Source organism: Dysgonomonas sp. ZJ709 (assembly GCF_011039195.1).
In the GTDB taxonomy this organism is placed as follows: domain Bacteria; phylum Bacteroidota; class Bacteroidia; order Bacteroidales; family Dysgonomonadaceae; genus Dysgonomonas.
This window is the reverse complement of record NZ_JAAKEM010000005.1, coordinates 115,344-173,014: the sequence shown is the minus strand read 5'-3', so window position 1 is coordinate 173,014 and position 57,671 is coordinate 115,344. Positions and strand designations below refer to the sequence as shown.

The 57,671-nt window shown below is 36.8% G+C and carries 51 protein-coding genes and 3 tRNA genes (2 of these 54 cut by a window edge); 34 read left to right on the top strand and 20 right to left on the bottom strand.

What is annotated here, in order from left to right; all coding sequences use genetic code 11:
• The 3 genes from G7Y56_RS05990 to G7Y56_RS05980 all read right to left on the bottom strand — a co-directional run.
• Positions 1 to 345, bottom strand: the 5' portion of a protein-coding gene (locus G7Y56_RS05990) for a nuclear transport factor 2 family protein (RefSeq protein ID WP_165041914.1). The gene continues 141 nt to the left of window position 1, outside the view; 345 of the gene's 486 nt are visible here — the first part of the coding sequence; it begins with the start codon at positions 343 to 345; the stop codon falls past the left edge of the window.
• A 10-nt stretch (positions 346 to 355) separates the two neighbouring features.
• A complete protein-coding gene (locus G7Y56_RS05985; RefSeq protein ID WP_255498652.1) occupies positions 356 to 1,123 on the bottom strand; it encodes an SDR family NAD(P)-dependent oxidoreductase in 768 nt (255 codons plus the stop codon).
• 63 nt (positions 1,124 to 1,186) lie between these two features.
• Positions 1,187 to 1,477: a putative quinol monooxygenase gene (locus G7Y56_RS05980; protein WP_165041912.1), complete on the bottom strand. Its 291-nt coding sequence runs from the start codon at positions 1,475 to 1,477 to the stop codon at positions 1,187 to 1,189.
• Positions 1,478 to 1,595: 118 nt separating this feature from the next.
• Here G7Y56_RS05980 and G7Y56_RS05975 point away from each other — a divergent pair, with 118 nt between their 5' ends.
• The 3 genes from G7Y56_RS05975 to G7Y56_RS05965 all read left to right on the top strand — a co-directional run bounded on the left by G7Y56_RS05975 (position 1,596) and on the right by G7Y56_RS05965 (position 5,766).
• Positions 1,596 to 1,901 (top strand): MerR family transcriptional regulator, encoded by a 306-nt coding sequence (locus tag G7Y56_RS05975; RefSeq protein ID WP_165025826.1) that lies wholly within the window; start codon positions 1,596 to 1,598, stop codon positions 1,899 to 1,901.
• 118 nt (positions 1,902 to 2,019) lie between these two features.
• Positions 2,020 to 4,062, top strand: coding sequence for a methionine--tRNA ligase (gene metG / locus G7Y56_RS05970; protein ID WP_165041910.1), 2,043 nt, complete (start codon positions 2,020 to 2,022; stop codon positions 4,060 to 4,062).
• A gap of 165 nt (positions 4,063 to 4,227) precedes the next feature.
• Positions 4,228 to 5,766, top strand: a complete 1,539-nt coding sequence (locus G7Y56_RS05965) for a hypothetical protein (RefSeq protein WP_165041908.1) — start codon at positions 4,228 to 4,230, stop codon at positions 5,764 to 5,766.
• A 54-nt stretch (positions 5,767 to 5,820) separates the two neighbouring features.
• Here G7Y56_RS05965 and G7Y56_RS05960 read toward each other — a convergent pair whose 3' ends face one another.
• The 3 genes from G7Y56_RS05960 to G7Y56_RS05950 all read right to left on the bottom strand — a co-directional run bounded on the left by G7Y56_RS05960 (position 5,821) and on the right by G7Y56_RS05950 (position 8,270).
• Positions 5,821 to 6,657, bottom strand: a complete 837-nt coding sequence (locus tag G7Y56_RS05960) for a LytTR family DNA-binding domain-containing protein (RefSeq protein WP_165041906.1) — start codon at positions 6,655 to 6,657, stop codon at positions 5,821 to 5,823.
• 16 nt (positions 6,658 to 6,673) lie between these two features.
• Positions 6,674 to 7,447 carry a LiaI-LiaF-like domain-containing protein gene (locus tag G7Y56_RS05955; protein ID WP_165041904.1) on the bottom strand — a complete coding sequence of 258 codons (774 nt, stop codon included), beginning with the start codon at positions 7,445 to 7,447 and terminating at the stop codon, positions 6,674 to 6,676.
• 223 nt (positions 7,448 to 7,670) lie between these two features.
• The gene (locus tag G7Y56_RS05950) at positions 7,671 to 8,270 is read right to left on the bottom strand and encodes a nitroreductase family protein (protein WP_165041902.1); all 600 of its coding nucleotides are present in this window, start codon (positions 8,268 to 8,270) and stop codon (positions 7,671 to 7,673) included.
• Positions 8,271 to 8,443: 173 nt separating this feature from the next.
• On the opposite strand from G7Y56_RS05950, the gene G7Y56_RS05945 reads away from it, so the two are divergent.
• The 12 genes from G7Y56_RS05945 (at position 8,444) to G7Y56_RS05890 (ending at position 23,786) form a co-directional block, all read left to right on the top strand.
• Positions 8,444 to 9,103, top strand: coding sequence for an HAD family phosphatase (locus G7Y56_RS05945; RefSeq protein WP_165041900.1), 660 nt, complete (start codon positions 8,444 to 8,446; stop codon positions 9,101 to 9,103).
• Positions 9,104 to 9,133: 30 nt separating this feature from the next.
• The gene (locus G7Y56_RS05940; protein ID WP_165041897.1) at positions 9,134 to 11,728 is read left to right on the top strand and encodes a YfhO family protein; all 2,595 of its coding nucleotides are present in this window, start codon (positions 9,134 to 9,136) and stop codon (positions 11,726 to 11,728) included.
• A complete protein-coding gene (locus G7Y56_RS05935) occupies positions 11,728 to 12,633 on the top strand; it encodes a glycosyltransferase (protein ID WP_165041895.1) in 906 nt (301 codons plus the stop codon). The genes G7Y56_RS05940 and G7Y56_RS05935 overlap by 1 nt, the downstream gene beginning before the upstream one ends.
• A 14-nt stretch (positions 12,634 to 12,647) precedes the next feature.
• Positions 12,648 to 13,223: a hypothetical protein gene (locus tag G7Y56_RS05930; RefSeq protein ID WP_165041893.1), complete on the top strand. Its 576-nt coding sequence runs from the start codon at positions 12,648 to 12,650 to the stop codon at positions 13,221 to 13,223.
• Positions 13,220 to 14,140 carry a tRNA epoxyqueuosine(34) reductase QueG gene (gene queG, locus G7Y56_RS05925; RefSeq protein ID WP_165041891.1) on the top strand — a complete coding sequence of 307 codons (921 nt, stop codon included), beginning with the start codon at positions 13,220 to 13,222 and terminating at the stop codon, positions 14,138 to 14,140. The genes G7Y56_RS05930 and queG overlap by 4 nt, the downstream gene beginning before the upstream one ends.
• A 76-nt stretch (positions 14,141 to 14,216) precedes the next feature.
• A complete protein-coding gene (locus G7Y56_RS05920; RefSeq protein WP_165041889.1) occupies positions 14,217 to 14,693 on the top strand; it encodes a hypothetical protein in 477 nt (158 codons plus the stop codon).
• Positions 14,694 to 14,800: 107 nt separating this feature from the next.
• Positions 14,801 to 14,873: transfer RNA gene (locus G7Y56_RS05915), tRNA-Gly, on the top strand.
• An 8-nt stretch (positions 14,874 to 14,881) separates the two neighbouring features.
• Positions 14,882 to 14,964: transfer RNA gene (locus tag G7Y56_RS05910), tRNA-Leu, on the top strand.
• A gap of 1,620 nt (positions 14,965 to 16,584) precedes the next feature.
• Entirely contained in the window at positions 16,585 to 19,698 is a 3,114-nt protein-coding gene (locus G7Y56_RS05905; protein WP_221412541.1) for a TonB-dependent receptor, read from the top strand.
• Between the two features lie 31 nt (positions 19,699 to 19,729).
• Entirely contained in the window at positions 19,730 to 21,355 is a 1,626-nt protein-coding gene (locus G7Y56_RS05900; RefSeq protein WP_221412540.1) for a RagB/SusD family nutrient uptake outer membrane protein, read from the top strand.
• 50 nt (positions 21,356 to 21,405) lie between these two features.
• The gene (locus G7Y56_RS05895; RefSeq protein ID WP_165041883.1) at positions 21,406 to 22,554 is read left to right on the top strand and encodes a SusE domain-containing protein; all 1,149 of its coding nucleotides are present in this window, start codon (positions 21,406 to 21,408) and stop codon (positions 22,552 to 22,554) included.
• A 77-nt stretch (positions 22,555 to 22,631) separates the two neighbouring features.
• On the top strand, positions 22,632 to 23,786 hold the full coding sequence (locus G7Y56_RS05890; protein ID WP_165041881.1) for a glycoside hydrolase family 76 protein: 1,155 nt from the start codon (positions 22,632 to 22,634) through the stop codon (positions 23,784 to 23,786).
• 208 nt (positions 23,787 to 23,994) lie between these two features.
• Here G7Y56_RS05890 and G7Y56_RS05885 read toward each other — a convergent pair whose 3' ends face one another.
• On the bottom strand, positions 23,995 to 24,525 hold the full coding sequence (locus G7Y56_RS05885; protein WP_165041879.1) for a hypothetical protein: 531 nt from the start codon (positions 24,523 to 24,525) through the stop codon (positions 23,995 to 23,997).
• 44 nt (positions 24,526 to 24,569) lie between these two features.
• Positions 24,570 to 25,295 (bottom strand): monofunctional biosynthetic peptidoglycan transglycosylase, encoded by a 726-nt coding sequence (gene mtgA / locus G7Y56_RS05880; protein WP_165022645.1) that lies wholly within the window; start codon positions 25,293 to 25,295, stop codon positions 24,570 to 24,572.
• Between the two features lie 102 nt (positions 25,296 to 25,397).
• Between mtgA and G7Y56_RS05875 the strand changes: the two genes are divergently transcribed.
• Positions 25,398 to 26,069 carry an ABC transporter ATP-binding protein gene (locus G7Y56_RS05875; RefSeq protein ID WP_165041877.1) on the top strand — a complete coding sequence of 224 codons (672 nt, stop codon included), beginning with the start codon at positions 25,398 to 25,400 and terminating at the stop codon, positions 26,067 to 26,069.
• Positions 26,070 to 27,191 (top strand): DNA-processing protein DprA, encoded by a 1,122-nt coding sequence (gene dprA / locus G7Y56_RS05870; protein ID WP_165041875.1) that lies wholly within the window; start codon positions 26,070 to 26,072, stop codon positions 27,189 to 27,191.
• Between the two features lie 229 nt (positions 27,192 to 27,420).
• Here dprA and G7Y56_RS05865 read toward each other — a convergent pair whose 3' ends face one another.
• From G7Y56_RS05865 to G7Y56_RS05845, 5 genes are all read right to left on the bottom strand, one after another.
• Positions 27,421 to 28,422 (bottom strand): M20/M25/M40 family metallo-hydrolase, encoded by a 1,002-nt coding sequence (locus G7Y56_RS05865; protein ID WP_165041873.1) that lies wholly within the window; start codon positions 28,420 to 28,422, stop codon positions 27,421 to 27,423.
• A gap of 12 nt (positions 28,423 to 28,434) precedes the next feature.
• Positions 28,435 to 28,848 (bottom strand): DUF1634 domain-containing protein, encoded by a 414-nt coding sequence (locus G7Y56_RS05860; protein WP_165041871.1) that lies wholly within the window; start codon positions 28,846 to 28,848, stop codon positions 28,435 to 28,437.
• A gap of 6 nt (positions 28,849 to 28,854) precedes the next feature.
• A complete protein-coding gene (locus G7Y56_RS05855) occupies positions 28,855 to 29,703 on the bottom strand; it encodes a sulfite exporter TauE/SafE family protein (protein ID WP_165041869.1) in 849 nt (282 codons plus the stop codon).
• 139 nt (positions 29,704 to 29,842) lie between these two features.
• Positions 29,843 to 30,985, bottom strand: a complete 1,143-nt coding sequence (locus G7Y56_RS05850; RefSeq protein ID WP_165041867.1) for an aldose epimerase family protein — start codon at positions 30,983 to 30,985, stop codon at positions 29,843 to 29,845.
• Positions 30,986 to 31,005: 20 nt separating this feature from the next.
• A complete protein-coding gene (locus tag G7Y56_RS05845; protein ID WP_370457673.1) occupies positions 31,006 to 31,962 on the bottom strand; it encodes a glycoside hydrolase family 43 protein in 957 nt (318 codons plus the stop codon).
• Between the two features lie 229 nt (positions 31,963 to 32,191).
• Between G7Y56_RS05845 and G7Y56_RS05840 the strand changes: the two genes are divergently transcribed.
• The 7 genes from G7Y56_RS05840 (at position 32,192) to G7Y56_RS05810 (ending at position 36,601) form a co-directional block, all read left to right on the top strand.
• Positions 32,192 to 33,172, top strand: a complete 981-nt coding sequence (locus G7Y56_RS05840; protein WP_165041863.1) for a polyprenyl synthetase family protein — start codon at positions 32,192 to 32,194, stop codon at positions 33,170 to 33,172.
• A gap of 16 nt (positions 33,173 to 33,188) precedes the next feature.
• Positions 33,189 to 33,887 carry a hypothetical protein gene (locus tag G7Y56_RS05835; RefSeq protein ID WP_165041861.1) on the top strand — a complete coding sequence of 233 codons (699 nt, stop codon included), beginning with the start codon at positions 33,189 to 33,191 and terminating at the stop codon, positions 33,885 to 33,887.
• Positions 33,874 to 34,650 carry a TatD family hydrolase gene (locus G7Y56_RS05830; RefSeq protein ID WP_165041859.1) on the top strand — a complete coding sequence of 259 codons (777 nt, stop codon included), beginning with the start codon at positions 33,874 to 33,876 and terminating at the stop codon, positions 34,648 to 34,650. Before G7Y56_RS05835 ends, G7Y56_RS05830 begins: the two co-directional genes overlap by 14 nt.
• A gap of 28 nt (positions 34,651 to 34,678) precedes the next feature.
• Positions 34,679 to 34,765, top strand: a tRNA-Ser gene (locus G7Y56_RS05825).
• 298 nt (positions 34,766 to 35,063) lie between these two features.
• Positions 35,064 to 35,579, top strand: coding sequence for an RNA polymerase sigma factor (locus G7Y56_RS05820; RefSeq protein ID WP_165041857.1), 516 nt, complete (start codon positions 35,064 to 35,066; stop codon positions 35,577 to 35,579).
• A 10-nt stretch (positions 35,580 to 35,589) separates the two neighbouring features.
• Positions 35,590 to 36,177: a hypothetical protein gene (locus G7Y56_RS05815; protein WP_165041855.1), complete on the top strand. Its 588-nt coding sequence runs from the start codon at positions 35,590 to 35,592 to the stop codon at positions 36,175 to 36,177.
• Positions 36,178 to 36,292: 115 nt separating this feature from the next.
• A complete protein-coding gene (locus G7Y56_RS05810) occupies positions 36,293 to 36,601 on the top strand; it encodes a hypothetical protein (protein ID WP_165022615.1) in 309 nt (102 codons plus the stop codon).
• A gap of 516 nt (positions 36,602 to 37,117) precedes the next feature.
• Here G7Y56_RS05810 and G7Y56_RS05805 read toward each other — a convergent pair.
• Positions 37,118 to 37,450, bottom strand: a complete 333-nt coding sequence (locus tag G7Y56_RS05805; RefSeq protein WP_165022609.1) for a hypothetical protein — start codon at positions 37,448 to 37,450, stop codon at positions 37,118 to 37,120.
• A 171-nt stretch (positions 37,451 to 37,621) separates the two neighbouring features.
• Between G7Y56_RS05805 and G7Y56_RS05800 the strand changes: the two genes are divergently transcribed.
• Positions 37,622 to 37,825 carry a hypothetical protein gene (locus G7Y56_RS05800; RefSeq protein ID WP_165022606.1) on the top strand — a complete coding sequence of 68 codons (204 nt, stop codon included), beginning with the start codon at positions 37,622 to 37,624 and terminating at the stop codon, positions 37,823 to 37,825.
• A gap of 37 nt (positions 37,826 to 37,862) precedes the next feature.
• Complete coding sequence (locus G7Y56_RS05795; protein WP_165022603.1) at positions 37,863 to 38,423, top strand: lipocalin family protein; 561 nt, start codon at positions 37,863 to 37,865, stop codon at positions 38,421 to 38,423.
• Positions 38,424 to 38,633: 210 nt separating this feature from the next.
• On the opposite strand, the gene G7Y56_RS05790 is transcribed toward G7Y56_RS05795, so the two are convergent.
• From G7Y56_RS05790 to G7Y56_RS05775, 4 genes are read right to left on the bottom strand one after another with little or no spacing between them, the layout of a single operon-like run.
• A complete protein-coding gene (locus tag G7Y56_RS05790) occupies positions 38,634 to 39,359 on the bottom strand; it encodes a LytTR family DNA-binding domain-containing protein (protein ID WP_165041853.1) in 726 nt (241 codons plus the stop codon).
• A gap of 1 nt (position 39,360) precedes the next feature.
• Positions 39,361 to 40,422, bottom strand: coding sequence for a sensor histidine kinase (locus G7Y56_RS05785; protein ID WP_165041851.1), 1,062 nt, complete (start codon positions 40,420 to 40,422; stop codon positions 39,361 to 39,363).
• Positions 40,423 to 40,432: 10 nt separating this feature from the next.
• A complete protein-coding gene (locus G7Y56_RS05780; protein ID WP_165041849.1) occupies positions 40,433 to 41,506 on the bottom strand; it encodes a sensor histidine kinase in 1,074 nt (357 codons plus the stop codon).
• Between the two features lie 32 nt (positions 41,507 to 41,538).
• A complete protein-coding gene (locus G7Y56_RS05775) occupies positions 41,539 to 43,863 on the bottom strand; it encodes a TonB-dependent receptor (protein ID WP_165041846.1) in 2,325 nt (774 codons plus the stop codon).
• A 359-nt stretch (positions 43,864 to 44,222) separates the two neighbouring features.
• Here G7Y56_RS05775 and G7Y56_RS05770 point away from each other — a divergent pair, with 359 nt between their 5' ends.
• The 8 genes from G7Y56_RS05770 (at position 44,223) to G7Y56_RS05735 (ending at position 55,191) form a co-directional block, all read left to right on the top strand.
• Positions 44,223 to 45,074 carry an endonuclease/exonuclease/phosphatase family protein gene (locus G7Y56_RS05770; RefSeq protein ID WP_165041844.1) on the top strand — a complete coding sequence of 284 codons (852 nt, stop codon included), beginning with the start codon at positions 44,223 to 44,225 and terminating at the stop codon, positions 45,072 to 45,074.
• Positions 45,075 to 45,091: 17 nt separating this feature from the next.
• A complete protein-coding gene (locus G7Y56_RS05765; protein WP_165041842.1) occupies positions 45,092 to 47,041 on the top strand; it encodes an alkaline phosphatase in 1,950 nt (649 codons plus the stop codon).
• Between the two features lie 7 nt (positions 47,042 to 47,048).
• Positions 47,049 to 48,500 carry a PA14 domain-containing protein gene (locus G7Y56_RS05760; protein WP_165041840.1) on the top strand — a complete coding sequence of 484 codons (1,452 nt, stop codon included), beginning with the start codon at positions 47,049 to 47,051 and terminating at the stop codon, positions 48,498 to 48,500.
• A gap of 26 nt (positions 48,501 to 48,526) precedes the next feature.
• Positions 48,527 to 50,143, top strand: a complete 1,617-nt coding sequence (locus G7Y56_RS05755) for a trehalase family glycosidase (RefSeq protein WP_165041838.1) — start codon at positions 48,527 to 48,529, stop codon at positions 50,141 to 50,143.
• Between the two features lie 883 nt (positions 50,144 to 51,026).
• Positions 51,027 to 51,230 carry a hypothetical protein gene (locus tag G7Y56_RS05750; protein WP_165041836.1) on the top strand — a complete coding sequence of 68 codons (204 nt, stop codon included), beginning with the start codon at positions 51,027 to 51,029 and terminating at the stop codon, positions 51,228 to 51,230.
• Positions 51,231 to 51,288: 58 nt separating this feature from the next.
• Positions 51,289 to 52,980, top strand: coding sequence for a tetratricopeptide repeat protein (locus tag G7Y56_RS05745; RefSeq protein ID WP_165041834.1), 1,692 nt, complete (start codon positions 51,289 to 51,291; stop codon positions 52,978 to 52,980).
• A 258-nt stretch (positions 52,981 to 53,238) separates the two neighbouring features.
• Positions 53,239 to 53,439 (top strand): hypothetical protein, encoded by a 201-nt coding sequence (locus G7Y56_RS05740; RefSeq protein ID WP_165041832.1) that lies wholly within the window; start codon positions 53,239 to 53,241, stop codon positions 53,437 to 53,439.
• Positions 53,440 to 53,517: 78 nt separating this feature from the next.
• Positions 53,518 to 55,191, top strand: coding sequence for a tetratricopeptide repeat protein (locus G7Y56_RS05735; RefSeq protein WP_165041830.1), 1,674 nt, complete (start codon positions 53,518 to 53,520; stop codon positions 55,189 to 55,191).
• A 74-nt stretch (positions 55,192 to 55,265) separates the two neighbouring features.
• Here G7Y56_RS05735 and G7Y56_RS05730 read toward each other — a convergent pair whose 3' ends face one another.
• Positions 55,266 to 56,822: a family 43 glycosylhydrolase gene (locus G7Y56_RS05730; RefSeq protein ID WP_165041828.1), complete on the bottom strand. Its 1,557-nt coding sequence runs from the start codon at positions 56,820 to 56,822 to the stop codon at positions 55,266 to 55,268.
• A gap of 21 nt (positions 56,823 to 56,843) precedes the next feature.
• On the bottom strand, positions 56,844 to 57,671 hold the end of the coding sequence (locus G7Y56_RS05725) for a GH92 family glycosyl hydrolase (protein ID WP_165041826.1). 1,425 nt of this gene lie beyond the right edge of the window; only the last 828 of its 2,253 coding nucleotides appear in the window; its start codon lies off the right edge, out of view — the gene reads right to left on this strand; it ends in the stop codon at positions 56,844 to 56,846.

Genomic DNA, 57,671 nt, shown 5'->3' with positions numbered 1-57,671 from the left:
GGTTATATCTATAAATACGAACTCATGTGTCAGATTGCGCAAATCAGCATTACCTTTATTATCCACTTTATAATCATCTATAACCTTTTTCCATTCGAGAAGTGGAAATTTAGCCAGATTATTTCCGTCAGCTGAAAAAATAGCAAAATCGGGATGAAACAATTCCAGCATCTTATATGTATTCAACTCATTAGCAACAGCATTAATATATTTTTCTTCCAGTAATTTCTCAATTTTTTGTTCTTCCATTTTGTCTTTTGTTTTAGGATTATTACTTTTAGCTTGTTGAGACGAAGCCAATATAAATACGAATAAAATAATAGTTGTATATAGAAACTTTCTCATATCCTCTTTTTCAATTTGTTGTTAATCCACCATCCACCGAATATATGGCTCCGGTTATCCAATTCGCCTTATCTGAAGCCAAAAATACAGCCATTTGTGCAACATCTTCGGGCTGCCCTATCCTACCTAAAGGATAAATAGTTTGTATTAAATCTTCAAATTCTTTTAATGCGTTCGAGTTTAGCTTTGTCAGATTGTAACGTAACTGCGGCGTATCAATACTTCCGGGGGCTATACCATTTACTCTCACACCTTTTGCCCCTGCTTCAAAAGCTAATGCCTTAGTAAATGAATCGATAGCTCCTTTTGTCAATGAATAAGCTGTGGTACTCCTGCCCGGGAGCATACGATGAGAGAAATAGGACGAGATATTAATCACATTTCCTTTATTCTCGCTTAGTGATGCAAACAAATGTTTAGTCAACATATAAGGAGCTCTCACATTCAAATCGATATGCATATCTAAATCGCTCAAATTCATATCAGTAAAAGGTATAAATCTTCCGATTCCAGCATTATTCACTAAAACATCGAGCTTTGGAAAAAGCTTCAGAATGTGCTTCGACACACTTTCTATTTGCGATAGTTCAGATAAATCTGCTTTTATAAAGAATACTTCTGAACCCAATAGATCGAGCTCCTTTTTCGCAGCAATCAGCTTATTCTCATCACGTCCAATCAGACACACATTGGCTCCATTTTTTGCAAATTCTTTAGCGATAGCTAGTCCTATACCATCACTACCTCCCGTTATTACAGCATTTTTGTTTTTTAGCATTTTAATATCAATTTTAGGCTTACAACCTCCATTCTTAAACAAATAGAGGTTGTAAAGTTTTTATTATTTCACTTCAATATGACGGATAAAAGAGATAGGTTCGAATAAACCCAATGCAAAACATTCTTTCGTGTGAGCAGCCTGCATATGTGCTTCCAGCGCTTCTTCGTTTTTAAATATTTCCCACAGAACAAACTCTTCGCTGTTATCTTTGTTTTCAAATATTCTGAATAACTCACAACCAAGTTCCTTTTCTGTTTCTTTTACCAATTTAATTACAGCATTTTTAAATTCTGCTGTTTTACCTTTTTTACATCTCAGAATTACTGTTGATTCTACTTTTTGACTTTTCATTTTTTGTCGATTAATTTCTTTAAATTTACATTAAATACAACAATTGTAAATAATTTACAATTGCAAAGTAAAATAATTTTTGTTACATTTGCAACAATAATTGTAAATTATTTTCAAAATGAGCGACATTAATAGGCTATATTCCGATATGGAATTTCTTGATAAGCTAATGGTTGGTATTGGCGAGGTATCCTTGATAACAGGTATTCCTACACGCCAAATCCGCTATTGGGAAGAAAAAGGAATCATCACAAGCCTAACCGAAGAAGAAGGGAAGAATAGGCGATATGATTATCCTAATATCAAAAAAATGCTATTGATAAAAGAACTATTAGATGAAGGCTACACCTTGGACGCAGCTGCCGAAAAAGTCAAGAACAGATTAGAAATGATCGAAGAAACTTTAAAGAAGTTACGCAAATAAGTTTGAAACAATCAGGTAAAAACTAATAAACATCTGTGCTATTTATTACTTTAGTTTCTATCTTTGTTTTCCAAAATGAATTTCACCTAAAAATCGAAATATAAAGAGAATCATTTATATGACTAAAAAATTCAATAGAACCCTTGTCACATCGGCGTTGCCTTATGCAAATGGCCCTGTACATATCGGTCATATGGCCGGAGTGTATATCCCTGCGGATATTTATGTACGCTATCTGAGATTGAAAGGCGAAGAAGTACTTTTCATCGGAGGGTCGGATGAACATGGTGTTCCTATTACTATACGTGCTAAGAAAGAAGGCGTTACACCGCAGGATATCGTTGACAAGTATCATGGCATTATCAAGAAATCGTTCGAGGATTTTGGTATCACCTTCGATATATATTCACGCACAAGCTCGGATGTACACAAAAAAACAGCTTCCGATTTCTTTCTCGAACTCTATAATAAAGGCGAGTTCGAAGAAAAAACAAATGAGCAGTATTACGACGAAGAGGCCCAGATGTTTCTTGCCGACCGCTATATTATGGGCGAATGTCCGCACTGTGGTAATCCGAATGCTTACGGAGACCAATGCGAATCGTGCGGAACTTCTCTAAGCCCTACAGACCTGAAAAATCCTCATTCTACTATATCCGGCTCTACGCCTGTCATGCGTGAAACCAAACACTGGTATCTACCGCTTGACAAACATGAAGGATGGTTGCGCCAATGGATACTGGAAGATCATAAGGAGTGGAAAAGCAATGTATACGGACAATGTAAATCGTGGCTCGACATGGGTTTACAGCCCCGTGCCGTAAGCCGTGACTTAGACTGGGGCGTGCCTATCCCCCTACCGAATGCGGAAGGTAAAGTGCTTTATGTCTGGTTCGATGCACCAATCGGTTATATATCGAACACAAAAGAATTATTGCCCGACAGCTGGGAGAAATGGTGGAAAGATGAAGATACTAAATTGCTTCACTTCATAGGTAAAGACAATATCGTGTTTCACTGTATTGTATTTCCTGCCATGCTTAAAGCCGAAGGTTCTTACATATTGCCGGAAAATGTTCCTGCAAATGAATTTTTGAATCTCGAAGGTGACAAGATATCGACTTCACGCAACTGGGCTGTATGGTTGCACGAATATCTTGAAGATTTTCCGGGACAACAGGATATACTTCGTTATGTATTGACAGCCAATGCACCCGAAACAAAAGATAACGACTTCACTTGGAAAGATTTTCAAGCTCGTAATAACAACGAACTGGTAGCTATATTTGGTAATTTTGTGAACCGTGCGCTGGTATTGACTCAAAAATATTTCGACAATAAAGTTCCTCAACTAAACGAGTTGACTGCTTACGATAAAGAAACCCTTGCTGAGTTTGCCGATGCGAAAAGTAAAGTAGAATCGTTACTCGATATATATCGTTTTCGTGATGCGCAGAAAGAGGCTATGAATCTGGCTCGTATCGGAAATAAGTATCTGGCAGACACAGAACCTTGGAAGATTGCTAAAACAGATATGGATCGTGTAGCTACAATCATGAATATATCGTTACAAATAACAGCTAATCTGTCGATTGCGTTCGAACCATTCTTACCATTCAGCGTAAAGAAAATCCGTCAATTTATAAATATGGACAACCTTACATGGAATCAGTTGGGAAGAACTGACTTGTTACCCGTAGGACATCAATTGAATCCGTCGGAATTACTATTTGCGAAGATAGAAGACGAAACAATTGAAAAACAAGTACAGAAACTTCTTGACACGAAGAAAGCAAATGAAGAACAAGCCGAAATAAAGGTCGCTCCTCAAAAAACAAATGTAGCTTTCGACGATTTTGGTAAACTTGATCTCCGAGTAGGAACTATACTTGAATGTACTAAAGTACCTAAGACAGATAAGTTACTTCAATTCCTGATAGATGACGGTATGGCAAAACGCACTATTATATCGGGCATTGCAGCATGGTACAAACCCGAAGATCTGATAGGAAAACAAGTATGCTTTATAGCTAATCTCGAGCCGCGGAAACTGAAAGGAATAGAATCGCAAGGGATGCTCCTTTCTGCCGAAAATGCAGATGGAAGTTTATCGCTGATCCAACCTTCCTCAACAGTGAATCCGGGTAGCCAAATAGGCTAAAAAAAATATCATGATATGCCAATATACAAATATGAGAGTAATTGGCATATCATTTTTTATGCGCTTCTACTACTTAATAAAGGAAACACCATAAACTTTACACAAACAAATTTTGTTTACTATGATAGTCCGTTCATATAATTCAAAAAGTAAATACACATTCCAATGAAAGAGAAGACTATTTTCCAAGAGCTTGCCTCTGATAAGAAGTACATCATCATACTATCTATATTTACTTTCTTTTTTTTATTCTTTACCTCTAAGATGTCACCACTGTATCCTATCAACGAATGGTCTGACATAAATGTCTATTTCAACATTGGTAAAGCAGCGATGGAAGGAAGAACCTTATATACCGAATCTTTTGACCACAAAGGACCACTTATATTTATTATTTATGGGATTGGTTATCTTATATCGAATAGCACTTTCTTAGGGGTTTTCATTATCGAGTTGATAGGATGGCTGATTCTTATATACACAATATTTCTTACAGCCAGAATATACCTTCAAAGAGAGTTTTCGTTTCTTATTTCACTTATAGTCCCTGCATTCTTAATCAAATATACCCATACAGGAGGGTCTGCCGAAGAGTTTATCCTTATTATGTCTGTTGTCAGCCTATATTTCTTTTACCGCTTTTTCATGGATGAAGATACAACAGTTCATAATCCTAAGTACATGTTTTTGCATGGAATACTGTTCTCGATGGTATTCTTTATTAAGCTTAATCTGGTTATATTTTGGGTGTTCCCCATCCTAGGTATATTGATCTGCCTATTAATACATAAAGAATATAAGAATCTGTTACACAATATACTTTCATTTATACTTGGTGTATTTGTGATTGCTGTACCAATCTGCTTATATCTATATATAAATAATGCATTGACCGAAGCGTTCAATGTATACATACTATTGAATATGAAGTATGGTAGTCCACTATCGGCATCTGATACCATGAACCATACATTCATGAGAACTTACTCTTTTTTCCGTAACGACATTGTAGGATTTATTATTATGTCTATTGGAGCGCTTTATTTTCCAATAAAACACATCAAGAATAAAATCGGCAAAGTGTCAATGATACTCTGTGCGTTGTCATTATTCTTTATATTATTTAGCCCACGTACTTTTCATTTCTATTATCCCCTGTCATTTTATATATTCATTATTCCCGGATTAATTTCAATATCATTATTTATAAAGAGATATGTATATATAAGCTATTCCGGTAAATTACTTTGCCTATTTGCCACACTCGCACTTCTAGTAGGGATTAGCAGCAAGAACTTTTTCGGCTTAGGAGGATATGAGATAACCCGTCAAATAGACCCGAACAGTCCTGAATTTCAGTTCTCGAGAATAATAGAAACAGAGAAAAATCCGACACTGCTTAATCTTGGATCCGGATATGGGAATAGTATTTTTACTATATGTAATATCACGCCCAATGTGAAATATTTTCTCACGCCTAATATATATTACAATATGTATCCACAAATGCGTGACGAACAAACTAAATATATAGAAAACAAAGAAGTAGACTTTATAGTAGTCGACAACTTTTCGTTCAACTATCAACATTTCCGAAACCTTCAGGCGTTCAAAGAGAATTATATACTCATGGACACTTTCGTAAATAAAAGGATAGTATTTGGAGATGAATTTTCAACTTACTATTTATATCGGAAGAGATAATAATAAAAGCACAAATTAGATATTTGTGCTTTTATTTTAACGAGTATTCTATCATTATTTCAACCCAAGGGTTTTCTTTAAAATTCGGTATCCGTTTATACTGACTTTTACCTGTGCCCCATTCTGCATTTTCAACAATTGATTTTGCTTGTCATAGAGTTCTATCTGCGCAATAAAATCGACATTAACTATGCTTGATCGATGTACACGGACAAATTGAGAAGAAGGTAAAAATTCTTCGAATGACTTCATTGTCTGCTCTTTTAAATACTTACCTTTTACCGAATGTATCATCACATAGTCGCCTTCTGCCTTCAAATAGACTATTTCGGAGACCATTATCACATCTATTTTCTGTCCGTTCTTAACAGCGATACGCTCCTGCAATTTCTCTGACTGATTACTTTCATTCTCACTGATTAATCCTGAGTCCGACTCTTCAGCCAAATTGTTTCCCTGATAATTATCTTCAACCGCTTGCCTTTCCTTCTTATAGAAAGACAAATACAACTGAATTGCAAAACCATACGTCAGAACACCAACGAGAATCCGCACTGGGACAGATGGAGAGAATAATAACCAATCGTCTGTGGGAAAGATAAGATATAACAGAAGAAGCTCAATTCCGAACCAACAAAGTACAAATAATACAGCCAAAGCTATATAAACAGTCAATTTCTGATAAGGATAAAGTGAAGATAAATTGCTATATTTTACTATAATTTTCAACAATGTCAATACTCCGGCCAATAATGCTCCACACATGATTGCATCTGCAATCAGTATCGATTCGGAAGCCGATGACATCAAAGGCCGTGTAACTAAGTAAATAATAGCTGCAATCAGTAATACACCGATAAGATAAATGGCTATTATACGTTTGTTTTCCATTTTCTTTGCAGGTAAATTAATTTCTTATTTCTCCGCTACCAAACATACACCCCCCTCTAATTATCAGATGTGGATTCCCTTGCATATCTTCACCGTCTTTTACATTGCGATTGTCTTGAAATCCGCCAAATACAGTACTATTCTGCACATCGACCACCCAATCGGAAGGAACATACAGGATAGCCGAACCAAACAGAATATTAACCTCCAGATTAGTTGATCCGTCAGCCAACTTTGCTTTCCGCAGATCTAGAATCAACTCACCAAACATAACGTTTGCTTCACCTCCTTTAAAGTTGGAAGACAGCACAATTTGTTCGGCACTACCAAACATTATATGCTTCTCCAGATAGTCTGCTCCTTTTTGCGTTGCGGAACCGGAATCGCCGGTATATGATTTATTACTGCAATAGCTACCGGATACAGTTAGTTGCTTACAGAACTTATTTTTGTTAAATACAATAAATAAACCGACAACGATTAGCAATACAGGCCAATAAGTTTTAAAACTAATATCTATATCTAAAAAATAATCAGGGAAAATAGTATAGAGTTGGGGATAAATAAATATACCTCCTACAACAATCAATAATATCCCCCCCAGATAATGCCTTTGGATAAGAGACCATAATCCCAACGCTATTAAAAGCATTTGCCACGATATAAGTATCGGTTTATATATAGCCGGTATAATTCCCAGATTTAATAGTAAAAAGACAGCCCCTGCACATATGAGTAATACCGCCCAGCCCATTCCTGCTGGTCTACTCTTTTTTAAATTTGCATTCATAATCTATTCATTTTAAATTGTTATTCATTTCATTTGACACAAAGATATAATCGAGTAGAGTATAGACATACTATAAATCGACAAAACACATTAAATTATCGACGAAAGCAGGAGACACAGCGTATGTACTACCGTTTTTCAAAAGAGATTGTAATAGATCTAATACAAAAAAAGGAGATTGTTTATCCAACAACCCCCTTTCCTTTTATCGATTTCTTCTATTTTAGAAAACCAAAACTCGCTTATCTAATGGAGAAAACTCTTTCTCGCCCGGCTCACCTGCAGGTACACCGAATGGCATTTGAGCTATCAGTTTCCATTTAGGGCTAAGTTTCCATGTCTTTGCAACTTCTTCATCAATCAATGGATTGTAATGTTGCAATGAAGCAGCCATCCCGGCATCTTCGAGCATTGTCCATATAGCTAACTGATGCATAGCCGATGTATGATCAGACCACTGAGGGAATTTGTCGCTATATGAAGGAAAACCTTTCTGTAAACCTTCCACAACTTCCTGATCTTCGAAATAAAGAACTGTTCCGTAGCCGGCTGCAAAACAACCGTCTATTTTTGATTCCGTTGCAGGAAAAGCTTCAGCAGACACTTTTTTCCTTAATATTTCTTTTGTAATGTTCCACAACTTCGCATGATTTTCTCCTAAAAGAAGAACAATACGCGTAGATTGTGAATTGAAAGATGATGGAATGTTTAGTACTGCAAACTCAATAAGTTCTTTTAATTCTTTGTCTGTAAGAGTACTTTTATTGCTCAATGAATAATACGTTCTACGATGTTTAATCGCTTCCTTAAAATTTCTAGCCATAATAATTAGTTTTTATATTAGTCTATGTCTACACAGATATATATTTAACGCTTCCGGTTCGAAAAAAGTTCTTCATTTGTTAAATTAAAAAATGTAAATATACGCAGTTCGTATAAACCGAATGAATTTATATCCAAGTATTTTGTACATTTGTACTCAAAGTTTAATTATATATGACCTATTCCGGAGTTATATTCGATTTTAATGGAACACTGTTTTGGGACACACCGTTGCATAACAAAGCATGGAACATATTCCTGAAAAAGTATGATCTGCGGTTTTCCGATGACGAGTTTTTTCGCCTGATTCACGGTAAAAACAACAGGGATATATTCATCTCTTTGTTTCAGCGTCCACTGACCGAAGAAGAGATTAAACAATTCATCAACGAAAAAGAAGGCCTCTATCAAGAACTTTGCCTGCAAACCGATTTGGCTCTCGCACCGGGAGTAGAAAACTTTCTGGATTTTCTCAAAAACAACAATATTCCTTATACTATTGCTACTGCATCGGGAAAAGAAAACCTCGATTTCTTTTTCGAACATCTAACTATATCCAACTGGTTCGACTATGATAAAGTAGTATATAATAACGGGGAGATAAAAGGTAAACCCGATCCGGAGATATACCAGATAGCAATGTCTGTTATCAATAAAAAACCCGAAGACGTGATTGTTTTCGAAGACGCTATTGCGGGATTGCAATCAGCAAAAAATGCCAAAGCCGGAAATATCATTGTAGTTAATTCGAATGATGATAACTATAACAATTGGGCAGACTATCAAATAATCAAGAATTTCGATGAAGTAGATAGAAAACTATTCACAATATAAAAAGTAGAATATAATATAATAAAATATAAGATGACTAATAAGGAAATACCACTAATCAAAGTCCTGTCGCATATCGCTGCTATTATAGTGTTTCTGGCAATTACACTGATCTATTTCAGCCCTCAATTGGGAGGAAAAATACTTCCGCAAGGAGATGTGAAGCAATATACCGGAGGTTCGCAGGAATTGAGAGAATACTACAACCAAGAAGGCGAAAGTTCGGCTTGGACAGGAGCCATGTTTTCGGGTATGCCCGCTTATCAGATAGGTGTGTGGGGAGGTAGTCCCAATTTTCTCGATTATGTGGAAAAACCATTCAAAGCTCTGGGCAGCAATGCCGGTGCGGTATTTGCAGGTATGCTGATGGCTTACCTCTTATTTTCGCTTATGGGTCTCAAACCCGTTACTGCAGCATTGGGTGCGATTGCTTATTCTCTGTCATCTTACAATATTGTCATCCTCGAAGCAGGACACGTTACCAAAGCCTGGGCTATCGCTTATATGCCGCTGATTATAGCAGGTATGATGGTGTTGTTTAAACGAAAGTATCTACTCGGAGGATTGCTTATGGCTTTAGGATTGGCATTGCAAATTAAAAATAATCACTTACAGATAACATACTATACAGCATTGCTTTGTGTATTTATATATATTGGTCTCATCATCGATTTTATAAAAGCAAAAGAGATAAAAGGCATATTCAAGGCTACGGCAATTCTGGCTATCGCTGTTGTTATGGCTGCATTCTGTAATATGGGTAATATATACTCCAATTATGAAATGTCGAAAGAGAGTACACGTGGTAAATCGGAACTTTCGACTCCTACAACATCCGAAAAACAATCTTCGGGATTGGATAAAGATTATGCATTTGCATGGAGCTATGGTAAAGCCGAAACTTTCTCTTTAATGATTCCCGATATCCATGGTGGTGTTTCGGGTGGTACGTTAGATAAATCGTCGAATCTATATAAAGAGTTGGTAAAACAAGGATATGGATCGCAAGTGACTCCTAAAGGAGTACAATCATATACTTATTGGGGCGACCAACCATTTACACAAGGGCCTGTATATTTCGGGGCTATTATATGTTTCCTTTTTGTTTTGGGAATGATTGTGATTCAAGACCGAATGAAATGGGTTTTATTTGCAGCAACCATATTCTTTATATTCCTTTCGTGGGGTCGAAACTTCGAATGGTTTAATGATTTCTTCTTCTACCATTTCCCTATGTATAACAAATTCAGAACCGTTTCGATGGCTCTGGTCATTCCTGCACTGACTATGATTATGGTCGCTGTATGGGGTATACATGAATTTCTGACTAGCGAAATAGATAGAAAAAAACTGACAAGGGCACTGTACACATCAGCCGGAATAGTTGGCGGACTGGCCTTATTTTTCTGGGTTGCACCGGGTTTCTTCTTCAATTTTGTTTCCGAATCGGATGCTGCTTGGAAATCTCAAATGCCGGACTGGTACTACAATGCACTGATACTCGATCGTAAAGAATTACTATCATCTGATGCGTTACGTTCCCTGATATTTATCATATTATCAGCGGCTATTTTATGGATAGGTCTTCGTTCGAAAACGAGTAAGCAACTTATTGCCGCCCTTGCCACATTTGGTATAGCCGTACTGGTATTAATCGACCTTTGGTCTGTAGATAAACGTTATCTGAACAACGACAATTTTGTACAAAAAACAGAATATCAAGCATCTGCATTCAAAGAGACTGTTGCCGACAAAGCTATTCTGCAAGATACACATCCTTCGTACAGAGTATTAAATCTAAATAATCCATTCCAAGAAACAGCGACATCTTACTATCACAAATCGATAGGGGGTTATCATGCTGCAAAACTAAAACGTTATCAGGAATTGATCGACAACCGTTTGCAACAAGAAGTAGCATTTCTTCAAAATAAAGCGAACACTCAATTAAATAAAGAAATAGAAAATTTAAATGCTGCCCAACAAGATGGCAAAGAGGTTAATCCCCTAAATATCGCTGTAACTATACAAGATAGCGTATCGCCTTTACTTGGTGTCACAACAGCTCTTAATCTATTGAACGCTAAATACGTGATTTATCATCCTGAACTTCCTCCCGTTGTTAATCCATACGCTTTGGGTAATGCGTGGTTTGTTTCCGAATACAAATTGGTAAATAATGCAGACGAAGAGATTGCAGCAATAAATGATGTGAATCCACACCAAACAGCTATTGTAGATAAAAGATTCGAAAGTGAGCTTACAGGACTGACTCTCAAAGTTGATTCTACAGCAACAATGGAATTGACAGAATACAAGCCGAATTATCTGAAATATAAATCCAAAACGAGCCGTGAACAACTAGCCGTTTTGTCTGAAATATACTATGCTAATGGATGGCAAGCTTATATTGATGGTACGCCGAAGTCGCACTTCCGTGCTGACTGGACTCTTAGAGCAATGCGAATACCAGCGGGAGAACACGAAATAGAATTCAAATTTGAACCAAAAGGTTATAACAACTCACGCATGATAGCTACTGCCAGTAGCGGTATTCTGGTTCTTTTGCTGTTGATTGGTCTTGGTACTCTCTTTTTCAGAAAAGAGAGAAATGATAGTGTTGTCTGATGAGATTCTCAATTGTTATTTGCACATATAATAGGGAGAAGTATATCGGAGCAAGTTTAGATTCGGTATGCCGGCAAACTTTTGCAAACGATAATTTTGAAATTATTGTAATCGATAACAATAGCCCTGACAAAACTGCTGAAATATGCTCGGCATATATCGAGCAGTATAGCCTAGTGCAGTTACGATATATTCTGGAAACAGAACAAGGCATTTCCTTTGCACGAAACAGAGGTATAAAAGAGGCTAAAGGTGAATTCATCGTATTTATAGATGATGACGAGACTATTGATGATTTTTATCTGGAAAAACTCGATTCATACCTCACACAATATCCCGATGCCAGATTATGTGCAACATCTGTCGTTCCTGTTTATGAAACAGAAAAGCCCAAATGGCTGTCGCATTATACCATGCGTCTTATTACCGGTTATTACAACAAAGGATCAGAGGTGAAGACGCTTGGGGGCAAAGACTATCCGGGAACAGGGCATGCAATTATAAAAAAAGAATTGTTCACTCTTTTCGGCGACTTTAATACCCAATTAGGACGTAAGGGATCATCACTATTAGGAGCAGAAGATAAAGATATGTTTTTGCGCTTGATAGAAAACAATATAGATTGTTATTACTTCCCCGATATCCCCATCTACCATCATATACCCGATAGTAAACTTACAAATGATTTTTTCCATCGTCTCACCTACTCGATAGGAAAGAGCGAACGGATTCGAACCAAATCCATTTCAGAAAAAACATACCGAAAACGCCTTTGCTCAGAAATGATAAAATGGGCAGCATCAATCGTTCTCTGCCTTGGCTATACGCTGACACTATCACCATCGAAGGGATGGAAATTAATACAATTCAGATGGAATGTTAGTAAAGGATTACTCGGAAAATAAAAAAGAATTTACCTATGAATAAAGGATTAAAAAGGAATTTAACAAGATTTGGTCTTGGCCTTCTCGTTTTACTTATAGTTGTTGTATTTTGCAGAAGCTGCATCTATCAAACAACAATGGAATATAAGGATGCAGGCGGTCGCAAAACCTATAAAGTGAAAGATGATAAGCTGGCTGCGTATATAGACGAGTATCTCCCAGATGAAAAACTCACAAATATAGAAACAATAGTAGATCTGTCATTAGCTATAACGAGTAATAACCTTAGTTTCTCTCTTGAATCGAAAGAAAAGGATCCAAAGAAGCTGTACCCGACAGGCGAAGCCAATTGCGAAGGATATGCAGCATTTGCAGCAGCTGTAGGCAATTATCTGCTCGACAAGTACAAGATGGATGATTGGGATGCTAGGCCTGTTAAAGGCAAGCTGTATTTATTCGGTAGTGAATTGACGACGAAGGCAAAAAAGTCATATTTTAAAAACCACGATTTTGTTATCTTCACCAATAAGCAGACTAAAGAAGAAATATATGTTGATCCGTCTATACATGATTATTTCAAGATAAACAGAGTTAGCAAATACGCAAAATGACAGTGGAAATTTCTCTTTCCCGACAAATAAAAGATTATGCCTATAATCTTGGTTTCGATGCTTGTGGTTTTTGTAAAGCAGAAAGTATTGGGGAGGAGAAACTTCATGTTAAAGATTGGTTAGATAAATCATATAACGCCGATATGGATTATATGGCTAATCATTTCGATAAACGGTGCGATCCTACATTATTGGTAGAAGACTCCCACTCTATTATCTGTTTAGCCCTCAATTATTATCCGGATGTAAAGCAATCGCCCGAAGCTCCGCAATTTGCTTATTACGCTTATGGTAAAGATTATCATGTGGTAATGAAAGAAAAGCTACAACAGCTTTTTGATTATATCAAAACACTCATCCCTACACTCGAAGGACGTGTATTCTGCGACACAGCTCCTATATTAGAACGTTACTGGGCTGCTAAAGCAGGAATCGGATTCATCGGCAAAAATTCACTACTGATTATCCCGAAGAAAGGCTCTTACTTTTTTTTGGGAGAACTGATTGTAAACATTGAGTTGGAGTATGACAAACCGCTTTCGCTTTCTTGTGGGAATTGCACTCGTTGTATAGATGCCTGTCCTACAAAAGCGATAGTAGAACCAAAGGTGATCAATGCCAATCGGTGTATTTCTTATCAGACAATAGAAAACAAGGGAGAGATAGACGAAGCAATAAAGCCCCTTCTCAACAATCGTTTTTACGGCTGCGATATATGTCAGCAAGTTTGCCCTTGGAATAAGTATGCCCGCCCACATAATACATCTGCATTCAAGCCCTCAGAGGCCTTTATGAGCTTGGATTTCGACAAATTAGACAACCTATCTGTAGAAAATTACCAACAGATATTTAAAGGTTCTGCCGTAAAACGAGCGAAATATAGCGGATTAAAAAGAAACATAGAAGCGTTAAAATAAAGACTTACAATAATATTCTATTATCCGATAACGTTTATTTACTAACTTTATAGTCTCTATTTATATCAAAAGAATAATGAAAATATTATTTCGTACATTTATTATATGCGTTTGTATCACATTTTTAGCTTGTGGAAAAGAGGAACTTAAGCAGACCGTACCGTGGGCCCCTGTATTTTTCAAAGTTAATTTGAATAATTTAGATACTGAACTAACAGCATTAGGAGGTTATAAAACTTTCACTAAAGCCAGATTAGCTGATGAACAGGTCGGATTTTCCGGTTTGCTTATAGTGCGAAACCTTATTAACGAATCGGATGGGACACCTATTTTACTAGCATACGATTTATGCTGTCCCAATGATCGGATGAAGGAAGTAAGAGTCAGTCCGCAAGCAAATGGAAAAGCGAAGTGTAATAAATGCGGTAGCGTTTTTAATCTCTACTCAGGAGGTAACCCCGAGTCGGGCCCGTCTGAATCGGGTCTACAACGTTATCAAGCAATACCGGAAAGACCTTATAATGGTATTTTTCGCATCTCTCGACAAAATTAGTTGCTTAAACTTTGCAGAAAGCAAAAACATTTTTTACATTTGCACTCGCTAAACGGGAATTAAGACTAAAGTGTTAGTCCGATAAAGATTCTCAAGCATCACATCTTGCGAAAGTAGCTCAGTTGGTAGAGCACGACCTTGCCAAGGTCGGGGTCGCGGGTTCGAGTCCCGTCTTTCGCTCTTAGGATGCTCGGATGGTGGAATGGTAGACACGCAAGACTTAAAATCTTGTGACCATTAGGTTGTGCGGGTTCAAGTCCCGCTCCGAGTACTATTTAAAAATCAGGCGATTACTACAAAAAAGTGATCGCTTTTTTTATGTTTACATCTCAAGTAAAACACATGAAAAGCACATAATTCTAAGACGATTTCACACGGTTTAAGACAAGTTGTTTAGAAATAGTTCAGAGTTTTAAATCATCTATATAGAATTACCTATTATTATAATAATGACTTATTGTAATAATTATCAACAATAGCAAAATATAAATTTGATTTAAATAAACATCTTATACTGAATATTGTATCCAATAATTTAGGTACAGAATATATCTTACTTTCCTAAAATGAAAGAAAAGAAAGCTACCAACTGTTCTCTTCCCAAAAAGCCGATATAAACACCAACCAAAGAAATATTAATTAATAACAACAATATTTCAACCCTCAATCTATCTATTGACTTGCTTTTTTTCATCATATATTGTAAATTATAATAGTGAACACTTTAAAATTCAGCCTCATCTTCCTCTACGCCAAGTGTAGCCAAATCTATTTTTTTCATAACCTTTCTGTGGGTAAAATTAAAAATTTATTTCAAAAAAGCAAATCAGTTTATCTAATAAGTATAAGTTACCACCTCCATGTTCAAAAAATGGATGGAAGAGAAAATCCCACAACCTATTATTGGGGTTCGCTGAATGAATAACCCATATACTTAAAATCACAAATAATATTATGCTCACATTTAAGAATATAATCAGGCGGACTAAACAGCCAAAAACAGCATATCAAAAAACTATATATCCCAAAAACATCTATCCTAACAACTCAAGCCATAAAGAGTAGAAAAGAATAGAATAATCAACTAACTATAAGAATAATACAGACAAGTACACTTCTTGAAATTTTGTGATCACCTCCATTTAGAGTAACTGTTAAATCTAACCGGCACTACACTTCAGTGTCATTTTTCAAAGCCTTAAAATCAAAATTGAAAGTCACCTGTTGATTTTAGTAAATACATTCGCACAATCGTTAACAAATCATAATCGACAAGAATATAATATAGCAAAAGCCACATAAAAGCCTTGTTATTAATATATTTTAATATAACAAATATAGCTCTAATATTCAATGCGAAACACCCAAATCAACATATATTCACCTACTATTTTTTCATCTGAAAATTTGGTAGTTATGTTTGTTTTATTAGAGAGAGAGAGAGAGAGAGAGAGAGAGAGAGAGAGAGAGAGAGAGAGAGAGAGCTTAATATACAAAAATTAAAGCACACAAACAACCAGTCAAATTTTCTATCTAACATATATAAGATCCGAATAATTTTCATGCAGGAATTGTTTGGACTTTTTCTGTTTTATCACATCCTGTTTTCACCTCGGAAAGCGCCTATAAAGAACAAAGAGAAGTCGAACTCTTTATTCGAAAACAAGAGTTTCAAATCATTTATCATAAAAATAAAATATATTATTTCTACTTGCAAAGTATTGCGAGTAGAAATCGTACATACACATATATAATGATCAGATTACTAAAATAATATACCAACTAATCATAAAAACAAAAAATCATGAAAAAAAGGATCTGAATCAATTCAGTCTCAAATCACTAAAAGAAAGACGATTAAATTAACCAAATCTTAATTAAAAATATGAATATGCATACAATAAAACATTTATTCTATAAACACAAAGATCAAATATACAGGCTGACCTGTCTATTGATTTTTTGTATAGCAACTACAAGTATTTATGCCCAAAATGTAACCGTATCGGGTACTGTAAAAGATGAATCGGGAGAAACATTAATTGGGGTAAATGTTCTTGTTAAAGGTACTGCTCAGGGAACGGTCACAGATGTAGATGGTAAATTCACGCTATCTTGCCCACCTGCCAGCACATTACAATTCTCTTACGTCGGTTTCACAACAAAAGATGAAAGAGTGGACGGCCGAAGAGAATACAACATAGTCTTATCAGAAGACTCTAAAATTCTCGACGAAGTGGTTGTTATCGGTTACGGTACAACCACCCGCAGAAGCGTTATCGGAGCTGTAGATCAGGTAAAAGCAAAACTTATAGAGAACCGTCCGGTGGCGAATCTATCTCAAGCCCTGCAAGGAACTGCGGCCAATCTTGTTATTCAACAAAGAAGCATGAATCCGAACGATAATAGCATGAATATCAACCTTCGTGGTATTAGTACTTTAGGTAATAATAACCCTTTAATTGTTATAGATGGATTAATCGCTTCCGACATAAATAATATGAACGAATTGAACCCGAACGATATAGAAAATGTGTCTATATTGAAGGATGCAGGTAGTGCTGCAATTTACGGATCGCGCTCGGCAAACGGTGTTATATTGATTACAACTAAGAAAGGTAGATTAAATATGAAACCCATTGTTAGTTTTAGCGCTATGCTTGGTAGTCAGAATCCAAATGTTTTAGCTACTCCCGTAAAAGGTTATCAAAATGCTCTATTACGCAATGATGCTTACGTAAACACCGGACAGAATCCGATATATTCATCTGAAGAAATTCGCCAATTTGCAGAAGGTGGCGATAGTGAATATTTCCTTAAAGGGATTCTTAAAAATGCATTGCAACAAACCTATAATATGAGTGTACAAGGAGGATCGGAGAACACTACCTATATGGTTTCCCTCGGCTATTTTAATCAGGACAGTAACTTTAAAGGTCCCGACTATGGGATCAAGCGTTACAACTTACGTACAAACCTGACAACAAACATCGGACGTCTAAAAATTACATCGATAATGGCATACGACAGATCCGAAGGAAAATCATTTCAAGGAGATACCGGTTTCTTGATAGCAAACAGCTCCCGTCTTCCTGTCTATAATAATTATATACTAAAAGATGAGAATGGGCGCTATTACAACAACGATGTATTGACAGGAGGTAACCCGTTGGCCGAATTAGAACATGGTGGATATATTAAAACAGACAACGACCATTTCCAAGGAAGTTTAAATGGCGAATTCGAAATAATAAACGGATTGAGGGCTAAAGGATTAGTCGGCTTCGAACTTCGTCCCGAACATCGCCTTATCAGACGTTTCTACTGGCCTATATACGGTCTTGACGGAGGTGATACGCCTGTGAATGCAAACAGTTCTAAAGACTATCACATAGAGGATTATAACGGAAAATCTACTGTATTGAATCTCCAAGCAATGCTTGATTACAACCGTACTTTTGGTAAAGTCCATAACATAACAGCTCTGGCAGGTTTCTCAAATGAATCATACAGACAGCAGAGAAACGAAATTAAGAAACAATATGTAGATCCGGTATTAGGTATTCCTATCGAAGGTACAATTATCGACCCAAGTAGCTACAACACTGTAGGAGGTACTACCGAGAGAAGTATTTATTCTTGGTTCGGACGTGCAGGCTATAATTACAACGAGAAATATTATGCTGAAGCAAGTTTCCGTTACGATGGTTCTTCTAAATTCACTAAAAGCAACAGATGGGGATTCTTCCCTTCTATGTCATTAGGATGGAGAGCTTCCGAAGAAAGTTTCCTTAATTATTGGAAAGAAAACATAGGTGATTTCAAAATTCGCGGTTCATACGGAGAACTTGGTAATCAAGATATCGACGATTATCAGACCTTTACCACTTATGTTATCTATCAAAATCAATACGGTTTTAATAACACAGCAACACCCGGAACTGGATATACCTTTGGCAACCCCGATTTGAAATGGGAGACAACGGCTTCATTCAATATTGGAGCAGATTTCACCTTCTTGAACAATTCATTAACGGCTTCGGTCGATTACTTCCACAAAACAACAAGAGATATTTTATTAACTCCCCAAACACCTATGGTTGTAGGTGGTGCCGTACCTAAGGCAAACCGTGGAGAAATGAAAAACCAAGGATGGGAAGTAACCCTCAACTATTACCTCAGTCATAGTGGATTTAATCATGCATTCGGCTTCAATATAGGAGATTCGTGGAATGAAATAACCAAGTTTGAAGGTTACCAACAGATTGATAAATCGGACGAAATAGAACGTATCATCCGTGTCGGACTACCACTATATTCGTATTATGGATATAAAACCGATGGATTATTCCAGAACGAAGAAGAAATCAAAAATTCGGCACTTCCTGTCGGAGTGTTGGCTCAACCGGGAGATATCAAGTATGTAGACCGCAACGGCGATGGCATAATTGACGACCAAGACCGTTTTGTATTAGGAAATGCGTTCCCTAGATATACTTTCGGTTTCAATTACGATGTTAGCTGGAAAGGCCTTGATTTCAACATGCTATGGCAAGGTGTAGGTAAACGCGATATGGCTGTACGTGGTGAGCTCTTCGAGCCATTCCACGGTTCGTATGCATTTCTCATGTTCGAACATCAACTAGACTATTGGACTCCTGCTAATACAGATGCGCGTTGGCCTCGTCTTACAGCTCCTTCTACATCTTCCACTACGAACAACTATGGAAAAGGATCTGATTTCCAACTGCAAAATGCTGCTTATGTACGTCTGAAAAACATTCAACTCGGTTACACCCTACCTAAAGAATGGACTAAGAAGATCGGCATTGGCAAAGCTCGTTTCTATGTTAATGGACAAAATCTTCTGACTTTCACCAAAAACTCCTGGATAGATCCGGAATCGTCTGAATTTGGATCAAATATGGATAGTAAGGGAGCAAATAGTGGACGTAACTATCCATTTTTGAAATACTATGGTGGTGGTATAGACATTGAGTTTTAAGTAGAAAACAAATAAATAAAACAACATGAAAATGAAATTTATAAAATATGGTGCACCAATCATTCTTTCGGCGAGCCTGCTACTCACCGGATGCATTGATTTGGATGTTGAACCTACCGATAAATTCACGGACGCAACATATTGGACATCTGAAGATAAAGCCAACTCTGTGGTGGCAATGGGATATCGCCAGATGTTTGACAGCAAATATATATTTAATGATGAAATATTGAGTGACAATGTCTATAATGGTTATGGAACCACCGACGAAAAGAGTATTTCTACAGGAATTGCCGATGCCTCTACTGGACGTTTTGCGAAACAATGGGAAGATTATTATGGAGGAATCAAGACTTGCCATACTTTCTTAGCCAATATCGATCGCATAACTGACATAGATGAGGAAGTGAAGCAAAATAGAATAGCAGAGATTCGTTTCATTCGTGCTTATCTATATTTCCAACTAACTACCTGGTATGGGGATGTTCCTCATTTCACAGAAGATATATCACTCGAACAAGGTAAAACTGTTCCTCGTAAGCCTCAAAGTGAGATACAGGCATGGGTACATCAGGAATTAGAAGATATAGCAGAGATTTTATCAACCCGCGAAGAATATGCAGATAAGGACAGAGGACGAGTTACGGCTGGTGCTGCAATTGCCCTGAATGCACGTGCTTACTTATATGAAAATAATTATGCAAAAGTGGCGGAATATACTGATAAGCTGGTAAATTCGACAAAATACGGGAGCTATTCTTTATTTCCTGATTATGAGAAGCTATTCTGGGTAGCCAATGAGTATAATGAAGAAATAATTCTGGATTATCAATTTGTACCCGAATTGAGACTATGGAGTAATCTGGTTGATTTCGCTCCAATGTCGGCTGATGCTCGCCTTTGCTCTGCGGCACCGACACAAGGTTTAGTGGACAGCTATTTGATGCTGAATGGTGAGAAATGGACAACAAGTGATCCTGATTATGCTAACCGTGATACAAGGATGGGAGCTACCATTGCATACGATGGTTCGAAATGGATAGATAGAAGTGGCAACGAATACACGATTGTTACTCATCCTGACGGAACTGTTCCCGATGGTAAAAAATCAGACAAATTTACCGGTGCAGGTACAGCACAGACAGCTACAGGTTATTATTACCGTAAGTTCTGTGATCCTTCGCCGACAGCTTACAAAGGCGGAGGCTGGGATTCGAACTTGAATCTTCCTTTGATCCGTTTCGCTGATGTACTTCTAATGTATGCCGAGGCTAAAAACGAATTAGGTCAAATGGATAATACAGTATGGAATCAAACAATAAAATTGCTAAGACAAAGAGCTAAATTTAATGATGTACCTAAAGCAATGAATATGCCTAGTACCGACAAAGGTACTTTGCGCGATGTTATCCGCAACGAACGTCGCTGTGAGCTAGCTCTCGAAGGATTACGCATATTCGACCTTCGCCGTTGGAGAACAGCCGAGGTTGTATTGAGAGAACCTTTCCGTGGTGCTAAATTTGATAAGAGTAGTGGAAGTTATCAATACATTCAGTATGCCGGAGGAAATTTCAGTAAAGACCGTGATTATCTATGGGCAATACCGAGAAAAGAAATTATTCTAAATAAAAACCTAACTCAAAATCCTGGATATTAATTACATAATAGGATTAGAACATTATTCGTTTACCAATAAATATAAATAAAATGAGAAATAAAATATTATTGATAACTGTTTCTTTACTCACTCTTATCTCTTTTACAAGATGTAGTGATGACAACGAGTTCAAGGAAGTTAAAGTAACACCGGTTGTGACTTTTTACTCACCGGATAACAATAGAAATGTAATATTACAAAGTTCTGCCACAGCAAGTTTATACTTCGAGTGGGAAAAAGCCACTGCTGAAGACAACGGGCTAGTGTATTATGATGTATTGTTCGATAAAGTAGACGGCGATTTTTCGAATCCTCTATTTGTTGTAACTGCCGACAATAAAGGAATTAGCACAGGTGCTAGTATTACACATAAAGTCCTGAATAAAATTGCAGGTCTGGCAGGAATAGCATCAGCAGAGGAAGGTTCTATTAAATGGACTGTAATGTCTTCAAGAGGTCTAACCCAAACTAAAGCAGCAGCAGAAAGCCGTATAATTAATCTTACTCGAATAGCAGGTATTGATGCTCCGGACGCACTTTTCTTAACAGGTGAAGGTACTGAAAATGGGGGTGATATATCTAAGGCGTTAACAGTAAAAGGACTAGAAGGTGGTAATGAATTTGAGATTTTCACCAAACTACTTGCAGGGAAAAAATACTATTTCGTAGATTCTAAAAACGAAGCCAGAAGAACCTTTTCAGCAGAAGCAACAGGAAAGACGTTCAAAGAAAATACTGATGGAGCTACGGTGAAAAATGATGGTGTATACAGAATTAATCTCGATTTTAGTACAGGAGTCTATTCAATAACAGAGATAAAAAAACTAAGCTTATTTTTCTGTCCGACTAATTCATTGTTATTTGATCTCGACTATAAAGGAAACGGAATTTTTGAAGGTCAAGGTTTTGTGGAATTCAAACAAGAAAGTTGGGGTAGAGACCAACGTTACAAATTCCAAATGGAAATAGTCAATTCAAGCGGCCAAAGTCAAACAACACAGTGGGGTACAAAAAATGGTACCGATTCAGCACCGGGATCTGCTGATGAGAAAGCATATTTCTTGATAAAAGAGGTAAGCGTTAACCAATGGGATGATAAGTGGAAATTTATGAGTGATATAGATATGGCAACAGCTAAAATAAAAGTTTACTTCCAAGCTGATAATGAATATACACATACAGTGGAAAAGGTTAATTAATAAAATCAAATATTTGACAATAAGGGTAATCATATATTATCCTTATTGTTAATATGTTTAATCAAAAATAACACGAAATGAATAAATTATTATTAATACCCTTTATAGCTCTATTTGCAGTTTCTTGTGACAACTTTGAAGATGAATACATTGAGACAAACCCAACCTATGCCATTAATTGGGAGGCAGCAGCAGACAGTAGCAGTTCGAGCTTTGTGAGTGTTTATTGGAACTCAACCAAACACCATTTCAACAACGATAACTTTGGGAACATCGGACAATATGATTACTGGCCCGAAGCTCATGGTCTGGATGTGCTTGTAGATGCTTATGAAAGGACCGGAAACGAGATTTACAAACAACGTATTTATGAATTTTACGAAGGAGTAAAAGCAAAAAATGGCGGTAAATTCTGGAATAACTATTATGATGATATGGGTTGGCATGGCATGGCTCATCTAAGAGCGTTCGAAGCAACAAACGATGCCCGTTACGAAGCATCTGCTAAACAGCTATGGGAAGATATTATCGTTGGTTGGAACGACTATGATGGTGGTGGCATTCCGTGGAATCATGAAGATAATGATGCCGGAAAAAGCAAAGGTATTCCATCTAATGGACCTGCTGCTATCATAGCAGCTCGTCGTTATCAGAAATATCCGAACGAAGTAGTCAATGGCGCTGATAATTTAGTATGGCTTGGCAGAATCTATGACTGGATGAAAGAGAACAGGGTTGTTATACAATCGGGGAGAGTTTTTGAAAATATTGATGACAAAAATGGCGATTGGACTTACAATGCAGGGACTTACATTGGCGCTGCTTTAGAATACTATAATATTACCGGAAACAAAGTTTATTTGAATGACGCGATTAAGACAGCCGATTGGACAACATCTACATTGATAAACTCCACGAATTCAGTTTTATCAGATTGGGCTGAACAACAAGATCACGATGTAAACTTATTTAAAGGTATCTTTATTCGCTATTTCACTGAACTAATCATGCATAAAGACTTACCGGAAAGTACCAGAAAGAGATATATCGGCTTCCTGAAAAGGAGTGGAGAGTCTTTATGGACAAAAGCAACAACAAAAAGCCCTGTAGTTTTATATGGTTACAAATGGTGGGAACTCCCTAATGGAACAACTGCACTGCGTACACAACTAAGCGGATGCATGTTAATGGAATCATTAGGCAAGTTGAAAAAAGAAGGATATATTGAATAGCGGTTTAGATAGTAGTGGAGATACACATTCATTACTTTTAAAGCTGTTTGTGTTTTTATATGAGTGAAACACTGGGTATGACCGGATTTAAGCAGATGACTTGAATCCGGTTTTTCTTTACGGTCAGTAAGCATAGTATTCCATATTCGAGTACCGATAAACATACTATACCACTCGACACTTACTTAAGCAACAAAAAAATACCCGATCAGTATTTACTAGGTACATATCCTATCAACTTCTCCAGCTTCTTAATATACACATGAAGAAAATATAGAGGAATAGCACCAAATACGCCGAAAGAACAATCTATCAATCGCCAGTAAAAAGGAATACCTCTTATAGCTCCACATATCAAAGCTAAAGGTATAACGCCCAAACAAGCTATCATCCCGAAATAAACAATCCATATATTGCGAACAGGTTTTACGTAAAGCCCGATAAAAGCTACAGCAATAACCAAATGAGAAAAAGCAAGCCAGTCTGTACCATAGGCTAAGAAAAAATAATTACGATTGGTATTAACCAACCCCTCATTTACCGTTGCAATCCAATAATGTAAACCCTCATAATTTTCGGGTGAAACACCTTGCGATATGCCTAAGATATTGCAAAGAATAGCCAACTCACTTTCTAACGGAAATGCAGTTACACCCCATATAACTAGCGAAAAGATATACAGTACGATCAGTCCCCTGATAATAAATAGTAATCGTTTTTCTTCATTTTTTTCTTCCATAGCCGACAAAGTTTAAGTTAGTAAAGGTTAGTAAAGTTAGTGAATTACTTCTTCTTCGTATCCTCTTTCACCTCAAAATCGACAGGTTTTACTTTTGTCATCAAATCGAGTATTTTAGCCTGACGCTTTAAGATATAGGCAGATGGTTTAGCTGAATTAAATTTCTTCGGATTGGGCAATGTCGCGGCAATCAAGGCACACTCGCCTGCCGTCAATTTTTTAGCCGATTTATTAAAATGCTTCCGGGCAACAGCTTCGGCACCATAAATATTCTCGCCCATTTCTATTGAATTGAGATACACCTCCATGATACGTTCTTTACCCCATATATTTTCGATAAGAAAAGTATAATAAACCTCAAAACCTTTTCGTATAAATGATTTCCCCTGCCATAGAAATACATTCTTAGCTGTTTGCTGGCTAATAGTACTTGCTCCTCGCTGGCGTTTCCCTTTTTCGGCTTCATCCATTGCCACTTGTATCTGCTTGAAATCGAAGCCCGAGTGATCCAAGTATAAATTGTCTTCGGATGCTACAACAGCTAATGGAAGCGATTTAGATATTTCATTCAGTGGAACCCACGTATGATGGTAAACTATCTTCTCCCCATCAAAAAGTTGTTGTACATTGTTAGCAACCATCAATGGTGTATAATACACCGGCACATACTTAAATAAAACGACCTGAAATATGCTAAAAAGGAACAGGAATATAATCAGATTCCTTATCCACTTAAGAACTCTCCGCTTCGGCTTCTTATTTTTCTTCATACTATTATCATTCAAATATCTTCAATATAGACATAATTAAGAAGCTGCAAAATTATACAATATTTTTCCTACTTTTGTAACTATATGTAAACTCTATAAAAAATGATTGAAGTAAACGGAATAACAAAGAGCTTCGGCACGCTGCAAGTACTGAAAGGGATAAACCTTTCGGTAAAACAAGGAGAGATTATATCTATCGTAGGAGCTAGTGGTGCAGGTAAGACAACCTTACTTCAGATCATTGGTACACTAGACAAAGCCGATAGCGGTTCTGTTACTATCAACGGTGTTAATCTAAGTAAACTAAATGATTCAAGACTGTCGGATTTCCGCAACCAAAATATAGGTTTTGTTTTTCAATTTCATCAATTACTACCCGAATTTACAGCACTGGAGAATGTAATGATTCCTGCCTTGATAGGTAATGTAAAAGAATCGCAAGCAAAAGCTAAAGCAAAAGAACTATTGGATATGCTTGGTCTTTCGGATAGGGTGACCCATAAACCAAACGAGCTATCGGGTGGAGAGAAACAGCGTGTTGCTGTTGCCCGTTCTCTTATAAACAATCCTGCTGTAATTCTTGCCGATGAACCGTCGGGAAGTTTGGATACAGAGAATAAGGAGGACTTACATCAACTCTTTTTTAAATTAAGAGATACCTTAGGGCAAACATTCGTAATCGTTACTCACGATGAGCATTTGGCATCTATTACAGATCGTACCGTTCACATGCGTGATGGAATGATAATAGACAATCAATCTATCGGGTTATAAATGGGTGCTGTTTCCGATAAACTTTTATACCAGATAGCCCTTACACAAATAAACGGTGTTGGCGATATCACTGCACGCAATATCCTAAAAGCTGTCGGAAACGAAGAGGCTATATTCAGATCGAGCAGGAAATCGCTACTTGGTATTAAAGGTATCGCATCTAAAACCATTGACGAAATACTCAACCCCGAAGTATTGAGAAAAGCCGAACAAGAACTCTTATTTGTAGAAAAGAATAATATAAAGACATACTTTATCAACGATAAAGACTATCCTCATCGATTACGCGAATGTATAGATGCTCCTGTTCTCTTATATTTCAAAGGTGATACCAATTTTAATGTTGATAAGATTGTCAGTATAGTAGGTACCCGCAATTCCAGTAATTATGGTAATAATTTTTGCGACACTTTTTTAGAAGAGCTAGCATCTACCCTACCCGATACCCTTATCATAAGCGGATTAGCCTATGGTATTGACATTAATGCACACCGTTCGGCACTGAAACATAACCTACCGACCATTGGTGTACTTGCTCACGGACTGGATAGAATATACCCTTCGGCACATCGGCAGACAGCAGTTGAAATGGTCGAACACGGAGGGCTACTAACAGAATTCCCGAGTAAAACTGAACCCGATAAATTCAATTTTGTTAGGCGAAATCGTATTGTTGCAGGAATGGCCGATGCTGTGATTGTAGTAGAATCGAATACAAAAGGAGGCTCGCTTATTACTGCAGAAATTGCAAATTCATATTGTAAAGATGTATTTGCTCTACCGGGAAGAATAAATGATCTTAAGTCGAGTGGATGTAATAAGCTGATAGCAGACCATAAAGCCGATCTATTCCAATCTTTCAACTATTTTATTCAACAAATGGGTTGGGATGACAATTCGGAAAAAACGAAGAAAACTCCTAAGCAGAAAGAATTATTTATCAATCTGAATGAAGAAGAACAAAAGGTAGTAGATGCTCTGTCAACCAACGATAGCCTGCATGTAGATCAATTGGCTTCCGAATCGTGCGTTCCTATCTATCAATTATTTTCAACATTACTCGATCTTGAAATGAAAGGACTGATTAAAAACCTACCAGGTAATCTTTATGCCTTAAACTAATGTAAATTAAGGTCAGCATCATTTCACTTTTTACAGATCTATCTTACTCGTCCACTCTGTCATCCCGAACCGAAAGGAGGGATCTGTATACGATAACAGATTGTAATCAAGATCCCTCACTACGTTTCGGGATGACAAAAGATTATATTGTTTGTTCTTTATCTTAAACTCATATTAAATTAAAACAGCCGCACTTTTCAGCACGACTGTTATTATTATTCTATTTTATTCAGAAGCTTTTCTCATTAGCCAGATTCCACATGTTGAGATATGATGCCTTCGTTATATTTACGACTTTATCCCAATTCAATTTATCTGCATGGTCAGTCGGTTGATGATAATCGGGGTGACCGTCCGTATGATACCAGATAATAGGAATATTTTTCTTTGCAAAAGAACTGTTGTCGCTACCTCCCACTGGCTTATCCCATGGACGATAATCGGGTTCTAAAGTCAATTTATATTTTACTATATCGTTTTTCAACCAATCTCCGAAAACCGAATTTGCCTCAGTATAAAAGTAAACAACATGATTCGGTTTAGATTCATTTTGATTTCTACCTATCATATCAAAGTTAAGATACCCCTTAATTCCTGAAATATCTGGTCTGGCAAGTAAAAAATACTGCGAGCCTAACGAACCTATTTCCTCACCATCCCAAAAAGCAAAAATAATCGAGCGCTCAGGCTGTACTCTCGATGCCAGAAAAGCTTTAGCTATCTGTAATACAGCAGATACTCCCGAAGCGTTATCATCCGCCCCATTGTATATTTTATCACCTACCAATGTACGATCGGTACCTATGTGATCGAAATGCGCACCAACAATTACAAATTCATTCTTATTTTTTCCTTCTATATACCCAAGTACATTCTGCATCGACAATTTACGATAAGCCGATTGTTTTTTATAGATAGCAATGGAATCGGGATTCACCTGAAATCGTCCACGTATCTGTCTTTCGCGAGCGTAGGCATCGAATGGTTGAAAATACTCCCCTTCAAATGGTTGAATACCCATATCCATCAACGTAGCTTTTATGTACTCAGCAGCTACTTTGCCGCCCGATTTGCCTGCTTCACGCCCTCGCAGAGCGTCACTGGCCAAGAAACCGATATAAGCCTCAGCACTTTGACGGTTGATTGTTGCCAAACCTTTTTCAATAGGCTTTTGTGCAATAGCCAGACTCGAAATAAATAAAAAAGCAATGATAAATGTAATGTTTTTCATAATCAGTAAAAATCAGTGTAACCCTAAAACCATATTTGCTATAATGATAGATAAGACTATCAGTGTTATCACGACATACATATAATCTTTTTCCATAAGGAAAGCTATAACAGAGAATGCTACACGTAGAATAGGAGTCGCTATCAGTACACACACGCCAAACTGAATAATGGCAGCACCATCGAAAGCCAGCACACGCGGTATAATGGTAGATAGTTCTCTCAAGTAATGATCTACACCCGGAAACGTTTGATCATCGGGGATCGGCGAATAATCGGGACGTACACCATTTCGTTGAAAGAAATAGATAATACCCCCAACTAATGTTATACCACAAGATAGCATAACACCATAGCGAAGTAGTTTGCCAATAAAAAGTTCCACATCACGTTCGGCCCAGAATTCTTTTGTAAATAAATGTTTCATAATATCTTACAGTTTTCCGGTTATACCATTATACATCATCGAAAGGGCAAGGAAGAAGATAACGACACTAAAAAGTAATCGTAATTTTTTCACATTCGTCTTTGGTAATATCTTCGAGCCGAAAAATGCTCCCAAAAGAACACCTACCACAATAGGCATAGCCAATCCGGGATCGATATATCCACGTTGCAAGTATATTACGGCACTCGCAGCGGCTGTTACACCGACCATGAAATTACTGGTAGTAGTAGATACTTTAAACGGTATTTTCATCGTACTATCCATTGCTAATACCTTCAATGCTCCTGATCCGATGCCCAACAAACCTGAAAGTACGCCCGCAAGGCTCATCAAGAGATAGCCTCCAACAACATTGTGAACATTATATTTTACAACCTGCCCATCGCGTGTCGGATACGAACCATTCAATTTTAACGTCGCACCTAGTTTGTCACCGGGTGCAGCATAATCTATATTTTCATCCTTTTTACTAATGGATCTTATTGCCGAAAAGATAAGCACACAGCCAAATATTATAGCGATATACATCTTATCGAGATACATAGCTACAATTGCACCGCCAACAGCACCCGTAGTAGTAGCTATTTCTAAAAACATACCAATGCGCACATTGGTTATCCCCTCTTTTATATAAGCCGCTGCCGCCCCCGACGAGCTGGCGATGGATGTTACCAGAGCTGCACCAATTGCATAGCGCATATCTACACCAAAACCCAGCGTTAGCAGTGGTATTACAACTACTCCGCCCCCCAATCCGGTGAGCGATCCCAGAAAACCTGCAAGACAGGCACCCAGAAACAAAACAAGAGAGAATTCTATTAAACCTAACTCCATCTTTTAATATTTTCTTCTAATAATTAATGTATGCAAAGATAAACTTTTGATAGCAGAAATCGGGGAGATAAAAGAAAAAAGACTTGGTAATTAGGTTACCAAGTCTTTTCTATTAACTTTTGAGATATACTATTTCACATTATTTCTTCACGGAAAATTTGAAGATAGTATGGCTTGTATATTTTTCTCCCGGACGAAGCGTAGCCGTAGGCCAGTCTTTCTTGTTAGGAGTATCCGGATATTTTTGAGTTTCGAGGCAAACTGCTGTTCTTTGTTGATAAACAATGCCTTTTTTACCGGTTACTGTTCCATCAAGAAAGTTACCTGTGTATAGTTGAATACCCGGCTCTGTTGTATAAACACTAAGTACAATACCTGTTTTAGGTGATTCTAATGTAGCTGCTACTTGCGATATATCGTTGTTTGTATTCAGCACCCAATTATGGTCGAAACCACGTCCGCTTTTCAATTGCTCGAATGCAACATTGTCTATTCTGCTACCAATAACAACAGGTGTGCGAAGGTCCATATCTGTTCCTTCTACTGTTAATATTTCGCCAGTAGTAGCAAATGTAGAATCGATCGGAGTGTATTTATCAGCATTGATAGATACTAACCATTCTGAATTCTTGACGTTTGCATCACCATCCAGATTGAAATATGAATGATTAGTCATGTTAATCACAGTCGCTTCATCCGTTGTTGCTTCGTATGTAATATCAATAGCATTCTCATCTGTCAACGAATAAATTACTTTACACGTTAGGTTACCCGGAAAACCTTCTTCTCCATCTACCGATGTATAAGTAAGTTCAAGAACCTTGTCATTCAATAAGTTTGCATCGAATATTGCATATTGAAATCCGTTAGGACCACCATGCAATGTATGATTACCATTGTTTTTAGGTAAATTATACTCTACACCATCCAATTCGAATTTACCATTTGCTATTCTGTTCGCATAGCGACCTATAAGCGCACCAAAGTCTGATGGTACATTGATATAATCCTGAATAGAATCAAAACCCAGAGCAACGTCTTTCATATTACCATCCTTGTCGGGAACCATAATAGATACTATACGACCGCCAAAATTGGTGATACATACTTCCATGCCGCCTGCATTTCTCAATACATAAAGGTCGGTTTTTTTACCCTTAACCTCTGTCTCAAATTTCGTTTTATCAAGCCCCGAATCGGTAAGCTTTCCTACTTTTGCCGGCTCTGTACAGCTAAAAGCTAACAAAGCTACTGCTATCATGCCTAAAAATGTCTTCTTCATAATGCTAATACTAAATTTATTTATTTTAATGGATTCGCTTTTACACCTTCATTTGTTATCACAACAGGTTTTATCAGACCATTATCGTCGAAAAATATTTCGTCGATACATGTTACTCTATGATTTCCGTCGGTTTCGGTCAATGGACGACGGTGATAAACGATGTACCATTTATCTGATTTTGGCTCGTGAATAATCGAGTGATGACCTGCACCTGTAGCTATTTTGGGGTCTTGTTGCAGAATCTTATTTATGCGATTGAATGGTCCCATAGGACTATCGGCAATGGCATATCCTACCGAGTAATCAGGACCTGTCCATCCACCTTCCGACCACATAAAGTAATATTTTCCGCCGCGCATAAACATAAATGCACCTTCTACAAACTTGTCGGGGGTAACTTCTTTAAACATTGTTCCGTCAGCCATAGGCACTATAGCAGTGAAATCATCATTCAGTTTTGCAACATTACAATGTCTCCATCCACCGTAGTAAATATAATAACTTCCATCTACATCTTTGAATACAAATTGATCGATTGGTTGTGCTCCATTATAGAACTTATCGATAAGGGGTTTACCTATGTGATCTTTGAACGGCCCTTCGGGTTTATCCGAAACAGCGACACCTATTCCACCATACTCATTATCGCTTTGAATATCATTACCTCCAAAAAAGAGGTAGTAACGTTTATCTTTTTCTACAATAGCAGGTGCCCATAAAGCTCTCTTAACCCATTTAACGGCAGCAGTATCAATTATACGCTCATGTTTTGTCCAGTTAACAAGGTCGGGAGACGAAAAGGCATCCATAAAGACTTGTTGGTCGTAAGGAGCCGAGTAAGTCGGATATACCCAATATTTATCACCAAAGATTATACCTTCAGGATCTGCATACCATCCTTCGGCGATCGGATTACCTGACATTTTTTCGGGTTGTGTACTGGACTGTTTTGTTTGTTGGCTATACGCCTGCATTGTAACCAAAGCGGCTACAACAAGTAAGAATCTGTTTTTCATTATATTAAATTAATTATCGTTTTTGATAAAACTATGTAAAAATAATAAGATTTTGCTATTCCATCCCTTATATTTTGATTTTTATAACCAAAAAACTATCTTTGCTAAGATACTAATCATTCTAATATGATTGTATGTATCTAGCATTTTCCTAGATTTATAATCCTTTAATAATTGAAGACCAATAATGAAACCTCTATATAGCTTTGATAAAATACTCGACATTGTCAATATCGAAATAGAAAAAATATCGTATAATCATTATACACCAAAAACATTATTCGATCCTATTTCATACATTTTATCGCTCGGAGGAAAACGAGTTCGCCCTGCCTTATCGCTCATGGCGTGCAACTTATATCAGGAAGATGTAACTCCGGCCATCCCTATTGCTTTAGGTATAGAAGTATTTCACAATTTCACTCTTTTGCACGACGATTTGATGGACAGAGCAGATGTACGCAGAGGGAAACCTACCGTTCACATTAAATGGGATGACAATACGGCTGTTTTATCGGGCGACGCGATGTTGATAGAGGCCTATAAAGAGATAGCTAAAGTAAATCCAAAATATCTGTTGCCGATACTCGATTTGTTTTCTGTGACTGCTACCGAGATATGCTGCGGGCAGCAGTTAGACATGGAGTTCGAGAAACGAATGGATGTAACTATTCCCGAATATATAGAGATGATCAGATTGAAAACGGCGGTTTTATTAGGCTGCGCGTTGAAAGAAGGGGCTATAATATGCGGAGCTAATGATGCCGACGCCGATCTACTATACGACTTCGGTATAAATATCGGTCTGGCTTTCCAATTGAAAGACGATTTACTGGATGTATATGGAGATGCCGAAAGCTTTGGCAAAAGAATAGGCGGAGATATTTTATGTAATAAAAAAACATTCCTGCTTATAAATGCACTAGCTGACGAATCGGCAAAAAAGGAATTGATAAGCTGGTTTGACCAAAAAGAGTTCGTTGAAACTGAAAAAATCAAAGCTGTAACAGCTATATACGACAGACTGAATTTGAAACAAAAATCGGAAGAGCTTATCACCGAATATTACGAAAAGGCTATAATATGTCTTAAGCAAATCAATATAGATGATAGTAGAAAAAAGATACTATACGATGTTGCTGAAAGTTTGATGTTTAGAAATTCTTAAATAAAGTAAAGGAGATATGCCTTACCGTCGCCTACCTAATACTGATAATGCACGAATAAAAGCATTAAAGACAGCCATAGAGAAAAACAGTTCTCTCTTCGGGCAGGACGTAGTAAGCTTGGATGTGAAAAAGCTGGAAGTGATGCTTCGTACTTTTGAGACATCGCAAAATCATTATAGAGCAAGTTTGGAAACGCAAGCTACTGCAAACAGAAAGATGCAGAAGCTTATCAAAAACGCACGTCTTTATATATCTCACTTTATTCAGGTATTTAACTTCTGTGTGATTCGTAATGAGATAAAAAAAGAAATGAAATCTCTTTATCATCTCGATCCTGACAATTATACGATTCCCGACCTTACGAGTAATGAGTCTTTACTCGCTTGGGGCGAAAATATTATAAAGGGAGAGCAAGCCCGTCTCGCACAAGGAGGCATCCCTGTCTACAACCCAACTATTGCACGTGTCAATGTAGCTTTCTCTCAATTCAAGGATGCTTATATTGCTCAGAAAACATATCAAAACAACACCGGCAGACAATTGGAAGCTTTGAGTGTTCAACGTAAGGATGTCGATAAGGTTCTTCATGAACTTTGGAATCAGATAGAGGCGTATTTCGCTTACTTACCTAGCGAGGAACGATTGAAAAGATGCAAAGATTTTGGTGTTGTGTATTACCTCAGAAAAGGAGAAAGAGAAAATGAAGATAATTGATACTCATTCGCATATTTATGCTGATGAGTTTAAACATGACATAGGTGATGCTATCACCAGAGCGAAACAAGTTGGGGTCGAAAAAATATTATTACCGAACATAGATTCTTCTACAATAGGCCAGCTACACTTATTAGCGGACAACTATCCCAATTACTGCATCCCGATGATGGGATTGCACCCCACAAGTGTCGGAGAAAACTGGGAAGAAGAACTAGCAATCTTAAAAGAACAATTTAGCAAACGATCTTATATTGCCGTTGGCGAAATAGGTATAGACCTTTATTGGGACAAGAAATATGAGGAACAACAAAAGGAGGCTTTCGAAGAACAGCTTCGTTGGAGCATAGAGTACAACCTCCCTGTTGCCATTCATTCTCGCGATGCTATATGCGAATGTATAGAAAGCATCAAAAAAGTGGGAAGTGATAAACTAAGGGGTGTATTCCACAGTTTCGGAGGAACAACAGAAGAATTGAAAGAGATATTAGCTCTCCAAAATTTCATGTTGGGTATCAACGGGGTTGTTACATTCAAGAATTCCTCTTTATCAACTGTACTGAAAGAGACAGACCTTTCGCATATTATAGTAGAAACCGATTCGCCATACCTTAGCCCTATTCCTTATAGAGGTAAAAGAAATGAATCGTCGTACACGATCAAGGTAGTAGAGAGATTAGCCGAAATATATGGCATCAGTCCGGAAGAAGTAGGTAATATTACGACCGAAAATGCAAAACGATTATTCAGAATAGAAAATTAATCTTATATTTGCCGTCGCAATTTGATAAGGAGAGGTGGCCGAGTGGTCGATGGCGCATGCTTGGAAAGCATGTAAACGGGTAACTGTTTCGGGGGTTCGAATCCCTTCCTCTCCGCAATAAACACTGACAAACAGATAGTTACAAGAAACACCCAGTTTTACATTTTATAGTGTAAAATTGGGTGTTTTTCATTGTCATACAAAATATTCATTTTTTTTGTGACCTTTCCAGCCGTTGTGGTACTAAATTTATGTAACCGGTTTTTTACATATTAATTTAATTTTAGTTATCATGAATATAAAATCACTAAGCAGTATAGCTATTTCACTAATCCAGCAACCAGACTTCGTTATAGAATCTGATTGTATACTTATCGGGAAGAATATCAATCTTATTGCAAAAAGTAAAGCAAATGAGTAGTAAGAATAAAAGGGAGACTGAGTTTCTCGATATTTTAGAAAGAAACATGGGATTCATAGCCAAAGCTGCAAGTGTATATGCCTATACATCGCAAGACAAAAAAGATCTGGTAAACGATATTATTTTAGAGTTGTGGCAATCATATCCAAAGTTCAGAGGTGACTCGAAAGTCTCCACGTGGCTATACAGAGTCACCCTTAATATATCCCTGAAAACAAAACGGAGTAGGGACAATGGGAAGATTGTATTTGTCGATGAAATTAATATTTTCGCTAACACTACAATTATGGATTCCGAAGCCGAATTTATACGGGAGCAGGAACTTAGAACAATCTACGAATGCATTTCAAAATTGAATCGCATAAACAAGGCAATCATATTACTCTATCTGGAGGATAAATCGAACGACGAAATTGCAGATATTGTCGGCATATCACGAACCAATGTAAGTACACGTCTCTCGCGAATCAGAGAGGAATTGAAAATAATATATGAACAAATAAAATAACCTCACAAATATGGAACTCGAAGAAATAAAAAGTCGTTGGCACGAAACTGATGACAGTATATCAAAAAGTATAAAAATAAACAGAAACGTTATGCACGAAAAGCTTCGCCAATCTTTCAGCAAATTAAAAATCAAACGGTTACTGTTGCTTTTAATGAGTTGTATAACCGTACCGCTAGTTCTTGTAATGATCGTGTATCCCCGAATTGTAAATGATGGGTCTGCATGGTTTTATATAAGCCTTATATCGTTTTTCACACCAATAATAGTCACTTTTATTGCACAGATATATTACTATACTTGCTTGTTGAAAATAGATTTCACAGAGCCAATACTGAAGACTCAAAAAACGATACTGAAGCTGGAATCATTCGAGAAAAAATTGAATGTTTGTGTATTTATTATTTGCCCGATCATAATCATAGGAGCATTCAAAATATTTAATATTTCCATTTCTAAAGATTCGATTTTATTTATGGTATTAATTGCTCTATCGATGATAATCAGTACCTATATAAGGCTAAGAATTACGATACCAAAAGAATTCAAAAAAATAAAAACACATTTAAGTGAATTAGAAGATCTGAAAAGTGAGTAAATCCAACAAACCATTCATATCGTATTTTGTTTTATATAAAAAACTATAAGATATTTTCTACGGTAAATTTTATTCGTAATTTTAATGGATAAATAACCCCTAAAATTGATCAGATATGGACTTTGAAGAACTATCTAAGAATTACATGGAAAAATACAATGAATTAACTGTCAAAAGGGATAATTCTGATATTAAGAAAACAGTCGAAGACATCAACATTGCAATCAAAGGATCCAATATGGAAAGAGTGAATGCCGACTATGCCACAATTTTAGACTGGAACTACTATGTAGCCAATATTGAAGGAATAAGGGCAGCACTAAACGGACAATTCCCTTATTTAAGGCTACCTTCTGCGGATATGTTCTCTGTTGCTTTTGACGGTAGTGATAAGAAATGGAAATTTAAAGGTGAGATCCATTAAGAGCAATTCGCTGTAAAATAAACCTTTCCTTTTGATCTTTTGTGCTTGATTAATTGTTATAACTTCAAGATGCGACATTAGACATGTCTTTTGCTTAATAGTGGAATAATAATTAATCTTATAACTCAATGCTGTCATGAAAGTCGATATAATATTTTTAGTTGCAAGTATAATCCTTTTTGTCTTAAGTATTTCTTATTGGTTTATATCGGGGTTAGTCAGAAGGCGAAAGCCCTATCTGTCAAGAAAATACGACAAAATAGGCGGCTTCATGTTTTTCACCTCTTTATTAGGTTTTACATTAGCATTGCTGTTCTGGTTAGTTATTTGAATAAAATACGGAGGGTATGTGATAAGTAATTTTTCGCATGATATTGTCATCCTGAACAGAGAGAAGGATCTCTTATTGATAGTCAGGATTCTTCACTTCGTTCAGAATGACAAAAGAGAGTAACGCTTAGATGTTGTACATTTACCTAAGACATAACCTTTTTTTAATCTATCAAAATTCTATATCTATTCGTTTATATCTTCATTTATAATTCGCACATCACGAGGTCCATGAAATGGCACTTCTTCATGATATTCGACAAGTTCACCATTGAGGAAATGCAATAGATAAATACGACCGGCAACAGGTGTGAAACGCAGCACTTCGAGCCTTCCATCGGCTGTCTGAGAAGCCACTACCAAATCATATTCTTTCCCAACAATACTTAATGCTTCTTTCTTAGTCATTCCGAGTTCTAATTTTTTAATCTTAGAATTAAGATTTGCAACCCCGAATGTAGAAGCACAAGATGTTAGCACAATTACCAATAGTAGCGAATAAAGTCCTTTTCTTATCATAAAAATTAAGGTTTAATTAATAGTGTAAATATATATAGTATAGTTCGACGACTCAATATATAATACTTAAATAAATCTAATACAACAACCTAAATACATTGTCGCAATGTTATATTAGATAACAGATTTATTTAAAATTTAGTCTTACACAACAATTAAAATTTTACGATTATGGATAAAGATTTGAAAGACGAAGCTCTAAGAGCAAAAGACAAACTGGAAGGTAAAATTGAAAGAGCTGTAGAAAAAACGAAAAAGGTTATCGATAATGCCAAACATGATGCTAAAATCAAAATCAGCGAAGAGAAAGAAATAATTAAAGATAAAATACATGATCTGAAAGACAAAGATCACAAACCTAAGGCTAAGAAATAAGTTTCTCCTAATTATTAAGATTAGAATATCATAAACTATGAGCAAATATAAGAACATAGGCATATTAGCAGGAAGTGTCACATTGGCTATTGGCACTGCACTTATCCTCAACTCGTGTAATACGATACCAAAAGGTGTGTCGGCTGTAAAACCATTCGATAAAGATAAATATCTTGGCAAATGGTATGAGATAGCACGTCTCGATTTTCGTTTCGAAAAAGATATGAATAATACTACTGCCGAATATTCATTGAATAAAGATGGTAGTATCAAGGTTGTAAATCGTGGTTATAATTATAAGAAAGGCGAAGAGAAGGAAGCTACCGGAAAGGCTAAATTTGTTGATTCGGCTGATGAAGCGAAGCTTAAGGTATCCTTTTTCGGTCCGTTTTATGCAGGTTATAACGTTATCGATATAGATAAGGATTATAAATATGCATTGGTTGCAGGCAAAAACTTCAACTATCTATGGTTATTATCGAGAGAGACAACAATGCCAGAGAAGATAAAAGAATCGTATCTTCAAAAAGCACAGGATTTAGGTTATGATACGTCTAAATTAGTTTGGGTAGAACATAACAGAAAATCCGACAAATAATTCTTTTTAAATTTCCATACCAATATCTCTAAAGATCGAAGATGGAGCGTCATAAATGAAGGTACACTATCTAAGTGATACTCTTTTTTGTCATTCTGAACGAAGTGAAGAATCCCGACTCTTCATTGAGAGATCCTTCTCTCCGTTCAGGATGACAATATTATACGAAAAATTACTTGTGCCCCCCCTCTTTGATCTTTTAAAACTACCTCATACTCTTTTTGAGACAAATTCTTCAAAAAAAGAATCCCTGTAAAAATTCCCTATTGCTATTTCGTGCGTCTTTATAAATACATCGTTATTGTCGAACGAATCAATCTGATTGATATTAACAATATAAGATCTGTTGATCCTTTGGAACGTTTTTTGAGGAAGAAGTTCATGCATCGTTTTCAGGTTCATCTTTGTGATAATACGCTGATCTTGTAACTGAATAATTACATAATCTTTCAGTCCTTCGATAAAAAGAATATCTTTGAGATTAACTTTAAAATAGCGACGGTCAGACTTTACAAAAATAGATTCGTTCTCTATATTCTCTATATTCTCTACATCTATATCCTCTTTTTCTTCTCTCATCAAAAGAGAATGATAAGCAACAGCTTTTTCGACTGCTTTCTTGAAACGATCCAATTCGACAGGCTTAATCAGATAGTCGATTGCTTCCACCTCGTAACTATCCAAAGCATATTCGGCATAAGCTGTTGTAAATATAACCAGTGTACTTTTGGGGATATCACGGGCAAATTCTATACCTGTTATATTAGGCATCTGTATATCGAGAAATATCAGATCGACAGGCTGCTCTTTTATAAACTTAGCGGCAGAGGTCGCATTATTGAATGAACCGATCAAATCTATTCCACTCACCTCATCTATTAATATTTCGATAGCTTCGCGAGCCAGAGGTTCATCATCTACTATTATACATTTCATATTATAATTCTATTTGCATGTTAACGACGTACGACTTATCGTCTTCTTTAATCTCTAACGAATGACGATCTGCGTATAATAATTCTAAACGACGCTTTACGTTTTTCAAACCAAGACCTCCGACACTACTTTTTTCGAAAGTAGTAACCGGCTTTGAATTCTCACATCTGAACTCTAGTTTGTTATTCCACACTTTGAATGTCAGATATACATACGATTCATTTTCACTATCCGGATTATGTTTCACGGCATTTTCGACAAACGGTATAAACAAAAGAGGTGAAATCCATACTTCATTAATAATACCTTCTTTTGATATTACATACTCAAATTTGTCGCGCCGTATCTTTTCCAATTTAAGGAAGTCATCCAAAAAGCGAATATCCGATGTTAGCAGCACTTTATCCCTTGAGCTATCGTTTATCTGATACCTCAACAAGTCTTCAAGTTTGAATAGTACTTCCGATGCCTCCTCACGCCTTCTTTTTATCAATACATTGGCATTGTTGAGCATATTGAAAAGAAAATGCGGATTGATCTGGTCTTTAAGTAATTTCAATTCTGATTGTAAAGTTGCAGACTCAAGTTCATCTACCCGCTGCATGTAGGTCATCCAATGTTTGAATAGCAAAACACTACCGGTTCCTGCAAACAGAAAGACAAACGAAATTACTGCCGACAACGAGCTGATTATAGCAAATCCATAGCCAACATCACCTAACGGAGTATTAGACTGATAAATAGATTCTTGAGCGATAAAAATAAGTACAATTATCAAAAACACAACCCCCAGCAAGGATATAAAGTAAAGCCATAGCCTGTTTTTCAATAATAACTTAGGAACCAGACAGTAAATATTCAGATATATACCACCCATAAATACAAACATATAGAATGCCAATCCGATAGCTTTTTTCACTCCTGCCCCATACTCTCCGGGAGTGTTCCATATAAATCCTGCTGAAATAAAGAAGATCAAACCCCAAAGCAGCAAATGCCTCCAAACACGCCAATTAGGACTTAATAAGAACTTAGGAACTATATTATTATCAATTTTTATCATCGTGATTCTGTCAATTTATTTTCAAACTAACTATTGTCTGATTTGCGTCCTCATTATTGTATAACGACAATGAATAGCTTTTTTTATACAGCATATCGAGTCGCTGTACAGCCTTTTGATACTCAGGGGCAGATGCTCCAATATTTACATTATTGACTGTACACTCAAGCAAAACTTCATCTTGATGTGCAGATATAGAAACTTCGACAAGCCCCTTCCCCTCTTGCTTTGTGGAATTTACCATCAGTTGGATAAAAGGAAGAAAAATTAAAGGCGGAACAAACCTCCCATAAAAATCACCTTCGCTATTCAACGAAAAGTGCAAAAGTGGGGAATACAATTGTTCTAACTCCAGATAATTTTTCAAAAATGTAATTTCCGACGACAACAATACCTTTTCACGATTACAATCGTACAACTGATAGCGAAGCAATTGACTTAATTTCATCAGCATATTAGAAGCCCTCTCCGGCTCATTCTTAGCTAAAACGCCTGTACGATTCAATATATTGAATAACAGTATCGGACTAATCTGCTCTTTCAGTAGTTCTACCTCCGAATATATCTTATTATTCTCGAGTTGATTAACACGCTTGTTATATTCCATCCAATGCTTTAAAAACACGGGGATAGACATTCCTGCAAAACATATCAAGTATACAATGTAAGAGGATATATTGTCGAGAAGAAGAAAGCTATAATTGAGTTCTACTCCATAATTCAGTAATATCAGATATTCCATACAATTTTGGATCACCATAAAACAGAACGTAATGAAGAGAATGAGCAGTACGTACACTATATATTTCTTCTTTAGTAAATATTTTGAAGAATATCGGTTTAAGAAGATAATAGTCATATAAGTCGTAAATATAAGACCGGCTACTATATATACCTTATTGCCCAACTCCGGCAATATACCCTTAAAATTTACCAGTGTCTTATTAATAGCCATGATACCGAAAGCCAAAATTAACAGCGCGTACCTCCATATCCTATAGCTAGGATCGATTAAAACTTTATATAAATAAGATTGTTTTTCTATATTCGTTTCCGGCATACGCTTGTTAATTATCTTCAACATTCGAATTTACTATTTTTATTTTTTCTTTTCGCTCAAAAGTGCAATTTATAGCTAATATTGGGTAAACTTGTAGCCTGACGATAAAGTTCTATCTCACCTGTTTTCAGATTATACTGGTGTCCCAAAAACTCTTCATAGCCGGTTAAATTAAGTATATTGATTGCAAACTCATGCGATACTTTTTTCTTGTTCATTTTATAACTTATCGAAGCATTGGTTACAAACATAGGCGATAGTTGCTTCGAATACGCTCTTGTTTCATCATACTGCACTTCCTTGTCAGGATGTTCCATTGTAGCCTCTACATCGACCGGAGAATAACGCTCACCACCCTGAAGAGTAAACCGGAGGTTGGCTCCCAATATATTTTGCTTATTCGATCCCATCATCCACTCTTTACCCACTAAGACATTGAAAGCGTAGTTGCGATTAAACTTCGTATTGTGCCAAACACCGTCTCCGCCCTTGTATTTCGAACTGAATACCGATCCTGTAAGCATATAATAAAAGCCTTTATCTAAATATCTCTCCAAAGTAAGATCGACTCCGTAATTACGTCCTTTACCCTTGTTCACAAGTGCATCTTCTACATAGAATGTTTTACGGTTGAGTACAGAGTAAGAACTGTCTGCAATAACAGGCACGTCGAATAATGATTGGAAATAAGGCTCTATTTTCAGATTCACGTTATCCGATATCTTATAATTAAAAGTAAGCATCAAGTGATGAGCTTTCGTAAAATCAAGATCTTGATTAACAGGCTTACTATCCGCCCCTGCTGTTCTGACATAAAACACATCCATTTTCTCCATGCGGCTATGCAGACCATAGGCCACAGCAAACGATGCTCTGTTACTCGCTTGCCATTTCATACCCACACGTGGCTCGATTGTAAAACTATTATTCAATGTTAGTATCTGACTGTTTACTCCAAGATTCATTGTAAGTTTATCACTAAGTCCTATTGCAGCACTAGTGTAAGCCGCTATCAGATTGGTGCTGCCATCACCTTGCGATATGGTTTCCAATGGCTTTTCTCTAAAAGGAGCCATTCGTAAATCCAAATTATAAAACATTCTGGTAAAAGTAAAGCCTGTTTTACTTGTAAATCTTGAGCTGAATTTGCGATTGAAAGATGTGTTGAATATCAAATTGGTATTGCGGGTGTCCATATCCAACGTAGGTGTAGAATTCATTTTCGTATCGAATGCATCTTCACTGGCTTCATTACTGGCATAAGTTGTAGCCAAAGTAGTTTTCAATTGAGAATTGCTATTGAAAAAATAACGGTGAGTAACCCCTGCGGCTAGCGCAGATTGTTTTGCTCTCGACTTCTTATTGTCATCCATAAATTCCCATTCATCCGGATTTTCTTCAAAATCATTTGTGAATTTATCCAATAAAGCTGTTCCCCAAACTGAAAATACACCGGCATTCTTGGTAGGAAAATTCACTTTGAAGTTTAAATCCTGATAATCGAGATTTCCGCCAAGATCTAAGAAACTTGTAGTTGAATAACGATAATTGAATATATAAGACGAATTATGTTTTTTACTGAAAGGTCCTTCCGAAGCAAAGTCGATACCTAAGATACCTATCTGAAAAGCATTCTCATACTTCTGATTATTACCATTTCGCAGTTTCATATCGAACACACCCGATACAGCATTGCCATATTCGCCAGGAAAAGCTCCTGTAAAGAAATCGGAATTCCCTAACACATTACTACTTAACGAAGATAATACACCACCACCCAATGTCGAAATATCTGCAAAGTGATTCGGATTTGGTATCTCGACATCTTCGAGTTTCCATTGCAACAAATGTGGTGCATTACCATGTACCGATATACCATTGTTACCTACACTAGAAACTACTCCGGCAAAAGAGCCCACCAAACGAGCCGGATCATCCATTCCACCCGCAAAGCGGTTCGCTTCTTCTACACTAAGCATACGCGCTCCGGTCGTCGCCATACTATTAAGCGCCCTGTCTTTATTTGTTCGTTGAGTAAAAACTACCTCGCCCAACTCCTGTATATTTTCAGTCAATGGAATCTCCAAATAGACTTCCTTTGCTGATGTAACTAATATTTCACGAAATATATTGGGTTCGTAACCTACTGATGTAGCTTGTACTGTATGACGTCCGACAGGCACATTTTTCAAAGAGAATCGCCCTAAGCTATCCGTCATTGTTCCTATCTCGGGTTTATCTAAAAGCCCGATAGTAACATACGACAATGGCGAACCCGAGGCATAGTCGACTACCACACCCCGTATTGTTTGTGCCGACATGCCAACCGATACAAATAAGAATAGCAAGAATGCTATTAGTGAATTGAATTTATTTTTCATAATCCTTTAGTTTTATATTAATTATAGTTTTTATTTTGATTATAGAACCAAAAGTAGATTATCAGCAAAAGCCATATTTTGAAAATAGACAGAGAGCTATATTTTATATACAGAACTGATTTTTCTGTATACGGAATTAATATTAGGTGAAGATGTAATCTTAACTTTGGAGAGCGACGAAAATAAAGAGTCGTATAAAACATGAAATGGCTTCGTAACTATCAATTAACAAAACAAATCGAATAGAACACTTTGTCTGTACATCCACAGGTATTATCTTTGTATCTATGCATAGCTCATTTAGAAGCTTCCGCAAGTGTTTTTTATTTAAAAAGAAATTAATCTATAATAATACCACCATGAAAAAGTTATTTTACCTAGTAGCCTTAATTCTATTTGTTTCGTGCGAAAGCAAAACAGTCGATCTGAATATTATGAGTTTTAATGTTCGTTACGATAACGCCGGAGACAGTCTCAATAGCTGGCAATACCGCAAAGACATTGCAGCACAAGTTATAAAAGACCACGATATCGATATAGTAGGAACGCAGGAAGTATTGTCGCACCAACTCAACGATTTGAAAGAGCGTTTACCCAAATACACTGCAATAGGTGTAGGTCGCGAAGATGGAATAGACAAAGGTGAGTATAGTGCTATTCTTTATAAAACAGATAAATTCAACGAAATTCAGTCCGGCTATTTCTGGTTGAGCGAAACACCCGAAATTGCAGGCTCTAAAGGATGGGACGGTGCATGTGAACGCATTGCTACATGGGCTGTATTACAGGACAAAGAGACTAAAAAGCAAGTATTTTTTATCAATACCCACTTAGATCATGTAGGTAAAATAGCCCGTCAGGAAGGCGTAACTCTATTATTAGATCGTGCTACCGAATTGGCTAAGGGTTTCCCTATAATTATGACAGGAGATTTCAATGCAACGCCTGAATCGGATGTTATCAAACACGTAACAGATACTTCAAATCCACAACATTTGATCCACAGCAAAGATATAGCATCTACAACCAGCGGAACACAATGGACATTCCACGACTTTGGAAGATTACCCGTTGAGCAAAGAGAGTTTATCGATTATATCTTTGTAAGCAAAGGAATTTTAGTGGAAAAGCATGCCGTTTTACCTGAAAAGATGAACGATAAATTCATTTCGGATCACTCACTTATTGTTGCAGAAATCGAAATTAAATAAATCAAACTATTCAGATCATGAATAAAACAATATTAAGGCGGATTTTATTTCTAGGGCTTACCATTATATGTTCGGGAATAGTATTTGCACAAAAAACCATACTTATACATTCTCATAACGATTATGAGCAGCGCGTTCCATTTTATCAGGCTTATGCACAGCAAGTAGCATCTATAGAAGCCGATATTTACACCACCAACAAGCCCAATGAATTGTTAGTAGCTCACGATCGTGATCAGCTAACCACTGCTCCTACCCTAGAGGAATCGTATATTTTGCCATTGGTCAATCTATATAAGCAAAACAATGGTAAGGCTTGGAAAAACTCGGATAATATACTTACTCTTCTGGTCGATTTAAAAACTCCTGCAAATCCGACATTAGATATTCTTATTAAGAAATTGCAGGTTTATCCCGAAGTATTTGATCCAACAGTTAATCCCTATGCCGTACGTGTTGTAATATCGGGCAATCTTCCCGATCCCAACGATTATGGGAAATACCCAGCAGTTGTTTCGTTCGACGGCAGCAAAACATATTATACCCCTGAACAACTGAAACGAATATCGATGATCAGCCTAAACCTTCGTGACTATACGCAATGGAACGGAAAAGGCACAATGATAAACGATGAGTTTAAGAAAGTGATGCAGGCTATCAAAGAAGCACATACTCTGGGTAAACCTATCCGTTTCTGGGGAACTCCCGATGGTGTTACGGCTTGGAATACATTCCATAATATAGGCGTAGATTATATCAATACAGACCGCCCTGAAGCATGTGCCGATTATTTCAGAAATTTCGAAAATAAGAACTACCACATAGCGGGTAGCAACAGCGAAGTATCTGATGAAGTGAGCCGTGCGAAACGACTGGATAAAACGACTGTCGGATTTCAAGGTTTCAATAACAAGAAACTGCAATTATCGAAAGGCATAGATGTTTATCAACCGACATACCTCAACGATGGAGCTATCAAGCCTATCAAAAATATCATCTTCCTTATTGGTGATGGTATGGGCTTAGCTCAATTATGTGCAGGAGAAACCGTAAACCATGGTCTTACAATTCTCAATATGAACTATATCGGACTGCAAAAGACAAGTTCGAAAGATGCCTATACGACCGATTCTGCTGCCGCTGGTAGTGCGCTAGCCACAGGAGAATCGAACAGCAACCGTCATATAAGCATGAGTGACGATGGTAAACCATACCCATCGATGACAGATGTGCTTTATCCCGAAGGCTTTGCATGTGGTGTAGTTACGTTAGGTAATCTTGCCGATGCGACTCCTGCCGCATTCTACGGACATTCGGTAGAACGTGATAATTCGGACGAAATAACGAACTGGTTACTCGATGGCAAACTAACATTGCTTAATGGCAGCGGAATGGATGTTTTTACCAAAAGAAAAGACAACAGGGATTTACTTGGTGAACTGAAATCGCAGTATAGAATCTCGACTTCTATCGATGACATAAACAAAGATAAAAGTAAAGTAATATGTGTAGATGAGCGTATGGACTTAGCTGCATCAGAAGAAACCCTTTCTCTTCTAGCCGATGCTACACGCGAAGCTATTCAAAAACTTAGCGGAGCAAGCGACAAAGGTTTCTTCCTGATGGTAGAAGGTGCAAAAATAGATTATGCAGGACATGCCAACTCGCTACCAGGTTCGATAATGGAAACACTAAGCTTTGATCTGGCTGTTGCCGAAGCAATGAAATTTGCTGATAAGAATGGCGAAACACTAATTATAGTGACAGGCGATCACGAAACAGGCGGATTGACATTAGTAGACGGAGACAGAGCAAAAGGGCATATCACAGCACGTTATATGACTGACGATCACACACCGATTATGCTTCCTGTATTTGCTTACGGACCCGGAGCATCTAAACTTACAGGTGTATATCCGAATACGCAGATATTCCATAGAATAAAATCTCTTATGGGATTAAAATAAGCTGATTATGAAAAAACAATTGATTTTTACAATCGCTCTCTTTCTTTGCTCTTTGGTTGCAAATGCATCCGATATACAATTGAAGTTCAATAAGAAAGGACAATTTAAGATAGCTCAATTCACAGATCTACATTGGATACATGGCTCTCCGAATTCCATCAAAACAGCAGAGACTATAAAACATGTATTGGAAACTGAAAAACCCGATGTAGCAATTCTCTCGGGTGATGTCGTTTGGAAAGATTCGGTAAAAGAAGGATGGCTCACGGTTGCTAAAATATTTGAAGAGGCTAAGACTCCTTGGGCAATAACGTTGGGAAACCACGATTCGGAAGACGATCTTACGCGCGATGGTGTATTTGAGTTTCTCGAAGGTATGCCTTACTATATAGGTGAACAAGGCGAAGAACTGACAGGTTGCGGTAATTATTCACTGCCAATATTAAGTTCGCAAGGCTCTAAAATTGCAGCGGTATTATACTGTGTGGACTCGAATGATTATCCTGCCGATCAAAAACTGGGTCACTATGATTGGATACATTTCGATCAGATAGATTGGTACAGAAAGACTAGCGATAAGTATACAGCTCAAAATAATGGGAAACCGCTCCCCTCTCTCGCTTTTTTTCATATTCCCCTTCCCGAATATAAAGAGATAATAGGAAAAGATACAACTCATGGAGCAAAAAACGAAGAAGGTGTTTCGTCACCCGTCGTTAATTCCGGCTTTTTCTGCTCGCTTATGGAGAAAGGTGATGTAATGGGTACATTCGTAGGACATGATCACGATAATAACTACATCGGCATACTCCACGACATAGCTCTTGCTTATGGGCGCGTGACGGGTGCTGATGCTTACGGTGATTTTGAAAGAGGTGCCCGTATTATTACAATGTACGAAGGAGAAAATCAGTTCGACACATGGATCAGAACTAAATCGGGGACTGATTTGCTGTATTATTATCCATCTGGAATATCGGCACAGGAAGAAGCGTCTGCTCAATACATGCCTGCGATAAAAACTAACCCTAAGAAGCAAGGTGTAGCTTATACCTACTATGAAGGAAGAATAAAATCGACCGACAGAATAGCATCATTAACGCCACTCAAAACGGGTATAATAAATAATATATCTTTAGCTCCTGCATCTGCACAAGACTCGTTTGCCTTTGAGTTTAAAACATTGATTAAAATATTGGAGAGGGGTATGTATCGTTTCTACACACATTCCGACGATGGCTCTAAGCTCTTTATAAATGGAAAACTCGTTGTCGATAACGATGGTTCGCACAATGCAAGGCGCAGAGAAGGCAAGATTGCTTTAGAAGCAGGCTATCACGAACTGAAAGTTCTTTATTTCGAAGATTATATGGGAGAAAGCCTCGAAGTCGGCATCTCCTCGCGTAGTATTCTCGAAATACCTATACCCGACAATATGTTGTATGTACCCGAAAAATAATAAACACTACTTATAGATATTCTGTTATGAAAAAATTATTATCAATATCGATAATCTTATTTGCGTCAATCCTGTTTTCTCCGAACCTGTTTTCGCAGGAAAATGATGCTGCTCCTCCAAAGTATAACTTGCCTTACAAAAACACATACGTAAAGGAAGCTCTTGTTGCCGAAAATGAATTTCGTGTAGCAAAGCCAAACCTCATTACTCCCAAAAGTTATGAGGAAGCCCGAAATATATTACCTAATCCAATTTGGGAAGGTCACGAAAAGGAACTCGAAATGTATTGGAGAGCATGGCAAATTGCTATCGGTAACATCAGACAACCGCAAGAAGGATCGGGATTTATATCTACCTATCTCGATACGGCTTACAACGGTAACATCTTCATGTGGGACTCGGCATTCATTATGATGTTTGCCCGCTACGGATACCGCTACTTCCCTTTCCAGAATACACTTGACAATTTCTATGCGAAGCAACATCCCGATGGATTTATCTGTCGCGAAATAAAGGGCGATGGTGCAGATTGTTTCGAGCGTTACGACCCTGTAAGTACAGGGCCTAACTTATTGCCTTGGAGCGAAATGCTTTATTATAAACAGTATGGCGATTCCGACCGTCTCAATAAGATATTCCCTGTACTATGCGCCTACTATAAATGGTTGAAACTGAATCATACATGGCCGAATGGTACATACTGGTCGAGCGGCTGGGGTACAGGTATGGACAATATGCCACGTGTACAATCCAAATACAGCATGATTTTCAGTCACGGTCACATGGTATGGCTGGATGCTTGTCTTCAACAAATATTTACGGCAAATATTCTGCTCGAAATGGGATTTTACCTCGAACGCTGGCAAGAGATTGAAGAATATGAAGATGAGATCAAGATGCTGACTAAGTATGTTCAGGACAATATGTGGGACGAGAAAACAGGATTCCTTTACGATCAGTATGCCGATGGCAGCTTATCTACAACTAAAGGGATTATTGCCTACTGGTCGCTATATACCGATGTATTGAACAAAGACAGAATGGACAGATTGGTAAAAGAACTGGATAACCCTAAGACCTTCAATCGTCCGCATAGAGTACCGTCTCTCTCTGCCGACAATCCTAAATATAACCCGCTAGGCCGCTACTGGCAAGGTGGTGTATGGCCGGGATCTAACTACATGGTAATAACAGGTCTCCAAAACAAAGGGTATTCGCAGATGGCAAAAGATATTGCCAGAAACCATTACAATCAGGTATTCGAGGTATATAAAAACACTGGTACATTCTGGGAATACTATGCTCCCGAAAAAACTGAACCGGGCTTTATGGCTCGCAAGGAGTTTGTGGGCTGGACTGGATTACCTCCTATTGCTGTATTTATAGAATATATATTAGGTATCCGTTCAGACTTCTCAAGCAATACCGTTGTATGGGATATCACCAATACCGAAGCACATGGTATGGAGCGTTATCCGTTTGGGCCAGAGGGCACAGTGGACTTTAAAGTAAATAAGAGAAGTTCGCAAGACGAAACTCCAAGTATTACAGTGAAATCGAATATTCCTTTCGAAATGACCATTCTTTGGGGTAAAGACAAGAGTAAGAAAGTAAGTATAAAAGAAGGTAGCCAGACTATCTAAGAAGAAAATATAATAATAATTAAAGACGGATAATCAGTACTAGACTGGTTATCCGTCTTTTTTGTAAAAGCCCTATCTAGGTTTTCTAAAGAGAGTATGTGAATTTATTGAGAAGATTAGATAAAGCTGACATATAAGAAAGACAAGGGCAGTCAAAAGTTTTATTATATATCATTTCTTATTTGTGTCAAACTCGCATAAATTACATATTCACGTACGAAAACTAACAATTCACGCCAATTCAATACACGAAACTCTATTTCAGAAACAAATTATAGTTATACATAATACCCTATTTACTAAAAAGATTAGATAGGGCTAGCATACAAGAAAGACAAGGTCAGTCAAAAGTTTTATCATATATCATTTCTTATTTATGTCAAACCCGCATAAATTACACATTCACGTACAAAAACTAATAATTCACGCCAATTCAACATACAGGGCCCTACTTCAGAAACAAATTATAGTTATACATAATATCCTATTTATTGAGAAGATTAGATAAGGTTGGCGTAAGAGATGATAGGCTCAGGTAAATATTTTATTATTTACAGTTTCTCTGTGTCAAATTCATGTTAATTACATATTCACGTACAAAAATTAATAATTCACGCCAATTTAACACACGAAACTTTATCTCAGAAATAAATAAAACGCATTTATGTAAAAATAAATTAAATAAAAGTTATTTTTAATTTATTTTTATTAATATTGCAGCGATTATTAAACAAAGAAAATAACAATAGAGTATAAACAATTTAATTTGACAATCATAGTTATTGCTAGGGCACTGGCACTTGACACGCTTATTATGAACTAGATAATAATTTAATGCTTAAACAATCTTACCTAATATATTTATTAAACTAACTTGAATATTATGAAAATGAAAAGACTTTTTTTAACAGTTGCTTTTATTATTGGTATAGTACTTTGCAATAGCTCTTGTTCTCAGGAAAACGAAATGGAAGGAGTGGTAGCGGGTGGCGGTCCTCTAAATAGTGCATTAAAAGAGAAAAAAACAGAATTACCAGCAAATAGCAAAAATGATAGCATCAATCAACTCAACCTCGAACTTGAGTAGATTTATATACAATTAAGATGTGGCTCTAAGTTAAATATATATCTTAAAAACTTTGTCTATGAAAACTTCTGTATGTGCAAAAATAAGCTGCTTTTTATTATTAGTTCTAAGCTCTTTATTTTCATGCAAAAAAGCCGATCGTTCTGTTGATCTACTCGCACAAGCACAAAATATTGTTGAAACTAAGCCTGTAGATGCGCTTAATTTGTTAGATTCTATTCACAATCCTAAAGACATGGATAGAGACAGTTATATGCAATATATTGTAACGTTGACTCAGGCCAAACTTATTGCGAATCAAGATGTAACTAATGACAGCCTTATTATCAAAGCGCAAAAATATTTCAATGATACAAAAAATCCACAGAAAGCAGCATTAGCTAATTTCTATGCAGGCCGTGTCTATCAAAAAAAACAAATGCACGATGAGGCTATGAAGGCATTCTTACAGGCTGAAACCGATGCCAGACAATCCAATAATAATATATTAATAGGAAAAAGTTTACATAATATAGGCTTTTCGTATTTTGAAAGGAGTATCATGGACAGTAGCATCGTTCGTGCACGACAAGCTTTAGATTATTACAACAAAAGCGACAATGCTGAACCATTCCAGGCGCAAACACTTAATTTAATAGGCCGTGCTTACGATGCAATTTGCATATATGACAGCGCTCTTTTTTATTTCGATAAAAGTTTTAAAATTGCAAATAAAATTAACAATAAACCTCTTGAGTCTATTGCTATTTCTAATATAGGAGTGGCATACCATGGGATGAAAGAATATAACAAAGCAGTAGATTATTATCATAAAGCTCTAACAATAACCTCGGATCCAGCTGACTCTGCAAGGATATATCTCAACTTTTCAAGATTATATAATGAAAATAATCAAACCGATTCAGCAATATATTATAGTAATTTAATGAAAGATAGGCTATCTCTCATTTCAGATAACCACATGATAAAAAAGGCTTATGAAACTCTTTCCAAATGTTATAAAGAAATAGGTAATGAGCAAAAAGCACAATATTACAGTGCATTGCAGAAACAGGTTGAGCAGAGAATAACGGAGGCCAATAATTCACAAAAACTATTAGAGATAGAAAAGAAGTATCAAGTGTCTTTGTCTCTTCGGAAAAAAGAATTGGAGCGTTTACAAATACTTTCATATCTTTATATATCTATCGGCATATCTGTTACTATATTAATTGTACTGATAACCTGGTTCAGAAATAAAAGCAACCGCTTAAAACATGCACAGCAAATAGAGAAGAATAAACTACTTGAGCAGAAACTCGAAAATCTATTGTTCCTTCAAAGCATTTATCAGCACATTATAACAGAATGGGTAAGCATCGAAGAAGAAGTAAAATCACTCGCTATTGAGTTTGGCGCACAAGAAGAACCGTCGATATATGGAAGAATAAGGAAGATGGTCGAAGAGGTGAAAACAAAGACAAACAGACAACTCATAGAAAATGCAAAAGATTATCTTAAAAAAGAACCTTTTGGCGAGCAGGCTATTGCTGCATTGAGTGATAAGGAATTGTTGATCAGTATGCTTTCGTTCTGTGGTTATAGCAAAAAAGAAATGACTCTTATATTGGGTGACATGGCAGGTTCAAAAAATCTGCATGTGCAAAAGTTGGATATACAACGAAAGTTATTAAATGCAGGTATGTCTGAGAGCAGAACTAATGAGATACTGTTTTCTAAAAATGGAGATAAGAACTCTTTATCCACATAATAGGGAGCTAAGCCAACACAGAAAATATATCAAATCCATATATTTAGACCCCAGAATATCACTAGCTTAAGATATTTTCTACTATTTTTACTATAAAATCACTTTATCAGAATCGAATAGTGGCATAAAAGACGTCACAACTCATTGTTTTTTATTAATATTGCAGTGTTTATTAAATTAAATATAACAAAATACATACAACTTTTTTTTATTATCTGGAATTTATCTGACACATCTCATTAAAATCACTATTACATTATGAAAATTAAAAGAATTATTTTGTCAACTATTTTTGTTGCAGGAATTATTGTTGCTAGTACATCTTGTTCTCAAACAGACGAGATGGATGATGGAGATACTGGTGGTGGCACTCGCCCCCCTTCTAATAGTTCAAAAGCCACAGAGATAGACTCGACTGAAAAAATAAAAAGCGATAGTATAAATTATACTCTAAAATAATCTTGTAATCAGATTTTTTTGAATTATAAAAGGTTTAGTGTATATATTCTGAACCTTTTATAATTCCATATATATTTTATGAAGATATCAGAATTAATAAAAGTAAAATATTTTTTTCTAATAATATTGGGTTGTCTCTTTGCATGCGAAAAGAATAATAATCCTAGCAATTTATTAGATGAAGCTTTAGCAATAGTAGAAAATAATCCTAGCGATGCTCTTATTTTGCTTGACTCTATAAATAATCCAGAGAACATGGATAAAGATGACTACATGAAGTTTGTTACTACTTATGTTGAAGCAAGGTTCAAAATGGATCACGACATGATAGAGGACACTCTAATATTTGAGGCTCAAAAACATTTTAATTTACAAAACAATACCTATTATACTCCTTTAGCAAATTATTACGCAGGTATTGTCTACTATGATAAACAAGTGTATGACAAATCGTTGGAATGCTTCTTAAAAGCAAGTGAATCAGCCAGAAAAAGTAATAACAATAAATTAATCGGAAAAAGCCTGCATGCTATAGGTAATCTATACTTTGACCGAAACGTTATGGACAGCGCTATTCTCCGTTACAATGAAGCTCTTATTTATTATAATAAAGAACAAAATACAGGTCAATTACAAGGACAAGTAACGAATTTAATTGGTCGTGCCTACGAAGCTATTGATAATTTAGATAGTGCTTACTTCTATTTCGATAAAAGTTTAGAGATAGCGAATAAACTCAACGACAGACCATCTCAAGCTATAGCAACATCCAACATTGGTGTTGTTTTCCGAAGAATGGAAGACTATAATAAAGCAGCAGCCTATTTTCTCAAATCGCTTGAGCAAACATCTAACTCAAATGATTCTTTACGTATATATCTCAATCTGTCAAAACTATATAATAAAAAAAACCAACTGGATTCTTCAAAGTACTACATCGATCTTATGGAAGATCGATTAGCTGAGATAAAAAATAACAAAACTCTTTTAAGCGCTTATGGCTCTCTTTCTACATATAACAGACAATCTGGGAATGAACAGAAAGCTGAATATTATAATAAATTAGAAGAGGAAATTAGAAATAGAATAACAGAAGCCAATAATTCTCAAAAGCTAATAGAGATAGAGAAAAAATACCAGATGTCTCTACGAGAAAAAGAGTTAGAGAGTTTACAAATACGCTCATACCTTTATATGTCTATCGGCATATCTGTAGCCATACTGATTGTATTGATAACTTGGTTCAGAAATAGAAACAACCGCTTGAAACATGCACAGGAAGTAGAAAAGAATAAATTACTTGAACAAAAACTTGAGAATCTGTTATTTCTACAAAGCATCTATCACAATATTATAACAGAATGGGCAGGTATAGAAGACGAAGTTAAATCTTTAGCTCTTGACTTGGGAGTGAAAGAAGAACCAACTATATATCTAAGAATCAGAAAAATGGTTGAAAACGTAAAAGGGAAGACAAATCAACAACTAATAGAAAATGCGAAAGATTTTCTGAAAAAAGAACCTTTTGGTGAGCAAGCTATCGAACTGTTGAATGAAAAAGAATTACTTATCATTATGCTTTCCTATTGCAAATACAGCAAAAAGGAAATGTCTATTATATTAGGAGATATGGCAGGATCTAAAAATCTGCATGTACAAAAACTAGATATACAACGAAAACTATTGAATTTAGGAATGACTGAATCCAGAACGAATGAAATATTATTTGCTAAGAATGATGATAAGAAATAATATTCATTAATATATAACATAGAAAGGGCTACTCTTAATGAGCAGCCCTTTTTATATCAAATTTATATAAGTCCTTAAAATTTATTATCTATGGTAAAGTAAGAGAATATACCCTTATCATTTCCATTCTCGCTATTCACAAACAAACCAACGCGCACACCTTTACCCCATTGAGGCAAGAAGCCGCCATCTACGACACTGTTACCTTCGGGAAATGAAGTCCAATCTTTAGAATCTACCGACCAAGAGAAACGGAATGATCGGGCATTGACAGATTGTACTTTCAAAACTACTTTTTTAGCGTCCACTTGCTTCGAAAATAATTCGGTCTTTACACCTTTTACATACTTATATAGTTTAACAGACGATCCGCTCACACCCCATACAAAGAGGTTATCCTTATTACCATAAACAGCAAGCCCTTTGAGATTGGCTCCTGCATTTTCGACTTCTGTTTGCATCACATAATTTCCTGTTTTGGGATTGATTCCTCTGAATACCATGTTGTTATTTTCGGTCACACGCATAGTCATCTTATCATTTCCTTTTATGATTTCGGGCTTAGGCAAATTCATATCCCACAACCAATATTGATCGTTGGAGGCAGTTGTGAAATTATCGTGAAACTGATACTCTCTTTTTTGCACTGTCCCTTCGAATGGAACCGGCGCTTGGGCAGAAGGCGTATTGCCATGTTTGAAATAAGGCCATCCCGTAGTCTCATCCCAAAGCATTTCGTCTAGTAAACCTTGTCTGCCTACAAAATCAAAATCGTAGGTTTGATAAGCGTGATATAAGTAGAAATATCGTCCGTCGGGTGTTTGTACCAGCGTACCGTGCCCCGAACAATTCCACAAATCGCCGCCTTCTAATATAGGGTTAGGCTCGTATTGTTCCCAATCGCCCTTTAGCGATTTAGAACGGGCTACATGCACACGGTAATCACATCTGAAATCGCAGCATCCGCCTATCGAGTATAGCATATAGTAATATCCGTTGTGCTTCACAATACATTGTCCTTCGTCCCCTCTTTCTATCCATCCTTTACTAGGTAATGATATACTAAAAGGTTCTCCGACTAATGATAAACCATCCGCACTTAGTTCCGAACCAAGTAACTCGATAGGCCTATCATCCAAGCCATAAGCCTTCCATGTAATATAGAGTTTACCATCATCGTCTTTGTTGATATAAGCATCAATAGCCTCCTTGCCCCAATCGACGATTATACCATGATCGGTAAAGCCTTTGGTAATATCTTTCGTAGTGGCAACGCCTATACATGTGATATTATCACTCTTTCGTCGGGCTGTATAATATACATAGAAAGTACCATCGTTATAAAACAGTTCGGGTGCCCAGCAATCGCCTTTTATCCATGCAGGAGGATCGGTGAAAACACTTCCTATTCTATCCCAATTGACTAGATCTTTGGAATGATACAGTGGATAACTGGGTGCAAAATCGGATGTTGTTCCCGCAGCATAATAATCCTCACCTACACGAATCACCGTAGGATCGGGAAAGTCACCAGATATGACAGGATTGCGATAGGTATTTTCTATATTCTTCTGTGCAAAAAGAGAACACGAGAGAAGAAACAATATACCTATATATAATAGTTTTTTCATAGCATTAGATTTAAAAGAATATTAAAGTTTCTCTGCCGATGGAGGAACATTTTCCGGTGCTGCACCCCATTTGGTATTTGCTTTATTTCCCATTATAAGAACGAGCTTTCCACCATTAGCTATATCGCTATGGCTGAACCAAGGTTTATCCCATGTCTTACCATTCAATGTTGCCGATTGAATATACTTGTTTTCATCAGAGCAGTTTACAGCTTCCACTTCGAAAACCTTACCATTACTCATTGTCATCTTAGCATTCTTAAACAACGGACTGCCGATATTATAAGTTGGCGAACCCGGAGTCACAGGATAAAATCCCATTGCCGAGAATACAACGAAAGCCGATGTACCACCACCGTCTTCATCACCTGGAACGCCCATAAGATCGTTGCGGAACCATTCTTTAAGCAATGTTCTGATTCTCTTTTGAGTCATCCATGGCTGACCGGCATAATTGTACAAATACGGGATATGCAATGAAGGTTCGTTAGCCATAGAAAACTGACCTACGTTTCCTGTATGATCGGGTAATTGTGCATAGAATTCAAATTTGCTTTTACCTAATGGTTCTCTGAATGTTTGGTTCAGATTGTCCACAAAGTTTTTAGGTGAACCCATCAAGCTGATCAGATCGGCAGGATTGTGAGGCACATCCCAACGATATACATAAGCATTATTTTCTGAATAATAGTCTCTTGCTCCCATACCACCTGAATAGCGGTAATCGAAAGGCTCTATAAAATTGCCGTCACTATCTTTCGGATGAAAGAATGCTGTCTGAGCATTGTATAGGTTACGATAGTTATACGAACGATTCAAGAAATATTTATAATCGTCTGTCTTGCCCAA

Coding starts and splice junctions, on each gene's coding strand:
- G7Y56_RS05985 (WP_255498652.1), bottom strand. CDS start 1,123: ATGCTAAAAAACAAAAATGCTGTAATAACGGGAGGTAGTGATGGTATA.
- G7Y56_RS05980 (WP_165041912.1), bottom strand. CDS start 1,477: ATGAAAAGTCAAAAAGTAGAATCAACAGTAATTCTGAGATGTAAAAAA.
- G7Y56_RS05975 (WP_165025826.1), top strand. CDS start 1,596: ATGAGCGACATTAATAGGCTATATTCCGATATGGAATTTCTTGATAAG.
- metG (WP_165041910.1), top strand. CDS start 2,020: ATGACTAAAAAATTCAATAGAACCCTTGTCACATCGGCGTTGCCTTAT.
- G7Y56_RS05965 (WP_165041908.1), top strand. CDS start 4,228: ATGAAAGAGAAGACTATTTTCCAAGAGCTTGCCTCTGATAAGAAGTAC.
- G7Y56_RS05960 (WP_165041906.1), bottom strand. CDS start 6,657: ATGGAAAACAAACGTATAATAGCCATTTATCTTATCGGTGTATTACTG.
- G7Y56_RS05955 (WP_165041904.1), bottom strand. CDS start 7,447: ATGAATGCAAATTTAAAAAAGAGTAGACCAGCAGGAATGGGCTGGGCG.
- G7Y56_RS05950 (WP_165041902.1), bottom strand. CDS start 8,270: ATGGCTAGAAATTTTAAGGAAGCGATTAAACATCGTAGAACGTATTAT.
- G7Y56_RS05945 (WP_165041900.1), top strand. CDS start 8,444: ATGACCTATTCCGGAGTTATATTCGATTTTAATGGAACACTGTTTTGG.
- G7Y56_RS05940 (WP_165041897.1), top strand. CDS start 9,134: ATGACTAATAAGGAAATACCACTAATCAAAGTCCTGTCGCATATCGCT.
- G7Y56_RS05935 (WP_165041895.1), top strand. CDS start 11,728: ATGAGATTCTCAATTGTTATTTGCACATATAATAGGGAGAAGTATATC.
- G7Y56_RS05930 (WP_165041893.1), top strand. CDS start 12,648: ATGAATAAAGGATTAAAAAGGAATTTAACAAGATTTGGTCTTGGCCTT.
- queG (WP_165041891.1), top strand. CDS start 13,220: ATGACAGTGGAAATTTCTCTTTCCCGACAAATAAAAGATTATGCCTAT.
- G7Y56_RS05920 (WP_165041889.1), top strand. CDS start 14,217: ATGAAAATATTATTTCGTACATTTATTATATGCGTTTGTATCACATTT.
- G7Y56_RS05905 (WP_221412541.1), top strand. CDS start 16,585: ATGCATACAATAAAACATTTATTCTATAAACACAAAGATCAAATATAC.
- G7Y56_RS05900 (WP_221412540.1), top strand. CDS start 19,730: ATGAAATTTATAAAATATGGTGCACCAATCATTCTTTCGGCGAGCCTG.
- G7Y56_RS05895 (WP_165041883.1), top strand. CDS start 21,406: ATGAGAAATAAAATATTATTGATAACTGTTTCTTTACTCACTCTTATC.
- G7Y56_RS05890 (WP_165041881.1), top strand. CDS start 22,632: ATGAATAAATTATTATTAATACCCTTTATAGCTCTATTTGCAGTTTCT.
- G7Y56_RS05885 (WP_165041879.1), bottom strand. CDS start 24,525: ATGGAAGAAAAAAATGAAGAAAAACGATTACTATTTATTATCAGGGGA.
- mtgA (WP_165022645.1), bottom strand. CDS start 25,295: ATGAAGAAAAATAAGAAGCCGAAGCGGAGAGTTCTTAAGTGGATAAGG.
- G7Y56_RS05875 (WP_165041877.1), top strand. CDS start 25,398: ATGATTGAAGTAAACGGAATAACAAAGAGCTTCGGCACGCTGCAAGTA.
- dprA (WP_165041875.1), top strand. CDS start 26,070: ATGGGTGCTGTTTCCGATAAACTTTTATACCAGATAGCCCTTACACAA.
- G7Y56_RS05865 (WP_165041873.1), bottom strand. CDS start 28,422: ATGAAAAACATTACATTTATCATTGCTTTTTTATTTATTTCGAGTCTG.
- G7Y56_RS05860 (WP_165041871.1), bottom strand. CDS start 28,848: ATGAAACATTTATTTACAAAAGAATTCTGGGCCGAACGTGATGTGGAA.
- G7Y56_RS05855 (WP_165041869.1), bottom strand. CDS start 29,703: ATGGAGTTAGGTTTAATAGAATTCTCTCTTGTTTTGTTTCTGGGTGCC.
- G7Y56_RS05850 (WP_165041867.1), bottom strand. CDS start 30,985: ATGAAGAAGACATTTTTAGGCATGATAGCAGTAGCTTTGTTAGCTTTT.
- G7Y56_RS05845 (WP_370457673.1), bottom strand. CDS start 31,962: ATGCAGGCGTATAGCCAACAAACAAAACAGTCCAGTACACAACCCGAA.
- G7Y56_RS05840 (WP_165041863.1), top strand. CDS start 32,192: ATGAAACCTCTATATAGCTTTGATAAAATACTCGACATTGTCAATATC.
- G7Y56_RS05835 (WP_165041861.1), top strand. CDS start 33,189: ATGCCTTACCGTCGCCTACCTAATACTGATAATGCACGAATAAAAGCA.
- G7Y56_RS05830 (WP_165041859.1), top strand. CDS start 33,874: ATGAAGATAATTGATACTCATTCGCATATTTATGCTGATGAGTTTAAA.
- G7Y56_RS05820 (WP_165041857.1), top strand. CDS start 35,064: ATGAGTAGTAAGAATAAAAGGGAGACTGAGTTTCTCGATATTTTAGAA.
- G7Y56_RS05815 (WP_165041855.1), top strand. CDS start 35,590: ATGGAACTCGAAGAAATAAAAAGTCGTTGGCACGAAACTGATGACAGT.
- G7Y56_RS05810 (WP_165022615.1), top strand. CDS start 36,293: ATGGACTTTGAAGAACTATCTAAGAATTACATGGAAAAATACAATGAA.
- G7Y56_RS05805 (WP_165022609.1), bottom strand. CDS start 37,450: ATGATAAGAAAAGGACTTTATTCGCTACTATTGGTAATTGTGCTAACA.
- G7Y56_RS05800 (WP_165022606.1), top strand. CDS start 37,622: ATGGATAAAGATTTGAAAGACGAAGCTCTAAGAGCAAAAGACAAACTG.
- G7Y56_RS05795 (WP_165022603.1), top strand. CDS start 37,863: ATGAGCAAATATAAGAACATAGGCATATTAGCAGGAAGTGTCACATTG.
- G7Y56_RS05790 (WP_165041853.1), bottom strand. CDS start 39,359: ATGAAATGTATAATAGTAGATGATGAACCTCTGGCTCGCGAAGCTATC.
- G7Y56_RS05785 (WP_165041851.1), bottom strand. CDS start 40,422: ATGATAAAAATTGATAATAATATAGTTCCTAAGTTCTTATTAAGTCCT.
- G7Y56_RS05780 (WP_165041849.1), bottom strand. CDS start 41,506: ATGTTGAAGATAATTAACAAGCGTATGCCGGAAACGAATATAGAAAAA.
- G7Y56_RS05775 (WP_165041846.1), bottom strand. CDS start 43,863: ATGAAAAATAAATTCAATTCACTAATAGCATTCTTGCTATTCTTATTT.
- G7Y56_RS05770 (WP_165041844.1), top strand. CDS start 44,223: ATGAAAAAGTTATTTTACCTAGTAGCCTTAATTCTATTTGTTTCGTGC.
- G7Y56_RS05765 (WP_165041842.1), top strand. CDS start 45,092: ATGAATAAAACAATATTAAGGCGGATTTTATTTCTAGGGCTTACCATT.
- G7Y56_RS05760 (WP_165041840.1), top strand. CDS start 47,049: ATGAAAAAACAATTGATTTTTACAATCGCTCTCTTTCTTTGCTCTTTG.
- G7Y56_RS05755 (WP_165041838.1), top strand. CDS start 48,527: ATGAAAAAATTATTATCAATATCGATAATCTTATTTGCGTCAATCCTG.
- G7Y56_RS05750 (WP_165041836.1), top strand. CDS start 51,027: ATGAAAATGAAAAGACTTTTTTTAACAGTTGCTTTTATTATTGGTATA.
- G7Y56_RS05745 (WP_165041834.1), top strand. CDS start 51,289: ATGAAAACTTCTGTATGTGCAAAAATAAGCTGCTTTTTATTATTAGTT.
- G7Y56_RS05740 (WP_165041832.1), top strand. CDS start 53,239: ATGAAAATTAAAAGAATTATTTTGTCAACTATTTTTGTTGCAGGAATT.
- G7Y56_RS05735 (WP_165041830.1), top strand. CDS start 53,518: ATGAAGATATCAGAATTAATAAAAGTAAAATATTTTTTTCTAATAATA.
- G7Y56_RS05730 (WP_165041828.1), bottom strand. CDS start 56,822: ATGAAAAAACTATTATATATAGGTATATTGTTTCTTCTCTCGTGTTCT.